The following is a 57,671-nucleotide window of genomic DNA, read 5'->3' as shown; positions in this document are numbered from 1 at the left end:
ACTTGTTGTAATTGTCGCCTTTTTAAGTTGTGATGGACGTGATCGTGTTAAAAAATCCAAGACACAATTACTTACTGAAAGTAACATGCTACAATCCTATAAGACACAAGCAACCTTTTTTCCGGAAGCGTATACAGAATCTACCACTGATACTATTTTAAGTAATGGCTATAGGGTTAAAATTAAAAATTATACAGATATGAATCATTCTGTTTTAGGTTATACCTCAGAAAACGTCATAAAGTCTAAATACTATTTCAGAGAAGTAATTTCAGAAATTGAAGTTTTTAAAAACGATAAAATTATTTTCAAAAATAATATTAATGAACAATTTTTATTAGAAAATAGTATGAACTACGTTAATACTGAAATTTATGTTGACCAATTAAAATCTTTACAAACTAACACTTTACATTTAATTGCTTCACAATGCATACCAAACACTAAAGATTGTAATACTTACAGCATAGCAATTAATACACTTGGCGATTATACCATAGAAAGAAAGAGTTAACAACTAACAAAATTATGCTAGGACTAAAATTACCAACCGATCCAAGATGGGTAAATATTGTAGAAAAAAACATTGAAGACATTTTAACGGATCATGCCTATTGCGAACAAAAAGCAACTAGTACTGCTATCTCATTAATTGTTAGTTTTCCGGAATATACAGAATTAGTACAAGAAATGGTAGCCTTAGTTAAAGAAGAGATTAGCCATTTTAAAATGGTTCATGATTTAATACTTAAAAACGGATGGGTTTTAGGTCGTGACCGCAAAGATGACTATGTTTTACAACTGATAACCTTTTTTCCTAAAGGAGGAAGTAGAACAACACAATTAGTCCACAGGTTACTTTATGCTGCTTTAATCGAAGCTAGAAGTTGTGAACGCTTTAGATTGTTATCTGAAGAATTGGAAGATAAAACTTTAGCAGAATTTTACCGAAAATTAATGGTCAGTGAAGCTAATCATTACACCATGTTTTTAGGTTTTGCAAGACAATATGGCGACCGTAAAGAAGTCGATAAAAAGTGGAATGATTTACTTGAGTTTGAAGCTGAAATAATGGTTAATCTAAGTAAAAAAGAAACTATTCATGGTTAACATGATTAATTAAAAGCTATAAAAAAAAGCCAATTCTAATAGAATTGGCTTTTTTTTATATTGTTAATGAAGGCATTAGAATTTAACTCCTAAACCTATTTGCATATTTGTGTTTTTAGCTTCTAAACCAATCGCGTTATCATCAATAACATTAGTTAATCCGTAAGAATATCTGAAGTCAATAAAAAACTCGTCAGAAATCATATACTCTAATCCTCCTAAAGCAGAAAAACCTAAATTTTGTAATCCATCCTCATAAGAATGACCTTTTAAACTAGCTTGAGGACCTACACCTATTGCTAATTTATTACCTATCTTATATTTAAAAAATAATGGTACTTGAATGTAGTTAATACGTAATTCTTGGTCTTTTGCTCCTTCGGCAGAAAACTGAATTTCTGGTGCAAAAGAAAAAGATTTAGAAAGACTATACTCTCCAAAAAATCCGATAAAAAATCCATTTCTATGTGCATTTTCTACACCTGTTGGTACTTCAGGATCAAAATCTAAATTAGAAATATTGTATCCAGCTCTTACACCATACAAAGCGTCTTGAGAAAATCCGTAAAAAGAAGCTAATACAAACGTTAATAGTAAAATAGTTTTTTTCATATTTTGAAAAATTTAGTTGGTTTTTTTGAGTTAAGTTTTGTAAAAGTAAATATAATTTTTTTTAAGTAATAGAAAGTAATAAATAGATAAAGTGTATTATTTTAACTTTGTATGGCTAGAAACGGTATCATTATACATACTTTTTATGATTCCGTCTGCCAATCCTATTTTTGGTACATAAATATCTTTTGCTCCACTCCACTTCATGGCAGACAGATATATACGTGTAGCAGGAATAATAACGTCTGCTCTATCTTGATTTAAATCTAATATGGAGATACGCTCTTCATATGAATACGTTTGTAACATATTGTAGTAAGACGTCAAATAAAAGTAAGACAACGGTTTGCCCATAGCTTTTCCAGACACTTTAAATATTTTATTAATGTTACCACCAGAACCTATAACCTCAATCTTATCATAAGTTGTGGTTTGCTTTTTAATCCATTGTTCTAACTCAATCCAAGCTTCCTTTTTAACCATATCATTAAGTAGTCTAACAGTACCTATCTTAAATGATTTAGAGGCTATTTTTTCGCCTTTGACAATTACAGAAAATTCAGTGCTACCACCTCCTACATCTACATATAAATAGTTTTTATTTACATCAATATACGATTGTAAATCTGTAGCTGCTATAATAGCTGCTTCTTCTTCACCTTCAATAATATCAATCTGAATTCCTGTTTTTTTCTTAATTAATTTGGCAACATCTTTACCATTATTTGCTTCACGCATTGCAGAAGTTGCACACGCTTTATATTTTACTACACCATGGGTTTCCATAAGTAATTTAAAAGCTTGCATGGTTTGTAGCATACGATGTACATTGTTTTCCGATATTTCTTCATTTATAAAAACATCTGCACCTAAACGCACTGGAACCCTTACTAACGAACTTTTTTTAAATCTTGTATCACTACCTTTTTCTTCAACAATATTAGATATTAATAATCTAACAGCATTGGATCCAATGTCTATAGCAGCATATTTTTGGATTTTAAGCATCTAATTTATTTTTTAAATAATTGTAAGCTTCAAATTGACTTCTGTACTTTGGTTTATCGTTACGCTTGTAGGTGTTGTTTTGTGCTTTATTTAATATCCTAGCTTTAACATTATCATTCCAACAAATATGAAACGTATCAATCAATTCTTCTTTTATATCTTTATCATAAATAGGACAGCTTACTTCTACCCTGTTTTCGATATTTCTGGTCATAAAATCTGCAGAAGATATATAAACTAGAGGGTTGTTATTATTGCAAAATACGTAAAGTCTTGTGTGCTCTAAAAATTTATCGACTATACTTATTACTTCTATGTTTTCACTTATACCTTTTACGCCTGGCACTAAACAACAAATCCCACGAACTATCATTTGTATTTTAACTCCTGCTTGACTTGCTTCGTATAGTTTATCTATCATTGGATAGTTAGATATACTATTCATTTTAAGCTTTATATAACCAGGTTTACCTTCTTTAACATTATTAATCTCTTTATCTATAAGATTAAAAAACTTATTTTTTGTGTAATGAGGTGATGTAATTATATGTTTAAATCTGTAAATTTTATAATTAACTTCAAAAAAGTTAAACACTTTATTGACGTCTTTAAGTATTCTTTGATTAGCAGTAAACAAAGTATAGTCTGTATATATTTTGGCTGTAGACTCGTTAAAGTTACCAGTGCTTATAAAACCATATCGTTTTATTTTTTTGTCCTCTTCCCTTTCAATAATACACATTTTACTATGCACTTTAAGACCTTGTACTCCAAATATTAATTGTACACCTTCACGCTGCATTTGTTCCGCGTAAGCGATATTAGCTTCTTCGTCAAAACGTGCTTGAATCTCCATAGAAACCATTACTTTTTTACCGTTTTTGGCAGCGTTTATTAAGGAACTGGCTACATGAGAAATTTGAGCTAATCTGTAAATAGTAATCTTAATAGCTTTAACCTGAGGATCTAAAGCTGCTTCTCTTAAAAATTTTACTACGTATGAAAACGTATGATAAGGTGCGTATTGTAAATAGTCTTTTTTAGCAATCGTTTCAAAAATACTACCTTCTAGACTTAAACCTTTTACTGGTAATGGGACTATTTTATCGTACAGTAAGTTGGTACGTCCTAAGCTAGGAAAGTCCATATAATCTCTACGATTATGGTAACGACCTCCTGGAATAATACTATCTGTATTATCAATACCCATTTTGTCCATTAAAAACTCTAAAGTTTTTTTATCAATGGTTTTATCGTAAACAAATCGTACTGGCTCACCTTCTTGTCTTTCTTTTACACCATCACTGATTTTTTCCATATAACTTTTAGTCAAATCACTATCCAAATCTAACTCGGCATCTCTAGTGATTTTAATCATATGAGCAGTAATTTTGTTATACTCGAAGATGTTAAAAATATCGTTTAAAAATAGTCTCAGTAAATCATCTAACATGATTATATTATCAGTATCGCCAACTTTTGGCAACACGATAAATCGATCCATATTTTTTGATATTTCAATTAAAGCGTATTGATTTTCTCCATCTTTTAAATGCATATTTACCGCTAAATAAGCTGCACTATCCTTAAGATTAGGTAACTTGATTTCGGTATTTAAAACTATGGTAACAAGAGCTGGACTAACCTTTTCTAAAAAGTACTTTCTAAGGTATTGTTTTTGAGCTTTTGTGATTTTAGATTCTCTTAAAATGAAGATATTCTCTGCTTCTAACTTTTTTTGAATATCACTTAAAATCTTTAAACTTTCGGTTTGATGCTTTATAACTATGTTGGTAATAATCTCCAACAACTCAGAAGCTTTTATTCCACCAAGCTGGCTTTTACCAGCTCTACCAGCGTAATCGATACGTTTAACGGTTGCGTATCTAACCTTAAAAAATTCGTCTAGATTATTAGAAAAAATCCCTAAAAAACGAAGTCTTTCAATCAAAGGTACAGACTCGTCAGCAGCTTCTTGTAAAACACGATGGTTAAATTGTAGCCAACTTAACTCTCTGTTTATGTATTTATTATCAATAATATGGTTAGTCATTTACAGCAAAATTTACTACAAATATATCTAATTAGATTGTCTATTTTAAATGTTTTGGGAAGACAATTTTTGTAGTGTTACCATTTTTTATGTTTTTCCATAAATTTTGATCAAATTCTATTTGCACAAAACCTGAGGTTGTAACGTTGTCAATGCTTGTATTACCTAGAGAATTACATAAATTTGTCAAGGCATGATTATGCCCAAAAACCATCAAAACATTAACGTTATCATCACAGTTATTTATGACCTCTAAAACTGAGTCTCCAGAAAAATCATAAAGTGTTTTTTTTTGCTGAAATTGTATGTTTTTCAAATCCAAAACATCGACGAAAAGCAAAGCTGTTAATTTTGCTCTGTTTGCAGTGCTACTTAAAATTAAGTTAGGCTTTATGAAATTAGTTTTTAAGTGATTAGAAACCAAATTAGCATCTTTAACACCTCTTTTTTTTAATGGTCTATCGTGATCTGGCACATTAAATTGCCAAGAAGATTTGGCATGTCTAATAAATTGTATAATTTTGCTCATGATTGTCGTTTAAGTGCTTTAATTTTCGTTTATTGTTTTTTAAAATACCATTTATCGGTTTTATAGGTGCTATAACATATTTATTTGATTTGATGTGTAAATCGTGCTTCTTTTGCTATGCTATTAATTAATTTTGATCCCTGAATATAGAGTAAATAAAAAAAACCTACAATTATCATTTTTGATAAACCTCCCTTAAACTGTAGCAATTTTTTAGCTTTTATGAATAGTTAAAAATATAAAATTTAACGCAGTAAAATAAGTTTATACTATGAGAACAATAGATTCTCTTTTTAACCTTTGCGCCAATAGTAAGTTGTTGGCAGCTATTTTCTTGCGATAAATTTATATTAAAAATAGAATATTAAACTATTAAGTTTTGAATATATTGAAAACAAATTACACAAAAAGGTTACTAATTTTAGGAGTCCTTTTAATTAGCTTTATTGCAAAATCGCAAACGCAATCACCTTCTATTCAGTCAGGTGTTACTTTTCAGTGGTTTGATAATCAAAATGCTGGGATAAACAATCCTGCCACTATTAAGTCTGTTACAATAAATGGTTCTGTTTACAGTACATTTGTTGTACCTACCTCTTACGAGATGACTATCTTAGGTCCTGATGGAAATAATGCTAACAAGATTTTTTCTAATGGAGGAACATTAGCGAGTACAAGTAATGATCCTAACTGGAATACTAAAGCACTAAGTGCATTTCAAGATAAAAACTTGAATCATTATTTTTCTTCAAGCTCTAATGGACAAAACATTTGTTCTAATTTTAGCCAAGCAGAATCTACTAATGCTCAAAGACAAACAATATTTTATAGTAATCCAATACCATCTAATCAAGGTGGTATTTTAGCGGTTACAGAACGAGGTGGTAATAACTGTTTTTATGTTGAAGTTTGGGGAATACCTCCAGGAGGTGGAAGCGAACAGCAATTGGGTAACACTTTTGTTAGAAATTCAGGTGATTATAGAAACTGTACTTTTGGACCTCCAGCTAATAACTCTGATTATTGGAAATCTGGACGTTGTAATGAAAATGGGCAGACTATTGGAGTTGGATTATTTTATTTAAACTCTATTGCACCTCAAGGTTCTAAAATAACTAAAATCGAATTTGTTGGAGCAACTAGAGATCATGGTGATGGTAAATTTTTTCTACTTCAAAAATATGCTGTAGATGATAACCTTCAAGAATGTATTAATACAGAATATAAAGGTAATTTAAGCGATATAGCTAATGCACCATCAAACTCTTCCTATTCAATAATTTCTGGTCCAAGTCCAGCGGGACAATCCTTTACTTTTAATCCTAGCAATGGTTCATTTAGCTATGTTCCAACCAATGGATACACTGGTAACGTAACATTTCAATATCAAGTTTGTCTTCCTGCACCAAACCAGTCTGTTTGTGATAGCGCTACGATCACCTTGACTTACAACCCTTTACCTCCTGCTGCTGTAGCAGATATTGATTGTAATGGTGTCAATGACTATTCTATTATAGTGGATTCTCCTTTAGGTTCTCAATATCAATACTCTGTAGATAACGGAGCTTTTCAATCATCACCTGTTTTTAATGGTTTATCAACTGGTAATCATTCAGTTTTAGTTTTAGATACAAATACTAACTGCCAAAACACTAATGCTACTAACGTTACAATTTCTGATCCTACCTATTCCGTTCCAGCTACAAATACTATTTCTGGTTGTAATGCCAATAATATAAACGCTAGTAATTCAGTTTTCCCTTACAGCACAACGCAATCAGGAAATATAATAAGTACATTTAATACAGTAACTGGTTATACAACAACTAATTCAGATAATATTGCTAGTATAACTTATAAAGATGTAATAACACAAAATAGTTGTCCGATTGAAGTTACAAGAACGTTTACCATGACAGATTTTTGTGGCATAACTTCTACTTTAAACCAAATAATAACTATACAAGATACAACCCCTCCTTTTTTAGACACGAATGCATTTGATTTTACAGTGCAATGTGACGAAAACAGTCAAAATGCTTTTAATAATTGGCTAGCTACTAACGGTAGTGCTACAGCAACAGATACTTGTGGAGCAGTTACATGGTCAAATAATTATTCTGGACTTAGTGATGATTGTGGAACTACAGGATCAACTACTGTTACATTTACTGCAACAGACGCTTGTGGAAACACGTCTACAACATCAGCTACTTTTACTATAGAAGATACGGTTGGCCCAACATTTGATGGATTTCCTGCTGACAATAATAATGATCAACCATCTTGCGTTGGTGTGCCAGTTTTAAGTTTCTCAAATTATACAGAAGTTTTAGGTGACGGAAATAATAATACTTTTTTACAAGGTGAAAAATTTAGATTCACTAATGTTTCGCCTGGTGTAGACGCTATTATTACAATTTTAGCAACTGTAAATACAACTGTACCATTATTAGATGACAATTCAAGTGGTAGTGTTGACTCTTTTAGACCAAGAACTGCATTTAGTATAGCTAATAATGGAGATAGAGCTTACGTTGAGTATCAAATAGATTTTATAGACAATTCAAATAATCAACCAACACCTATAGCCGAGTTTTATACTACTTATAGTGATATCGATGGAAATACAAATTTTGGAGAAGTAAATTGGACACAATTTACAAATAGCTATACCGTAAATGACCCAACTGACTTAACTATTACAGAAGAAGGTCCTTGGATTGTGGCAACAGCTGGAACAACTGAGTATACAGGTGTTACTAATACATATCCACAAGCAAATATTACAACTAGAAACACAAATACATCTTCATTTAAATTTAGAGTAGGTGTTGTTGCAAGAAAAGCTAATGTCTCAGGATCTGGAAGACAACACAATATAGAGTTTGCTTGTATTTCAAATTACACAAATCCTAGCACTATTTCAGATGAAATAACAATTGAATGTAGTGATTTAGAAGATGCGGAAGTACTTACAGCTACTGACAACTGTAGCGATACAACTGTTACTTTTAACGAAATAAGAACTGATGGAGATTGTCCAAATACTTATACATTAGAAAGAACTTGGATTGCAACCGATGATTGCGGAAATGAGACAACAAGAACTTTGACCATAAATGTTCAGGACACCACACCTCCTACTTTTGTCGAGACTTTACCTAATAATATTACAGTAGATGGAAGTAATATTCCTGATGCTGCTGTTTTAACAGCTACTGATAATTGTGGAGATGCCATAGTTACTTTTAATGAAGAAATTGTTGGAGATATTTGTACCGGAAACCAAACAATAACAAGAGAATGGATTGCTACGGATGCTTGTGATTTGACAACATCTCACACTCAAGTTATCACTGTAAATCAACCTGTCTTAACTGCATCAATTGATTCTGTAACTAATATTTTATGTTCAACAGAAGCTACAGGTACTATAAATATTGCTGTTTCTGGAGGTTCTTTACCTTATACATACTCTATTGATGGTGGTACAACATATACATCAAACGCTACGATAAATGATTTAGCAGCGGGTAATTACTCTATAATAATATTAGACGCTAATGAATGTTCTACTACTTTATCTGCAGAAATTCTTTCTAACTGTACAGATGCTATAGCTGATATCAACAATACATTTGTTGGACAAGCGGTCTCTGGTAATGTATTAACTAACGATGAAGATTTTGAAGGTGATAATCAAACAGTAACTGCTAATACTAATCCATCTAATGGTTCGGTAACTATTGATGCTGCTGGTAATTATACCTATACGCCTAATGCTGGTTTTACTGGAGAAGATACGTTTACTTACACAATCTGTGATGATGGTACTCCTCAAGCTTGTGATACTGCAACTGTATACATCGAAGTTCTACCTGAAAGTGGTCCTGAAAACGAAGCACCTATTGCTAATGCTGATACTGCAACAACGCCTGAAGGTACTCCTGTGGATATTGTGGTCTTAGCTAACGACTTTGATCCTGATGCTGATCCTATTATTATTACTAACAATACAACGCCTGATAACGGAACCGTTACTGTTAATCCTGATGGGACTATTACCTATACACCTAATGATGGATTTATTGGTGAAGATACTTTTGAATATACTATTTGTGATAACGCTTCGCCTGCGCTTTGTGACACTGCAACTGTAACTGTTACTGTGCAACCAGAGGGAACACCTAACACAACTAATGCAAATGATGATGCTTACAATACAACACCAACAACACCTTTAACTGGTAATGTTTTAGAAAATGATAATGATATCGAAGGTAACACGCAAACTGTTACTACAACTACAGTTACTACTGCTCAAGGTATAACGGTAACTATCGATGCTAATACTGGTGTCTTTACGTATACACCTAATGCTGGTTATGTAGGAACGGATTCTTTTGTATACACTATCTGTGATAACGGAACGCCTCAAGCTTGTGATCAAGCTACTGTGTACCTTACAGTTGGTGGTATTGCTAATACTACTGATGCTATCGCTGATATCAACAACACATTTGTTGGACAAGCGGTCTCTGGTAATGTATTAACTAACGATGAAGATTTTGAAGGTGATAATCAAACAGTAACTGCTAATACTAATCCATCTAATGGTTCGGTAACTATTGATGCTGCTGGTAATTATACCTATACGCCTAATGCTGGTTTTACTGGAGAAGATACGTTTACTTACACAATCTGTGATGATGGTACTCCTCAAGCTTGTGATACTGCAACTGTATATATCGAAGTTCTACCTGAAAGTGGTCCTGAAAACGAAGCACCTATAGCTAATGCTGATACTGCAACAACGCCTGAAGGTACTCCTGTGGATATTGTGGTCTTAGCTAACGACTTTGATCCTGATGCTGATCCTATTATTATTACTAACAATACAACGCCTGATAACGGAACCATTACTGTTAATCCTGATGGGACTATTACCTATATACCTAATGATGGATTTATTGGTGAAGATACTTTTGAATATACTATTTGTGATAACGCTTCGCCTGCGCTTTGTGACACTGCAACTGTAACTGTTACTGTGCAACCAGAGGGAACACCTAACACAACTAATGCAAATGATGATGCTTACAATACAACACCAACAACACCTTTAACTGGTAATGTTTTAGAAAATGATAATGATATCGAAGGTAACACGCAAACTGTTACTACAACTACAGTTACTACTGCTCAAGGTATAACGGTAACTATCGATGCTAATACTGGTGTCTTTACGTATACACCTAATGCTGGTTATGTAGGAACGGATTCTTTTGTATACACTATCTGTGATAACGGAACGCCTCAAGCTTGTGATCAAGCTACTGTGTACCTTACAGTTGGTGGTATTGCTAATACTACTGATGCTATCGCTGATATCAACAACACATTTGTTGGACAAGCGGTCTCTGGTAATGTATTAACTAACGATGAAGATTTTGAAGGTGATAATCAAACAGTAACTACTAATACTAATCCATCTAATGGTTCGGTAACTATTGATGCTGCTGGTAATTATACCTATACGCCTAATGCTGGTTTTACTGGAGAAGATACGTTTACTTACACAATCTGTGATGATGGTACTCCTCAAGCTTGTGATACTGCAACTGTATATATCGAAGTTCTACCTGAAAGTGGTCCTGAAAACGAAGCACCTATAGCTAATGCTGATACTGCAACAACGCCTGAAGGTACTCCTGTGGATATTGTGGTCTTAGCTAACGACTTTGATCCTGATGCTGATCCTATTATTATTACTAACAATACAACGCCTGATAACGGAACCATTACTGTTAATCCTGATGGGACTATTACCTATATACCTAATGATGGATTTATTGGTGAAGATACTTTTGAATATACTATTTGTGATAACGCTTCGCCTGCGCTTTGTGACACTGCAACTGTAACTGTTACTGTGCAACCAGAGGGAACACCTAACACAACTAATGCAAATGATGATGCTTACAATACAACACCAACAACACCTTTAACTGGTAATGTTTTAGAAAATGATAATGATATCGAAGGTAACACGCAAACTGTTACTACAACTACAGTTACTACTGCTCAAGGTATAACGGTAACTATCGATGCTAATACTGGTGTCTTTACGTATACACCTAATGCTGGTTATGTAGGAACGGATTCTTTTGTATACACTATCTGTGATAACGGAACGCCTCAAGCTTGTGATCAAGCTACTGTGTACCTTACAGTTGGTGGTATTGCTAATACTACTGATGCTATCGCTGATATCAACAACACATTTGTTGGACAAGCGGTCTCTGGTAATGTATTAACTAACGATGAAGATTTTGAAGGTGATAATCAAACAGTAACTGCTAATACTAATCCATCTAATGGTTCGGTAACTATTGATGCTGCTGGTAATTATACCTATACGCCTAATGCTGGTTTTACTGGAGAAGATACGTTTACTTACACAATCTGTGATGATGGTACTCCTCAAGCTTGTGATACTGCAACTGTATATATCGAAGTTCTACCTGAAAGTGGTCCTGAAAACGAAGCACCTATAGCTAATGCTGATACTGCAACAACGCCTGAAGGTACTCCTGTGGATATTGTGGTCTTAGCTAACGACTTTGATCCTGATGCTGATCCTATTATTATTACTAACAATACAACGCCTGATAACGGAACCATTACTGTTAATCCTGATGGGACTATTACCTATATACCTAATGATGGATTTATTGGTGAAGATACTTTTGAATATACTATTTGTGATAACGCTTCGCCTGCGCTTTGTGACACTGCAACTGTAACTGTTACTGTGCAACCAGAGGGAACACCTAACACAACTAATGCAAATGATGATGCTTACAATACAACACCAACAACACCTTTAACTGGTAATGTTTTAGAAAATGATAATGATATCGAAGGTAACACGCAAACTGTTACTACAACTACAGTTACTACTGCTCAAGGTATAACGGTAACTATCGATGCTAATACTGGTGTCTTTACGTATACACCTAATGCTGGTTATGTAGGAACGGATTCTTTTGTATACACTATCTGTGATAACGGAACGCCTCAAGCTTGTGATCAAGCTACTGTGTACCTTACAGTTGGTGGTATTGCTAATACTACTGATGCTATAGCTGATATCAACAATACATTTGTTGGACAAGCGGTCTCTGGTAATGTATTAACTAACGATGAAGATTTTGAAGGTGATAATCAAACAGTAACTGCTAATACTAATCCATCTAATGGTTCGGTAACTATTGATGCTGCTGGTAATTATACCTATACGCCTAATGCTGGTTTTACTGGAGAAGATACGTTTACTTACACAATCTGTGATGATGGTACTCCTCAAGCTTGTGATACTGCAACTGTATACATCGAGGTTTTACCTGAAAGTGGTCCTGAAAACGAAGCACCTATTGCTAATGCTGATACTGCAACAACGCCTGAAGGTACTCCTGTGGATATTGTGGTCTTAGCTAACGACTTTGATCCAGATGCTGATCCTATTATTATTACTAACAATACAACGCCTGATAACGGAACCGTTACTGTTAATCCTGATGGGACTATTACCTATATACCTAATGATGGGTTTATTGGTGAAGATACTTTTGAATATACTATTTGTGATAACGCTTCGCCTGCGCTTTGTGACACTGCAACTGTAACTGTTACTGTGCAACCAGAGGGAACACCTAACACAACTAATGCAAATGATGATGCTTACAATACAACACCAACAACACCTTTAACTGGTAATGTTTTAGAAAATGATAATGATATCGAAGGTAACACGCAAACTGTTACTACAACTACAGTTACTACTGCTCAAGGTATAACGGTAACTATCGATGCTAATACTGGTGTCTTTACGTATACACCTAATGCTGGTTATGTAGGAACGGATTCTTTTGTATACACTATCTGTGATAACGGAACGCCTCAAGCTTGTGATCAAGCTACTGTGTACCTTACAGTTGGTGGTATTGCTAATACTACTGATGCTATCGCTGATATCAACAACACATTTGTTGGACAAGCGGTCTCTGGTAATGTATTAACTAACGATGAAGATTTTGAAGGTGATAATCAAACAGTAACTGCTAATACTAATCCATCTAATGGTTCGGTAACTATTGATGCTGCTGGTAATTATACCTATACGCCTAATGCTGGTTTTACTGGAGAAGATACTTTTACTTACACAATCTGTGATGATGGTACTCCTCAAGCTTGTGATACTGCAACTGTATTTATCGAAGTTCTACCTGAAAGTGGTCCTGAAAACGAAGCACCTATTGCTAATGCTGATACTGCAACAACGCCTGAAGGTACTCCTGTGGATATTGTGGTCTTAGCTAACGACTTTGATCCAGATGCTGATCCTATTATTATTACTAACAATACAACGCCTGATAACGGAACCGTTACTGTTAATCCTGATGGGACTATTACCTATATACCTAATGATGGGTTTATTGGTGAAGATACTTTTGAATATACTATTTGTGATAACGCTTCGCCTGCGCTTTGTGACACTGCAACTGTAACTGTTACTGTGCAGCCAGAGGGAACACCTAACACAACTAATGCGAATGACGATGCTTACAATACGACACCAACAACACCTTTAACTGGTAATGTTTTAGAAAATGATAATGATATCGAAGGTAACACGCAAACTGTTACTACAACTACAGTTACTACTGCTCAAGGTGTAACGGTAACTATCGATGCTAATACTGGTGTCTTTACGTATACACCTAATGCTGGTTATGTAGGAACGGATTCTTTTGTATACACTATCTGTGATAACGGAACGCCTCAAGCTTGTGATCAAGCTACTGTGTACCTTACAGTTGATGGTGTTGCTGGACTTAATGTTGTAAAATCAGCATATAATGCTAATGGTAATTTTTGTATAGTTGCTGACGATATATTAGTTTATACTTTCACAGTTACTAACCCTGGTGATTTATTAATAAATTCATTCACTATTACTGATACTTTATTAGGTGGTGATATTACTGCTGATGTAACACTTTCAGGAGACACTAATGGAGACGGTTTCCTTGCTCCTAGTGAAACTTGGATTTTTACAGCTCCTAATTATATTGTAACTCAAGCTGATATTGATTCTGGTTTGATTACTAACTCAGTTTCAATTGTCGGTCTAGAACCTGATGGAATTACTTCGGTTTCTGCTAATGATACTTTTGTAATTGATGAAAATAATACTGAAATTTCCTTCTGTACTCCCACCAACGGTTTAAATATCGTGAAGTCGGCTACTATTGCTAATGGTGATGCGTGTCTTGCTTTAGATAGTGAAGTAACATATACTTTCACTGTGACTAATACTGGTACTGTGTCTATTAATACAGTAACTATTAACGATACGTTATTAGGTGGTGATATTACTGCGGATGTAACCCTGTCTGGTGATACTAACACTAATGGTGTATTAGAACCTACGGAAACTTGGATCTTTACTGCTCCTAACTACACCGTGACTCAAGCGGATATTGATGCTGGTGTAATTACTAACACAGTAACAGTAACTGGTAATGAGATTCTTAATAACACCGAAGTTTCTGCTAATGATACTTACGTGATTGATGAAAATAATACAGAAGTTACCTTCTGTGATCCAACATCTGGTTTAAATATCGTGAAGTCGGCTGCTATTGCTAATGGTGATGCGTGTCTTGCTTTAGATAGTGAAGTAACATATACGTTCACTGTGACTAATACTGGTACTGTGTCTATTAATACAGTAACTATTAACGATACGTTATTAGGTGGTGATATTACTGCGGATGTAACCCTGTCTGGTGATACTAACACTAATGGTGTATTAGAACCTACGGAAACTTGGATCTTTACTGCTCCTAACTACATCGTGACTCAAGCGGATATTGATGCTGGTGTAATTACTAACACAGTAACAGTAACTGGTAATGAGATTCTTAATAACACCGAAGTTTCTGCTAATGATACTTACGTGATTGATGAAAATAATACAGAAGTTACCTTCTGTGATTCAACATCTGGTTTAAATATCGTGAAGTCGGCTGCTATTGCTAATGGTGATGCGTGTCTTGCTTTAGATAGTGAAGTAACATATACGTTCACTGTGACTAATACTGGTACTGTGTCTATTAATACAGTAACTATTAACGATACATTATTAGGTGGTGATATTACTGCGGATGTAACCCTGTCTGGTGATACTAACACTAATGGTGTATTAGAACCTACGGAAACTTGGATCTTTACTGCTCCTAACTACACCGTGACTCAAGCGGATATTGATGCTGGTGTAATTACTAACACCGTAACAGTAACTGGTAATGAGATTCTTAATAACACTGAAGTTTCTGATAATGATACTTACCTGATTGATGAAAATAATACAGAAGTTACCTTCTGTGATCCAACATCTGGTTTAAATATCGTGAAGTCGGCTACTATTGCTAATGGTGATGCGTGTCTTGCTTTAGATAGTGAAGTAACATATACGTTCACTGTGACTAATACTGGTACTGTGTCTATTAATACAGTAACTATTAACGATACGTTATTAGGTGGTGATATTACTGCGGATGTAACCCTGTCTGGTGATACTAACACTAATGGTGTATTAGAACCTACGGAAACTTGGATCTTTACTGCTCCTAACTACACCGTGACTCAAGCGGATATTGATGCTGGTGTAATTACTAACACCGTAACAGTAACTGGTAATGAGATTCTTAATAACACTGAAGTTTCTGATAATGATACTTATGTGATTGATGAAAATAATACGGAAGTTACCTTCTGTGATCCAACATCTGGTTTAAATATCGTGAAGTCGGCTGCTATTGCTAATGGTGATGCGTGTCTTGCTTTAGATAGTGAAGTAACATATACGTTCACTGTGACTAATACTGGTACTGTGTCTATTAATACAGTAACTATTAACGATACGTTATTAGGTGGTGATATTACTGCGGATGTAACCCTGTCTGGTGATACTAACACTAATGGTGTATTAGAACCTACGGAAACTTGGATCTTTACTGCTCCTAACTACATTGTGACTCAAGCGGATATTGATGCTGGTGTAATTACTAACACAGTAACAGTAACTGGTAATGAGATTCTTAATAACACTGAAGTTTCTGATAATGATACTTACGTGATTGATGAAAATAATACGGAAGTTACCTTCTGTGATCCAACATCTGGTTTAAATATCGTGAAGTCGGCTGCTATTGCTAATGGTGATGCGTGTCTTGCTTTAGATAGTGAAGTAACATATACGTTCACTGTGACTAATACTGGTACTGTGTCTATTAATACAGTAACTATTAACGATACATTATTAGGTGGTGATATTACTGCGGATGTAACCCTGTCTGGTGATACTAACACTAATGGTGTATTAGAACCTACGGAAACTTGGATCTTTACTGCTCCTAACTACACCGTGACTCAAGCGGATATTGATGCTGGTGTAATTACTAATACCGTAACAGTAACTGGTAATGAGATTCTTAATAACACTGAAGTTTCGGCTAATGATACTTATGTGATTGATGAAAATAATACGGAAGTTACCTTCTGTGATCCAACATCTGGTTTAAATATCGTGAAGTCGGCTGCTATTGCTAATGGTGATGCGTGTCTTGCTTTAGATAGTGAAGTAACATATACGTTCACTGTGACTAATACTGGTACTGTGTCTATTAATACAGTAACTATTAACGATACGTTATTAGGTGGTGATATTACTGCGGATGTAACCCTATCTGGTGATACTAACACTAATGGTGTATTAGAACCTACGGAAACTTGGATCTTTACTGCTCCTAACTACACCGTGACTCAAGCGGATATTGATGCTGGTGTAATTACTAACACCGTAACAGTAACTGGTAATGAGATTCTTAATAACACTGAAGTTTCGGCTAATGATACTTACCTGATTGATGAAAATAATACAGAAGTTACCTTCTGTGATCCAACATCTGGTTTAAATATCGTGAAGTCGGCTACTATTGCTAATGGTGATGCGTGTCTTGCTTTAGATAGTGAAGTAACATATACGTTCACTGTGACTAATACTGGTACTGTGTCTATTAATACAGTAACTATTAACGATACATTATTAGGTGGTGATATTACTGCGGATGTAACCCTGTCTGGTGATACTAACACTAATGGTGTATTAGAACCTACGGAAACTTGGATCTTTACTGCTCCTAACTACACCGTGACTCAAGCGGATATTGATGCTGGTGTAATTACTAACACCGTAACAGTAACTGGTAATGAGATTCTTAATAACACTGAAGTTTCTGCTAATGATACTTATGTGATTGATGAAAATAATACGGAAGTTACCTTCTGTGATCCAACATCTGGTTTAAATATCGTGAAGTCGGCTGCTATTGCTAATGGTGATGCGTGTCTTGCTTTAGATAGTGAAGTAACATATACGTTCACTGTGACTAATACTGGTACTGTGTCTATTAATACAGTAACTATTAACGATACGTTATTAGGTGGTGATATTACTGCGGATGTAACCCTGTCTGGTGATACTAACACTAATGGTGTATTAGAACCTACGGAAACTTGGATCTTTACTGCTCCTAACTACACCGTGACTCAAGCGGATATTGATGCTGGTGTAATTACTAATACCGTAACAGTAACTGGTAATGAGATTCTTAATAACACTCAAGTTTCTGATAATGATACTTACGTGATTGATGAAAATAATACAGAAGTTACCTTCTGTGATCCAACATCTGGTTTAAATATCGTGAAGTCGGCTGCTATTGCTAATGGTGATGCGTGTCTTGCTTTAGATAGTGAAGTAACATATACTTTCACTGTGACTAATACTGGTACTGTGTCTATTAATACAGTAACTATTAACGATACGTTATTAGGTGGTGATATTACTGCGGATGTAACCCTATCTGGTGATACTAACACTAATGGTGTATTAGAACCTACGGAAACTTGGATCTTTACTGCTCCTAACTACATCGTGACTCAAGCGGATATTGATGCTGGTGTAATTACTAACACAGTAACAGTAACTGGTAATGAGATTCTTAATAACACTGAAGTTTCGGCTAATGATACTTATGTGATTGATGAAAATAATACGGAAGTTACCTTCTGTGATCCAACATCTGGTTTAAATATCGTGAAGTCGGCTGCTATTGCTAATGGTGATGCGTGTCTTGCTTTAGATAGTGAAGTAACATATACGTTCACTGTGACTAATACTGGTACTGTGTCTATTAATACAGTAACTATTAACGATACGTTATTAGGTGGTGATATTACTGCGGATGTAACCCTATCTGGTGATACTAACACTAATGGTGTATTAGAACCTACGGAAACTTGGATCTTTACTGCTCCTAACTACACCGTGACTCAAGCGGATATTGATGCTGGTGTAATTACTAACACCGTAACAGTAACTGGTAATGAGATTCTTAATAACACTGAAGTTTCGGCTAATGATACTTATGTGATTGATGAAAATAATACAGAAGTTACCTTCTGTGATCCAACATCTGGTTTAAATATCGTGAAGTCGGCTGCTATTGCTAATGGTGATGCGTGTCTTGCTTTAGATAGTGAAGTAACATATACGTTCACTGTGACTAATACTGGTACTGTGTCTATTAATACAGTAACTATTAACGATACGTTATTAGGTGGTGATATTACTGCGGATGTAACCCTGTCTGGTGATACTAACACTAATGGTGTATTAGAACCTACGGAAACTTGGATCTTTACTGCTCCTAACTACATCGTGACTCAAGCGGATATTGATGCTGGTGTAATTACTAATACCGTAACAGTAACTGGTAATGAGATTCTTAATAACACTCAAGTTTCTGATAATGATACTTACGTGATTGATGAAAATAATACAGAAGTTACCTTCTGTGATCCAACATCTGGTTTAAATATCGTGAAGTCGGCTGCTATTGCTAATGGTGATGCGTGTCTTGCTTTAGATAGTGAAGTAACATATACTTTCACTGTGACTAATACTGGTACTGTATCTATTAATACAGTAACTATTAACGATACATTATTAGGTGGTGATATTACTGCGGATGTAACCCTGTCTGGTGATACTAACACTAATGGTGTATTAGAACCTACGGAAACTTGGATCTTTACTGCTCCTAACTACATCGTGACTCAAGCGGATATTGATGCTGGTGTAATTACTAACACAGTAACAGTAACTGGTAATGAGATTCTTAATAACACTGAAGTTTCTGATAATGATACTTACGTGATTGATGAAAATAATACGGACGTAATGTTCTGTCCTCCAACGGGCTCAATAAATATTGTTAAAACTGGTGTTTTCAATAATGATAATGACAATGAATGTACTGAAATTGATGAAACTATTTCTTATACTTTCACTGTTACAAACACTGGTAATGTTTCATTAGGTAACATTGTTATAACGGATTCTTTATTAGATAATGCTATTCCTGCAGTAACTATTTCATTAATATCTGGTGACCTAAACAACAATAATATATTAGAGCCAACTGAAACTTGGGTCTATACTGCGACATATTTAGTTACTCAAATAGATATTGATGCTACAGAAGTAATTAATATAGCAACAGTAAATGCTGTTATAATTGTTAATGGTGAAACAGTAACTGATACTGATCAAATAACAACTGAATTAATAGAAGATATTACTCCACCTGATACTTCTAGTTGTGAAATACTAGATGAAACTATCGAATGTAATGGAGATAATAACTTAGAACTAGCAACAAATTGGGACAATGCTAACATATTAGCTTTAGAGAATTGTGCTACTGATGCTTGTGATGATAACATAGAAGTAACATCTGATTTCGATTATAATAATCTAATATCTACATGTGGAAATAGTGGAACAATCCTAGTAACTTATACTCTTACAGATGCTACTGGAAACTTTAGTATTTATACTGCTACAATCACAATAGAAGACACAACTGGTCCAGACTTAACTGCTTGTACTGTGATTGATGAAACTATCGAATGTGGTGGAACAGATAACCAAACAATTGCTGATGCTTGGAATGCAGAGAACATGACTGCACTTCAATCTTGTGGTACTGATACTTGTGATGTTGATCCAACTAATACTGTAACGTCGGATTACGACTTTGCTAACTTAGTGTCAACTTGTGGTGCTAGTGGTACAATTACTGTTACTTATACGGTAGCTGATGATTGTGGTAACACATCTCTGTTAACTGCTACACTTACTCTAGAAGACACAACTGGTCCTGACTTAACTGCTTGTACTGTGATTGATGAAACTATCGAATGTGGTGGAACAGATAACCAAACAATTGCTGATGCTTGGAATGCAGAAAACATGACTGCACTTCAATCTTGTGGTACTGATACTTGTGATGTTGATCCAACTAATACTGTAACGTCGGATTACGACTTTGCTAACTTAGTGTCAACTTGTGGTGCTAGTGGTACGATTACCGTTACTTATACTGTAGCTGATGATTGTGGTAACACATCTCAGTTAACTGCTACACTTACTCTAGAAGACACAACTGGTCCTGACTTAACTGCTTGTACTGTGATTGATGAAACTATCGAATGTGGTGGAACGGATAACCAAACAATTGCTGATGCTTGGAATGCAGAGAACATGACTGCACTTCAATCTTGTGGTACTGATACTTGTGATGTTGATCCAACTAATACTGTAACGTCGGATTACGACTTTGCTAACTTAGTATCAACTTGTGGTGCTAGTGGTACGATTACTGTTACTTATACTGTAGCTGATGACTGTGGTAACACATCTCAGTTAACTGCTACACTTACTCTAGAAGACACAACTGGTCCTGACTTAACTGCTTGTACTGTGATTGATGAAACTATCGAATGTGGTGGAACAGATAACCAAACAATAGCTGATGCTTGGAATGCAGAGAACATGACTGCACTTCAATCTTGTGGTACTGATACTTGTGATGTTGATCCAACTAATACTGTAACGTCGGATTACGACTTTGCTAACTTAGTATCAACTTGTGGTGCTAGTGGTACAATTACTATTACTTATACGGTAGCTGATGATTGTGGTAACACATCTCAGTTAACTGCTACACTTACTCTAGAAGACACAACTGGTCCTGACTTAACTGCTTGTACTGTGATTGATGAAACTATCGAATGTGGTGGAACGGATAACCAAACAATTGCTGATGCTTGGAATGCAGAGAACATGACTGCACTTCAATCTTGTGGTACTGATACTTGTGATGTTGATCCAACTAATACTGTAACGTCGGATTACGACTTTGCTAACTTAGTGTCAACTTGTGGTGCTAGTGGTACAATTACTGTTACTTATACGGTAGCTGATGATTGTGGTAACACATCTCTGTTAACTGCTACACTTACTCTAGAAGACACAACTGGTCCTGACTTAACTGCTTGTACTGTGATTGATGAAACTATCGAATGTGGTGGAACAGATAATCAAACAATTGCTGATGCTTGGAATGCAGAAAACATGACTGCACTTCAATCTTGTGGTACTGATACTTGTGATGTTGATCCAACTAATACTGTAACGTCGGATTACGACTTTGCTAACTTAGTGTCAACTTGTGGTGCTAGTGGTACGATTACCGTTACTTATACTGTAGCTGATGATTGTGGTAACACATCTCAGTTAACTGCTACACTTACTCTAGAAGACACAACTGGTCCAGCATTATTAAGTATTTTAGATTTACCAAGTAGTGTAATATGTTCTAATGTACCAGAGGTACCACAATTAGACTTTGAAGACACTTGTTCTTTAAACCCAGTGACAGTTGAATTTAACGAAACAACTACATTTACTGGCGAAGAAGAGATTTATGACATCATTTGGACATGGACTGCTACCGATGATTGCGGAAATGAAAATGTGATTACTCATACAATTAATGTGATAACAGAAAACTTTACAACACCTTTAGAAGGTGAAAAATGTATCGAAGATGGTTTAATAGATTTATACGATTATTTACCAGAAGTTTCGGATAACACGATAGAATGGGTTGCAGTAACTGAAGGTGTTACAATAATAGATGGTATTTTTGATCCATTAGAAGTTGAGCTTGGTGATTATGTATTCACATACACAACTTTAAATAACGGTTGTTTAAATACTTTCGAATTAACAATAACAATTCATGATGATTGTACCGTTTTACCATGTGGTGAAGATGATTTAAAGATTTCTAAAGCTGTAACACCAAATGGTGATGCTTATAACGAATTTTTCACTGTAGGTGGTGTTGAAGAATGTGGATTTATTATCGACATAAAAATCTTTAACCGATTTGGAGATATTGTTTACGAATCTAGAGATTACCAAAACAATTGGAATGGTCAAAGCCCAAGCGGTTCAGTAGGATCTGCAGGAAGGTTACCAAACGGAACATATTATTACGTAATAGATATAAAAGATAGTGGTATTAAACCATTAGCTGGTCCTCTTTATTTAGGAACTAAATAACGATTATAAATGAAAAAAATAAATATATTCAGTATTGCTCTAGTGTTTATATGTAGTTCAGCACAACTATTAGCACAACAGTTGCCCCAATTTTCGCAATACATGTTTAATACTATTTCAATAAATCCAGCATATGCTGGAAGTAGAGAAACTATTAGTGTGGTAGGTCTACATAGAAGTCAATGGGTTGGATTAGCTGGTGCTCCGACAACATCAACGGTTTCTGTACATGCGCCATTAAAAAATGAAAAAATAGGTTTAGGACTATCTATTATTAATGACGAGTTAGGTTACGAAAATTTTGTTTATGCCTATGGTGATTTTTCTTACACTATTGAGCTTTCAGAAAAAACAAAATTGGCATTTGGTTTAAAAGCTGGATTTACTCATTATAACCTAGACCAAGAAGGTTTTCTTGATGATCCAACTGTAGCAATAGACCCTTTCTTTAGTAATTTTACAAATAGATGGAATCCAAATGTTGGTGTTGGTGCTTATTTACATCAAAACAAATGGTACGTTGGTTTATCTGCCCCAAGAATATTGAATACAGATTATAACGAAAGTGCTTTAGATCCAGAAGTAGACTACATCGCTTTAGAGCGTGTTGGATATTATTTGACTGCTGGTTATGTATTTGAATTAAATGAATCTACTAAACTTAAACCATCTGCATTGGTTAAATTAACAAATGGTGCTCCTGTATCATTTGACCTAAGTGCACATTTACTATTTGACGAAAAGTTTTGGATTGGTGGAAGTTATAGATATAATAGAGATACATCAACTATTGGTGCGTTGGCAGATTTTCAGGTATCACCTCAAATGAGAATTGGTTATGCCTATGAGCATTATATAACAGATCTAAGACCATACACTGGAGGAACGCATGAAATATTACTAATGTTTGAAGTCTTTAAACCTACAAAACGTGTTAAATCACCAAGATATTTTTAAAATGAAAATGAAAATAACCGCATATCTAGTTTTATTTTTATTTGTACAACAAGCTGTTGCACAAACTAAAGTTGCAGATAACTTTTTTAGAGATTTTTCTTACGAAAAAGCTGCAGAGCTATATAAGGAAGCAATAAAAAAAGAAGATAGTACAGAACATATATTAAAAAGAATTGGTGACTGCTATTTCAATATTAGTAAGCTTGAAAAAGCAGAATTTTGGTATAATAAAGCCATAAACAAATATCCTTCTATCGATACTGAATACATATATAAATATGTACAAACTTTAAGAAGTCAAAAAAAATACGAATTAGCAAACGACTATTTAAGAACGTTTAATAATAAAAACAAAAAGGATAATCGTATTAAAAATATTGACAACTTTAATATTGAAAACTACAATCAATTAACTAATACAGAGAAGGTATATGTCGAACTTGAAAACCTTCCTATTAATACCAGATATTCCGATTTTGGAGGTTATGAATTTAAAGATAAGTTATACTACTACTCTACTTGGGTTAAAGATTCTATCACAGATGAAAATGAATTATATGATTGGAATAACGAACCTTTCTTAAATATTTTTGAAGCTGATATAAAAATTGAAAATGCTATTAAATCTTTTAACGATTCAAAAAAACTAAACGCTACAGTAAATACAAAAGATGATCATGAAGGGTTAGTAACCATTACTAACGATGGTAAAACCATGTACTTTACTAGAAACAATGTAAATAAAAAAGAAAAAAGAAAGTACTCTAAAGAAGGGACTTCTTTTTTAAAAATATACAAAGCAACATTATCTGGAAGTACCTGGACTAATGTAATCGAATTACCATTTAATAAAGATTCGTATTCATGTGGTGCTCCTGCGCTGAGTCCTGATAATAAAACACTATATTTTGTATCTGATATGGATGGTGGATTTGGACAAACTGATTTGTATAAAGTAGCGATTAAAAATGATGGTAGCTATGGTACACCTGTTAATTTAGGACCTGAAATAAATACTGAAGGGAACGAAAAGTTTCCATTTGTAGCCAAAGACTCTACGCTGTATTTTTCTAGTGATGCAAACTTAAACCTTGGTTTACTTGATATTTTTGAAAGTAACTTATTAAAAATTAAAAAAAATGATACCACTCAAGTTTACATTAAAAACTTAGGTGCACCATTTAATAGTCCATACGATGACTTCTGTTTTTTTATTGACACTGAAACCCAAACAGGTTACTTGTCTTCTAATCGAGAAGGTGGTCAAGGTGGAGATGATATTTATGCTTTTGGAAAATACCAATGTAATCAAACTGTTTCTGGTATTGCTTATGACGATTTAACTAAAGAACCTTTAGATAAAGTTAGAGTTGTGATATTGGATGCTAATGGTAAAGTCCTGGATACTTATTTTACAGAAAACGATGGTAAGTATGAATTTAAAGAAGTTGATTGTGATAAAACATTTACTGTTATGGCAGAACGTGTTGTGTATAGACCTGATACCAAAGAATTTACTACAACTCCAGTTAACGGAGAAAATACTGAAATTGATTTATATTTAAAACCATTAATTATCGATAATGAAATTGTAATCAACCCTATTTACTTTGATTATGATAAGTCATTTATAAGATCTGATGCTGCATACGAATTAGAAAATATTGTTGCAGTAATGAGAGAACATCCAAGGATGATTATTAAAATAGAGTCTCATACAGACAGTCGTGGTCGTGATGCTTATAACCTTAAGCTATCAGATAGACGTGCTAAATCAACAAGAGATTACTTGTACTCTAGAGGTATTGAAAACGATCGTATACAAAGTGCTATTGGTTATGGAGAGTCACAAATACTTAACAAATGTACCAACGGAGTTAAATGCTCTGATGAAGAACATGAGTTTAATAGACGATCTAAGTTTATAATTACCAATCAGTATAAATAAAAAAAAGCCTTTCTAAATTAGAAAGGCTTTTTTTATTTGTTACTAATTATTAGTTCTGAATAAAAATACGTGGTTAACACCTTTTACTAACGTCAAGTAAATTTTAAGATATATCACAATCTTTAATTATTACTTTAATAAAGTTAAGTATAAAAAGTCTTGTAGTAACCAGTTTATGATTATATACATAAACATAAAATTTCAGTAAAAAGTTAGAGTCACATATTAATTAATAAAATTAATCTTGAAGACTAACAAAGCTTTGATAGTTAAAGCCCATGCTATTACGTAAAACTTTTAAGCCTATTATTAAAAGTATTATTGAGCTAAGTACATTAACTTTATAAAAGCGATGACATAGAAGGTTATTGTAATAAACTACCTAAATTAAGAATTACTAATCACTATATATAAAAAAAGCCTTTCTAAATTAGAAAGGCCTTTTTTTATATGTTTATTAGGTTTTATTTCTTTACAAAAATATTTGTAAAGTACCATTTGTTGTTTTCATCTAACTCTGCAGATATATCAAAATCTGTAAAATCACCTTCAATAGTCCTTTTATGACCATCACTATTCAACCAAGCGTTTACTACTGAACTTGCACTTGAAAAACCATAAGCAACGTTTTCTGACACTTTTAAAGCGTTTGCATTATTTACTAAATAGTTTTTTCTGCTGTAAAAATTATCATGGTTTACTTCATTGATATTAACCATATAATCAGTATGAGAAAATGCTTGACCTTTAATAATATTAAGATTGTCTAAAGTATTTAAACCAAGACTAATCCTGTGTTGATTAATTAATTCTAAAATTTCAATTTCAATAGGTTTAGCATCAGGAATAACTAAAACGCTCGAGTCTTCAAAAGTTTCATCCATTGTATCTGTAGAACAGGATGTTAAAGAAATTGCAATGCAAAAAACAATAAGTAGGCTAGTAATTCTTCTCATTTTTTAAGGAGTTAAGGTTATCTGGGACTCCAAAAATATAACAGCTTAGTCTATTAAACTGTTAAAGAAATGTTAAAATCGATGAAAAACATGCTTTTTAACGAAGTACTATGCATTTTATCGATGAAATACATAATTTAGATGCATTTCAGCGACTATTTTATGGACATAAACGATTTTTTACCCAGTTAAAATCCGAATCTAAGGTGTAAACCACGCGATCATGCAATCTATTAGGTCTACCTTGCCAGAACTCCATTGAAACAGGCTTAACTATATAACCTCCCCAATATTCAGGTCGTTGTATGTCTTTATTTTGATATTCTTCCTCTAATCTTTTTAAATCATCCTCTAGCACTTGCCTACTAGCCACTACACTACTTTGTTTAGATACTATTGCTCCTAATTGACTTCCTCTTGGTCGTGACTCAAAATAACCGTCACTTAAATTTGCAGCAATTTTTTCTGTTTGACCTTTAATTATAATTTGACGTTCTGCTCCATGCCAAAAAAATGAAAGACAAACATTAGGGTTATGTTGGATAGCTTTACCTTTTTCACTCTCATAGTTTGTATAAAATATAAAACCTTCATAAGTAAATTTTTTAAGTAACACTACTCTATTTTTAGGAAAACCGTCTGTACCAATGGTAGATATAGTCATGGCATTAGTTTCATCTTGTGGAAAAAAATTATCGACTTCATTAAACCAAGATCTAAAAAGCTCAATCGGATTTTCTGGAGTTTCTTCTAGCAACAAAGCGCCTTTTTCATAAGATTTTCTATAATTACTTAAGTCTTTTTCCATAATTGAATTTTTACTGTAAATTTAAGAGATTTAAATTATTTTTTAAGCCTGTAAAGACATCAACTTATTTTTTAATATGTCAAAACATTTAAAAATTAAGTACATGTTTAAAAGTTTAAAACAAAGTAGTAAAGCCAGTTTTAAAATTCAAAAACTTTACCATCATCTCCTAACATGACATTATCAAAGATGGTTTGAGCTTCTATTTTAAATTGATTTAAGTCCTCGTACCTGGTGGAGTAATGTCCTAGTATTAATTGACCAACATTAGCTTGTTTAGCGATACTAGCTGCTTGTTTTGCTGTGCTGTGCTTTGTAGGTTTAGCTAACTTTAAATGTTGATCTAAAAAAGTGGACTCGTGGTATAGCACATCCACCTTATCAATTATAGGTATAATTGCTTCGTTGTAGGCTGTATCACTGCAAAATGCATAACTTTTAGCTTTATTTGGAGGCAGTGTAACAGTTTCGTTTTTAATTAACAGTCCATCTTCGTTAACAACATCAAAGCCTTGTTTCAACTTTCTGTAATAGGCAATATCAATATTATTATTTAATACTGCATTCATATCTAATTTACGATCTCCTGCTTTTTCTTTAAAAAGAAATCCATTAGTATAAACACGATGATCTAACGGAATTGTACGAACTTCGACCTTGTCATCTTCAAAAATTAACTCAGAGGACTTGCTATTTAATTCATGAAAATAAAGATTGTAATTAGTCCATGAGTTGGCTAATTTCATTTGAAGTGTAATAACTTCCTTTAAGCCTTTTGGTGCGTGTATATGCAAGTCTGCTTCGCGTCCTAAAAGTCTAAAGGTTGAAATTAATCCAACCAAACCAAAAAAATGATCGCCATGTAAATGCGAAATAAAAATATGCTTAATCCTATTAAATTTAATCTTATGCCTACGTAACTGCACTTGTGTACCTTCTCCGCAATCTATCATAAAAAGATGATTGTTTATTTCTAAAACTTGAGAGGTTGGATTGGTAAAAGTACGTGGTGTTGCACTATAGCAACCTAAGATATTTAATTTCATTGTGTTTAATTATTGATTGGTAGTTTATTACTTTTAGTAAAGTGAAAAACACACGTATTAGAACCCTAAATCGCGTTCCATATCTTCCATTTCAATAATATCTTTAGCTTCTTGCAATGTAGGTACAATGACAATTTCTTCTGGAGTTTTGTCAGTATTGATACCTTCGTTTACGATTACAAAAGAATGTTTTGCAGCACGATGTTGATTGGATAATCTTAAAAACTCGATAATTTCTTCTAAAGAAATTGGTTTGATAGTATTTAAATTAATAATTAAATTATTGTTTTTAAATTTTGGATAAAGGGTTTCTATTTTTTTTACTAATTCAATAACCGAAGCATTTTCTTGGGTTATAATAGTTAAATTTTCATTTTGATCTATAATCATAACTATTGTTTTATTTTGGATGCTAAAAGGTATATTACTGCCATTCTAACAGCAACTCCGTTTTGCACTTGATCTAAAATTATGGCTTGTTTTGAGTCTGCAACGTCGCTGGTAATCTCCACTCCTCGATTTATTGGTCCAGGATGCATAATAGTTATCTCTTTATCTAAGCTATCCAATAATGCTTTGTTGACACCAAATTGCTGTGTATACTCTCTAGTAGATGGAAAATAACTAATATCCATTCTTTCGTTTTGTACACGTAACATATTGGCTACATCACACCAATTAAGAGCTTTGCGCAAATCTGTCTCTACTTTTACACCTAACTTATCAATATGCTTTGGTAGTAATGTTTTAGGACCACACACCATCACATTGGCACCTTGCAGTTTTAAAGCGTAAATATTAGATAATGCCACACGACTGTGCAATATGTCTCCAACTATAACGACGTTTTTACCTTTTACACTACCCAATCGCTCTCTAATAGAATAACTATCTAATAAGGCTTGTGTAGGATGCTCATGCGCTCCATCTCCTGCATTTATGATACTTGCATTAACGTGTTTAGATAAAAAAACGCCTGCTCCTGGATTAGGATGACGCATAACTACCATATCCACTTTCATGGATAATATGTTGTTTACAGTATCTATTAATGTTTCTCCTTTTTTGACAGAGGATTGCGAGGCTGAAAAATTTATTACATCTGCAGATAAACGTTTTTCAGCTAACTCAAAAGACAATTTAGTTCTTGTAGAATTTTCAAAAAATAAATTGGCTATTGTAATATCACGAAGCGAAGGTACTTTTTTAATCGGACGATTAATCACTTCTTTAAAGTGGTCTGCTGTTTTAAAAATAAGCTCAATATCTTGTTTGTTAAGATATTTAATTCCTAATAAGTGATTGACACTTAATTCGCTCATAACTTTAATTATTTATTAGATATACTGTGTCTTCTCCTTCATTTTCAACCCAATTAACTTTGACTTTTTCATTATTAATGGCATCTACCTGTCTACCTCTGTAATCTGGTTGTATTGGTAAGTGTCTGCTAAAACGTCTATCAATAAGTGTTAGCAATTCAATCTCTTTAGGTCTACCAAACGATTGTATTGCTGTTAAAGCTGATCTAATACTACGACCTGTGTATAATACATCATCAATAAACACAATTTTTTTATCCTCTACTTGTACATTAATTTCTGTGGTACTTGCTTCCAAAGGTTTATCACTTCTTCTAAAATCATCTCTATAAAATGTAATATCCAAATGACCTAATTGCAGATTTTTGATTTTATATTCTTCTTTTAATAAAGAAGCTATCCTATTTGCAAGATATTTACCTCTAGGCTGAATACCTATTAATACAGTATTAGAAAAATCGTTATGTTTTTCAATGAGTTGGCAAGCCAATCTATGTAAGATGATGTTGACTTCTGTTGCATTAAGTAGCACTTTTTGACTCATAGTGTTCCAAACGGGTTTGGTAAACAAATGTAAAGTAAATTATGATAACAAGAAAGTTGTTTTTTGTTTTAGCATAAAAAAGGAGTCTTATTTCTAAAACTCCTTTTATAAATTTAAAATATATAGCCTCTAACTTTTTATAAATTTGTGATGATATTTTGAAGTATCATCCTCCAACAGTAAAACATATACTCCTGTATTGAATGTAGAAATATCTAGTTGATCTAGACTATTAACTGTTTTTACCTGCTTACCGTCTAAACTATATATTTGATAAGATTCAAAATCTTTATCTGTTACTATCTGTAAATGGTTTGGTTTATTAATAATTTAATACTCTTTAACCTCCTCTGTAGCTATACTTAATGTAGCATCATATTAGCTATACATAGTTACTGTCGTTGTAGATAATAACTAATAAAACCATATAATTAAGTAGTATATATTGATATTAAAAGTCCATACTTAAGCCTATAAATTATAATATTACTAAAGTAGATGTTAGAATTGATACAATAAAAAAAGCCTCTCATTTCTGAGAGGCTTTTAAATTTATAATAAAAAGAGGAAATTATTTTTTCCCGTCCATTTTATCTTTTAATGCTTGTAAAGCTTCGTTTGCATCACCTAAAGTTGGTTTAGACTCGGCAGCTTGATCAGCAGCTTTCTTAACAGCAGCTTTTACGTTAGCCATTTCTTCAGCTTTAAAGATAGCAGTATGAGATGCTACAACACGTTTGAATTCTTTATTAAATTCAATGATTTTAAATTCAGCAGTATCACCTTTTTTCAACATCTTACCGTCTTCTTTTTCAAGGTGACGAGATGGTACAAAAGCAACGATATCTTCGTTAAATTCAATTGTAGCTCCTTTATCTACAACATCAGCAATTTCTGCAGTATGAGTTGTATCTAAAGCAAATTCAGTTTCGTATTTATCCCAAGGATTCTCAGTTGTTTGTTTATGACCTAAAGATAATTTACGTCCTTCAACATCTAACTCTAATACTACTACATCTAATTTGTCTCCTACGTTACAGAACTCAGATGGGTGTTTGATTTTCTTAGTCCAAGATAAGTCAGAGATGTAAATTAATCCATCAATACCTTCTTCTAATTCAACAAAAACTCCAAAGTTAGTAAAGTTACGTACAATACCTGTATGCTTAGATGCTACTGGGTATTTAGTTGTAATGTCAGTCCAAGGATCTACAGATAATTGCTTGATACCTAATGACATTTTACGATCTTCTCTATCTAAAGTTAAGATAACCGCATCAATTTCGTCTCCAACTTTTACAAAGTCGTTAGCAGAACGTAAGTGTGTAGACCATGACATTTCTGACACGTGTACTAAACCTTCAACACCTTCTGCAACTTCGATAAATGCACCATAATCAGCGATTACAACAACTTTACCTTTAACTTTATCACCTACAGCAACATTTTCTCCTAAAGCATCCCATGGGTGTTTAGATAATTGCTTAAGACCTAATTGGATTCTAGACTTATCTTCATCAAAGTCTAAGATTACAACATTTAATTTTTGATCTAACTCAACAATCTCATTTGGATGGTTGATACGAGACCAAGATAAATCTGTAATGTGAACTAAACCATCAACACCACCAAGATCAATAAACACACCATAAGAAGTAATGTTTTTAACAACACCTTCTAATACTTGTCCTTTTTCTAGTTGACCAATGATTTCTTTCTTCTGCTCTTCAATATCAGCTTCGATTAAAGCTTTATGAGAAACTACTACGTTTTTAAATTCGTGGTTGATTTTAACAACTTTAAATTCCATAGTTTTGTTTACGTACTGATCGTAATCTCTAATTGGCTTAACGTCAATTTGAGATCCTGGTAAGAATGCTTCGATACCAAAAACATCTACAATCATACCACCTTTAGTACGACATTTAACAAAACCGTTAACAATTTCACCAGTTTCGTTAGCTTTGATTACTCTATCCCAAGCCTTAATAACACGAGCTTTTCTGTGAGATAATACTAATTGTCCTGTTGCGTCTTCACGTACATCAATTAATACTTCTACTTTGTCTCCTACTTTTAAGTCTGGGTTGTATCTAAATTCGTTTAAAGAAATAACTCCTTCAGACTTAGCGTTAATGTCAATAATAGCATCACGATCTGTCATGTGTACTACTGTTCCTTCAACAACTTCATCATCTAAAGTATCAACGAAATTTTCTGATACTAATTTTTCAAATTCTTTTAATTGAGAATCTTCAACTTCATCAATACCTTCTTGGTAGTTGTGCCAGTTAAAATCTGCTAAGAATTTTTCAGGGTTTGCTTGTGCTTCAGATACTACTGGAGCATTTTTTGTGTCTGCTACTTGAGCTTCTACTTCCGCTTGTTTTGCTTTTTCAGCCATTTAAAAAATTTTAATAGTGTATGTTTCGCTTTCGCTGAAATATAAATACACTATGTTTTGTATTCTGTTATGTTTAGAAGATTTAGGCGCTAACACACAGAAGTGTTATAAATAAAATTGTTTGATTCCTTTTCATCTTTCTTGAGTGCGCTAAAAAGGTGTGCAAAAATACTACTTTTTGACAATATTGCCAAATACTATTATAAAAATAATAATTAGCTGACTATCAATACTCTATAAAATATAATTTTTTATTAAAAATTTCACTTTATCGGATATTTTAAACACTTTAACTAAGAAAATTTGAAATACTATTTTCCTTAAGAAATGTCTTAATATAATTACTATCTTTAAGAAAGAATAACATTTAAAAACAAATTAATTATGGCTGTAAAAGCAAAATATCAAAGTGTACTTGATTTAGGAGAAAAATTAAACATCGCTAACGGAGAACGTTACTGAGGAGAATGGTGTATTAAAAGTTAAAGGAACTGCTGCTACACAATATGAAAAAAATCTAATGTGGGACGCTATTAAAGCTGCTGGTGGAGATAGTCCTACTGACATTTTAGCAAATATTGAAGTTGCTGACGAGTCTGTTTACGCAAGACACACTGTAAAAGGTGGTGATACTTTAGGAAAAATTGCTAAACATTATTATGGTAATGCAGGAAAGTATACTGCTATTTTTGAAGCTAACAAGGATATATTAAATAATCCTGATGTAATCCACCCAGATCAAGAGTTAAAAATTCCAAATTTGTAGGAGTTTAATAGCAAACTATGTAAGCGAATTGTTTCAGCGAAAGCTAACAATTCGCTTTTTTTATGATTAAAATTTAAGATTCTATTTTAATTTATCTAGTGTTTGCGTAACTAAATTTAATATCGTGTCAAATTGCTCTGTTAACGATAAATCAGAGTTGTCAATTTCTATAGCATCATCTGCTTTAACTAAAGGTGAATCCTCTCTATTAGAATCTATATAATCACGCTCTTGCACATTACGTAATACGTCGTTATATTGTACATCGTCTCCTCTATTAATTAACTCGTTATAACGTCTTGTTGCACGTTTATCCGCAGATGCTGTCATAAATAATTTTAACTCTGCATACGGAAACACAACTGTACCAATATCGCGACCATCCATAACAACACCTTTATCCTTACCCATTTTTTGTTGCTGCTTAACTAACTGATATCTTACTTCTGGAATAGTAGATACTTGACTAACAAAACTAGAGACTTCTAATGTTCTAATTTCACGCTCGATATTTACACCATTTAAATATACCTCTGCAAAACCTAATTCTGAATTAAACTTAAAACTTATAGTTACTTTATCCAAATTAGAAACTAGACTTAAGACGTCAAAATGATTTTTATCAATCCATCCATTTTGCATGGTAAATAAAGTTACTGCTCTATACATAGCTCCTGTATCTACATACACATAACCTAAATGTTTTGCCAATTGCTTAGCTACTGTACTTTTACCTGTTGATGAAAAACCGTCTATTGCTATGGTGATTTTTTGCACTTATTTTTATTTTTAGAATTCAAAAATAACGATTAATTTTTGAACATTTAAAGATGATTAATGTAATGATTTATAGTTACAGCCTAGAAAAACTTATTATTTAGACTTACTGTAAATCTATATTTAACCCAAAGAAATTTGCGTTACTTGCTGCTGTATATTTAGCATGTGTATAACTAAAACGTAACTTATTAATTTTAAGACCAAAACCTGCAGACAATCCAGAAAAATTACGTTGGTCTACAATTCTAAGCTCCTCTGCACGTCTAAAATTATAACCTAATCTTATATTAAAGCCTTTATCAGGAAATAACTCGGCTCCTATAATAGTGTGACGCATTACATTATTAATAAACCCTACTTTTTCTTGTGTTTGATTACCTTCTAAATCTGTAGTGACTCTAGCTGGATTAGATTCTCCAATTGGCCACTGTTGCAAGTTTTCAAAAGTTAAGTGCCAACGCAATGGGACATTTTCTAACGTCTGAGACAATCCTAATGTAATATCTAATGGCAAACTTTCGCGTTGTCCTGCGTAAGTTGTGATTTGTGTACCTAAATTTCTTACTACTAAAGCTGCTTGAAACTCTAATTTTTCGTCAACATACATTAAACCTAAATCTGTAGCAATACCAAAAGAGCTGTATTGTTCTAAACTTGAAGTGATAAACTTTAAGTTTCCGCCAAAATAAAAATCTGAATATCCTATTTGTAAAGCGTATCCTAACGATAAAGCTGCTTCTGTACCAGTAAAAGTACCTGTTGCAACTCCATTTTCATCATAACCATCAAAATCACCATAATTAATATAGGTCATTCCTGCATGTAATGTTTGTGTGCGTCTGTCCCAAGTATAAGCATAAGCAGCAGTACCATAAGTAATACCACCCAAATAGTTACTAAAATTTAAAGAAAATTGATTATCCATTTCTGGATTAATTGCACTTGGATTGTACAAACCTTGAGTAACGTCGTAATCTATATTAGTTAAGACCTTTCCTCCTAATGCTGCTTGACGTGGTGATGAGACTAAATTTAAAAATTGATATGTTGATTGTCCACCTAATTGCGCAAAGCAAATAGTACTAGAAAATAAAATTAAAAGTGGGACAATCTTTTTCTTAAACATAGTTTGCAAAGTAAATAAATCTACATTAAAACGTAGTTATTGTAGATTTATTTTTTTACTTCAATTTCAACTTTTGTCCAATCTTTAAATTGTTGAATTGAATATCATTTAACTTACTTAATTTTTCAACCGTTGTATTATACCTTTTAGATAAATTGTATAAGTTATCTCCTTTTACAACAACATGATATTCAGGTGTTTTATCAGCTTCTTCAGTATTATTTAAAGTGTTATTATCTAACACTTCGGTTTCAATGGTTGCCTCTACTTTATCTTCCAAAACAACTTCCTCTGTTTCAAGTTTAGTGTTTTCATTTTCAGTAACAAGCTCTTCTTCTTTAAAAACCGATTTAGTTTCTTCTAATTTAACGTTAGCCTCTTCTTTTAAAATAGCTTTTTGTCTAGCTAACTCTAATTGTTTTTTAGCTTCTTCTAATTGTTTTTTTGCTGCAATTACTTCAGCAGAATCTTCTTCTTGTATTATCACATCTTCTTCCACAACTAAAGGTACTATGTTAGGCTTAGAATAGCTGGTATTTTTTGGAGCAGGCATTGCTACTTTATTGGTTTGTGTTGGTACTGGAGGTGGTGGTAATGTTGCAGGAGATTCTCCTACTGGCAATCTAGCTATTATTCGCTCTTCGCCTACATAACTTATTACTGGACTACTAGATGGTACTAAAATACGTTTTACAATTTTAACCTTTTGCCCTAAGCTTAAAGCATTATTTGCTAACTTATTATCATTTACAATTTGATCTACACTTAAATTGTGCTTTTTAGAAATTGCAGATAATGTCTCTCCTTTTACAACTGTATGATAGGAAATATCGTTATAAACAACACCACTGGAAGTCGTTGTCAATTCTTCAGGATTTGTGTCTGCATGTGATCTAAATACATACTCACCTGTCTTAGTAGACATAAAGGCTTCCTTACCTTCTACTTCTATAGGTAAAAACTCTTCTTCAATGTCTTGAGAAAAACCAATAGTAACAGTTAATATGGTTAGAATAAATAGTAGTTTTTTCATTATAAATTAAATTAATTTTAACAAATATAAACTATTGATTCAAACTATCTTAAAAATAGTGTTTTTCCTACAATTATTATGTTATCCTTTATATTATTAAGGCTTTGAATTTTTGAAATTGGCACTCCTGTTTTTTTAGAAATACTATACAATGTATCGCCTTTTTTTACAATCCACAAATTACTAACTTTTACTTTAGCTGAATTAGCATAACCTATTTTTAACCTTTGATTTATTGAAATCAGGTTAGTACTTAAGTTATTAATTGCTTTAATATGTGAAATACTTACGCCATATTTATTAGATATGGCGTATAGCGTATCTCCTTGTTCTACAATATGGGTTGTTATTAAATCTGTTTCACCATTTACTACCTCTTGATTAGTGACTGAATTATTGTCAACAAACTTGGTGATTCCAGTTTTGGTGTTTAAAACTGCAGGTTTACCATCTAGAATAACATTAACCAAGTTTTGATCTTGAGCTAAAGCTATTGCTGAATTTAGTATAACTACAATAAAGAACAACCTTTTAAAAAGACTTGATGTCTTATAACTTTTTAGCATTACTTACCTTTTGGCTTGTCACTGCAATTTTAATAACATCCAACATATCTGACACATAGTGAAACGTTAGACCTTTTAAATATTCTGGTTTAATTTCTTCTATATCTCTTCTATTGTCTTCACATAGTAAAATCTCTTTTATTCTTGCACGCTTAGCAGCTAGTATTTTTTCTTTAATACCTCCAACTGGCAATACTTTACCACGTAATGTAATCTCACCAGTCATTGCTAAACTTTTCTTTACTTTACGTTGTGTAAATAAAGAGACTAATGAAGTTAACATAGTAACTCCTGCACTTGGTCCATCTTTAGGTGTTGCTCCTTCTGGCACGTGGATGTGCACATTATATTTTTCAAATACCTCTGGGTTTATATTTAACTCTTCAGCGTGAGCCTTAATAAACTCCATAGCAATGGTAGACGATTCCTTCATTACTTTACCTAAGTTTCCGGTAATATTTAATGCGCCTTTTCCTTTAGATAAAATAGATTCAATAAATAAAATATCTCCACCAACTCTTGTCCAAGCTAAACCTGTAACAACACCAGCAACATTATTGTTTTCGTATTTATCACGTTCTAATTTTGGACCACCTAATATTTCTACTATATCGTCGTTAGAAATCTTGATATTATATTCTTCTTCCATTGCAATATTTTTAGCTGCATAACGCACCATTTTTGCAATTTGCTTTTCTAAACCACGTACACCAGATTCTCTAGTATAACCTTCTACTATTTTTTCTAGTTGCGGTTTACCTATTTTAATGTGTTTATCTTCTAAACCGTGTTCCTTTAATTGTTTTGGTAACAGGTGTCTTTTAGCGATTTCTACCTTTTCCTCAATTGTATAACCTGTAACATTAATAATTTCCATACGGTCTCTTAAAGCAGGCTGAATAGTATTTAAACTATTAGTAGTTGCTATAAACATAACTTTAGATAAGTCGTAACCCATCTCTAAGAAGTTATCATGGAACTCGGCATTTTGTTCTGGATCTAAAACTTCTAATAATGCAGAAGACGGATCTCCTTGATGAGAGTTGGATAATTTATCAATTTCGTCTAGTACAAAAACTGGATTAGAGGTACCTGCTTTTTTAAGACTTTGCAAAATTCGTCCTGGCATAGCTCCAATATAAGTTTTACGATGTCCACGTATTTCTGCTTCGTCACGCAAACCACCTAAACTCATACGTACATATTCGCGACCTAATGCTTCTGCTACAGATTTACCCAATGATGTTTTACCAACTCCTGGAGGTCCATATAAACATAAGATTGGCGACTTCATGTCATTACGTAATTTTAACACTGCTAAATGCTCGATGATACGTTGTTTAACATCATCTAAACCATAATGATCACGATTTAATATTTTTTCGGCACGCTTTAAATCAAATTTATCTTTACTAAACTTACTCCATGGTAAATCTAAAAATAGGTCCAAATAATTGCGTTGTATAGAATACTCAGCAACCTGAGGATTCATACGTTGCATTTTGGCTAACTCTTTATCAAAATGTTTTCCGACTTTCTCATCCCATTTTTTAGATTTAGCACGCTTTTTCATGTCTTCAATCTCCTCAGCATTACCACCACCAAGCTCTTCCTGAATCGTTTTTAGTTGCTGATTTAAAAAGTACTCACGTTGTTGTTGATTTAAATCACTTTGAACTTTAGATTGGATGTCATTTTTAAGTTCTAGCTTTTGAAACTCGACGTTCATATAACGTAATGTTTCTAGAGCACGATCCTTCAGGTGATTCATTTCTAGAAGCGCCTGTTTTTCATCTACATCCAAATTCATGTTAGACGATACAAAATTGATTAAAAACGAATCACTTTCTATATTTTTAATAGCAAACGTCGCCTCTGTTGGTATATTTGGACTATCCTTAATGATTTGTACAGCTAACTCTTTAATAGACTCAATAATTGCTGCAAACTCTTTGTTTTTTGCTGCAGGTTTTGCTTGTGGTACTTCCTTAACAGTCGCTTTAATGTAAGGTTCTTCTGTTATAACAGTATCAATCTCAAAACGTTTTTTACCTTGTATAATAACTGTTGTGTTACCATCAGGCATTTTTAAAACTTTTAAAATTCTAGCTACAGTACCAATTTGATGTAAATCCTCTGCCTTAGGGTCTTCTACATCTTCATCTATTTGAGAAACAACACCAATGACCTTACCGCCTTTATTAGCGTCGTTAATTAATTTAATAGATTTATCACGTCCTGCAGTAATAGGTATTACAACACCTGGAAACAATACTGTGTTACGTAATGACAAAATTGGAAGTGTTTCTGGCAATTCCTCTTTTGCTATTTTTTCTTCATCTTCTGGCGTCATTAAAGGGATTAATTCTGAATTTTCATCAAAATCTTGTAATGACAAACTGTCAAGCGATATAAAGTTAGATTTTTTCATAGATATATGTAAGCCAAAATGTCACTGTAATCGTTTCATTTAAGCTATTATGTTTTAAAATTACAAATTAAACTTTTACTATTACATTGATAAACTTATAGTTAACCGTAAGTAACAGCATATTTTCAATTATAAAATTTCAATTAATGTGCCATACTTTAAGATGCTACTCTAAATCGCAAAAAGTTTAATACTATCTTGTTATAATCAATAATAAAAAATAAAAATATTTTTTTTCAAAAAGTGTAACAAAGTGTTTTAACTTTCCTCTTTATATAAAACAAACCATTTTTTGACACTAACCAAACACAATATTGAAGCGCTTATAATGCTTTGCCTATCTGGTAACCAATTAGCACAATTGGAGATTTACAACAGGTATTACAAGGCAATGTATAATACGTCATTTAGAATTGTGAATAATAGTTTTGAAGCTGAAGACATTATGCAAGAATCATTTTTGACTGCATTTACTAAGCTGAACACACTTAAAGAAATAAGCACATTTAGTGCTTGGTTAAAACGTATTGTTGTTAATAATAGTATACATGCTTTTAATAAAAATAAAAAAAATGAAGACGTAGCTCTGGACGATGTATTATATAAAATTGAAGACCATCAAGGCGTTGATACAACAACCGAGTTTACTTCTGTTAAAGCAAAACAAATTTTAGACACTTTAAATACTCTAAAATCTAATTACAGAATTGCATTAACCTTAAATCTTATTGAGGGTTATGATTACGAAGAAATTAGTGAAGTCATGCAAATTAGTTATGCTAATTGCAGAACAACAGTCTCTAGAGCAAAAGAGAGTTTAAGAAAAAAATTAGAACAATTAAATTAATTGTGATGAAAGATAATATAGAACAATTATTTGAAAATTTAGATAATCAATTTGACATTGAAGTACCTAATTTAGGACATCAACAGCGTTTTATTGACAAACTAAATAAAACAGAAACTAAAGTAGCTAGTCGTAAAACTAATTATTGGAAGCCTTTATTGGCAGTAGCAGCATCTGTTGTGTTAATTTTAAGTATTGCACTTAATATTAAACCAGATACTACCCAAAAGGATTTAGCCAGTATCTCTCCAGAATTAGCAGAAACGCAAAACTTTTTTTCTAACACTATTGCTTTTGAGTTAAACAAACTTAAAACAGAAAAAAGCCCTGAGACACAAAACCTAGTAAATGATGCTTTATTAAGGTTAGATAGGCTTGAATTAGAATACAAAAACTTAAAATTAAACCTAACAGAAAGTGGCGAGGACCAACGTGTCATTTATGCGATGATTACCAACTTTCAAAACAGAATAGACGTGTTACAAAGCACACTTTTACAAATTGAAGCGCTTAAAACATTAAAACAAAACAATTATGAAACTACTATATAAATTAACCCTTTGCCTTTTAATACCTATAGCTTCCCTATCTAATAATGGTGATTTAGATGGTAAGCATACTAAGCAAAAAACATTGAAAAAAGAATATACTGTTACCAAAAACGCAACCTTAAAAATAGATAATAAATATGGTAACTTGGATATTGTAACTTGGACAGGTAATACTATTGCTATTGAAGTCAAAATAACTACCAACGGTAATGACTTGGATGAAGTACAATCAAGATTAGATGAAATTGATGTTGAGTTTTCAGGAACATCCAACTTTGTGTCTGCCGAAACCCTTATTGGCAAAAAAGAAATCCTCATGGTGGAATTGGTCAAATAATGATGACGTTAATATGAAAATAAATTACGTTGTTAAAATGCCAATAACTAACCATGTTAATTTAAGTAACGATTACGGAAATATTACTTTAGGGACTCTTGAAGGACGTGCAGAATTAAGCTGTGATTACGGAAAAATTACAACTAAAGAATTATTAGCTGATAATAATATTATCAATTTTGACTATACTAATAACAGTTACTTTGAATACATAAAAAGCGGAAAAATTAATGCTGACTATAGCGGGTTTACAGTTGCAAAAACTAAAGACTTAACCATTGTTGCAGATTACACAAAATCGTTGGTAGAAATTGCAGAAAACATAACATATAACTGTGATTATGGAAGTTTACGTGTCAACAAACTAAATAGCATCTCTGGTAACGGAAACTACTTAACGGTTGTTTTGGGTGATGTGTATAAAAATGTAACTTTAAATGCGGATTATGGCTCCATTAAAATAGGTAAAATGACTAAAAATGCAGGAGATGTTAATATTGAATCTGATTATGTGGGTATAAAAATAGGTATTGATACAGAATACGCTTTTGATTTTGATATAAAATTAGAATACGGAAGTTTGAATGGCGAAGATGACTTTGAGATTAATAACAAAAGCATCAAACATTCTGATAAATACTATTCTGGATATCACAATAAGAGTAACTCAGGAAACCTAATAAAAATAAACTCAGAGTACGGAAGCGTAACCTTTGATAAAAAATAATAATTTAACAAAATCAATCATCATGAAAGCATTAAAACAAACATTAGCATTAACCTTAACACTTTTAGTATTTACATCTTGTAATGCGCAATGGGGAAAAGGAAAAACAATTAAAGGAAACGGAAACCTTACTACAATAACTAGAACAACATCAGACTATGATGCAATTAGACTTGCTGGTTGGATGGAATTTGAATTAGTTGAAGGCGAAGAAGGTACAATTACTATTGAAGGGGAAGAAAACCTTTTAGATTATATTTTAACCGAAGTTGAAGGCAACGGGTTAATAGTTAAAACAGAAAATAACATTAATTTAAAACCTAGCGGAAATAAAACTATCAAGATTACCATTCCGTTTAGAGATATTGACAAAGTATCACTTTCAGGATCTGGTGATGTTACGTCTAATGCAACCATAGTTTCTAAAAATTTTGAAGCTAAAGTATCAGGTTCTGGAGATATTACTTTAGATATACAATCAACTAATGTTGATGCAAATGTCACAGGTTCTGGAGATTTGACATTAACTGGTCAAACAACTAATTTAAATGCAAGTGTGACAGGCTCTGGAGATTTTCATGGTGGACGCTTAATGGCTGACTTTACAGAAGCTAAAGTAACTGGATCAGGTGATGTTGTTGTTTATGCTAAAGAAGCTATCAAAGCAAGAGTAACAGGCTCTGGAGATATTGAGTATAAAGGTAGTCCAAGTAAAGTAGACAAAAAGGTTACTGGATCTGGAGATATTAGTAATTAATACAAAACTTAGCTATTAAAAAAGCCACAATTCTAAAACTTGAATTGTGGCTTTTTTTATTTAAATAAAAATCTTAGTTTAAAATAACATCGTTTAATTCTCCTAAAACATTTGAAGTAATATTATCGTCTGCATCATAAACACTTCCTTCATATTTGATTAACCCAACATCTTTAGCAAAGTAGTAAAAATACTCTGCAGAGCTATCAGGAGTTCCTGCTAATTGGTAGGTAGTTGTCGCTTTAACTTTAATTACTGGACTATAACTTGTACCATTAACCTCAACAGTACTATCTTTTTCCATGATTTGGCTAGTATAAATTACGTTTAAATTAGTAGTAGGCACTTCTGGTAAATCTTCAATCAAAACTTCAGTAGTTGTTGTAATTGTATATGTATTAGTCCAACTTTCGCCTACATTTAAATAGTCTTTTAACATTATAAATCCATAAGCTGACTGAGAAATCTCAATAAAACCACCAACATTAATATTAGTACTTGCTACACTAAAGTGATAATCTCCACCATTTTTACTAGAATACGAGTTTAACTCTACATCTCCAGTTGTTGATCCATCTGTACTTGTAGAATTTTGAAAAAATGAGCTATATAAATAAGACGGAAAACCTAAATAATCCTCTTGATTAGAAATTTCCATTATTGCATCTTCATCTGCAACACCATCAACAGAATAATCATAAGTCCATTTATTACCAGCAGCCATAGGCCAATAGTCTCCTGTAGTCTCTCCTCCAGGTTCTCCTATAATAACTTCACCTCCTCCAACACTTCCGCCTCCTGTGCTACCACCTGTAGCATCTAATTCAAAACCCTCTAATGGTTCGTTTTCACAACTTAAAAACACAAAAGCTAAAGATAATAATGGTAGTAATATTTTTTTCATTTTTAATATTTTAGATTATAAACATAATAAAATTAATTTAACTCACCTTGTTTTGGCACTCTAAACAGCAAAAAGATACCTACTAAAAAGAATACAAACAAAAACAATATAGCATTTCGCATGCTACCTGTTAATTGATCTATAGTTGCAAAAATCACCATTCCTATAACAATACCAATTTTTTCTGCAACATCAAAAAAACTAAAATACGATGTAGTATCCTCTGTTTCTGGTAAAAATTTAGAGTATGTGGATCGTGCTAAACTTTGTACGCCTCCCATTACCAATCCTACGCAACCAGCTGCTATGTAAAATTGAAAAGGTGTAACCATAAAATAAGCATAAAAACATAATGCCATCCATATAACATTAACAATTATAAGTGTTTTAATGTTACCGAATTTTTCGGATGCTTTTGACGTTAAAAAAGCACCTAATATAGCGACCAATTGTATGACTAAAATACTAACTATTAATCCTTGTGTTTTAGCATCAGAGTTTCCCCAAGCAATTTCTTCTTCTCCAAAATACACAGCGACTAACATAATGGTTTGTACTGCCATACTAAATACAAAAAAGGCTGCTAAATAGCGTTTTAATCTTAAGTTTTGTTTTAATTGAATCCATACTAATTTTAATTCTTTTAAACCATTAAGTACTATCGCTCTTGTTACTTTTTCACCTGTTTTAACTCCTTTTGGTAATATATAAAATGAATATTGACTAAACCCAATCCACCATACACCTACCATAACAAAAGAATAACGCATCATTTGCAATTTAGCCTCTCCTGTCTCTTGTGTCATTACCATCGCAAGATTTACTAATAATAACAAAACGCTTCCAACGTACCCTAAGCTAAAACCTTTAGCACTTATACTGTCTTGTTGTTCTGGAAATGCAATATCTGGTAAGTAAGAATTATAAAACACCAAACTTCCCCAATATCCAATTAAACCCATAAAGTAAAACAACAAACTAATATGAATGGACTCTATACTAAACCAGTATAAACCAATACAACCTAAACCTCCTAAATAACAGAAAAACTTCATGAAATTTTTCTTGTTACCTACGTAGTCTGCAATACCAGATAATATAGGAGACGTAAAAGCTACTACTAAAAATGTAAAAGCAGTTACATATGTTATTAATGCTGTGCTTTTAAAAACCATTCCAAAAGCAGGAACCGTTTTTTCTACTTGAGAGACAAAAAGCGCTGAGTAAAATATTGGAAATATTGACGATGCTATAGTTAACGTATAAACTGAATTTGCCCAATCATAAAATGCCCAAGCATTAAGCAGTTTTTTACTTCCTTTTTTAAGATGTGCCATTAAATAGTAATTAGTTAGTGCTTAAAAATACAAAAGCTGCTCTTATAAAGAGCAGCTTCGAAAGTAATTAAATATTTTTAAAAAACTAGTATTTACCTAAAGGTCTAAAACTAGTTACACCAAATTTTTGTGCTTCTGCTTTAGCTGAAGGAGATAAAGCTGTTAAATTATCAATACGTGTTTGATTTGCTGGATGCGTACTTAAAAATTCTGGTGGTGCTTCTCCTCCACTTGCTTGTGCCATACGTCTCCATAAATTAGCTGCTTCATCTGGATTGTAACCAGCAATAGCTGTAAGATATAAACCAATTCTATCCGCTTCAGTTTCGTGACTTCTACTAAAAGGTAACATACCTCCTACGTTAGAAACAATACCATAAGATTGATTAAAGATTCCTAAAGTTTTTTCGTCATTTGCTAAAGCTACATTACCAACAACTCCTAAGCCTTGTTGTATCATTCCAGCACTCATACGTTGTTGTCCGTGATTTGCTAAAGCATGCGCTACTTCATGACCCATAATTGCAGCAATTGCAGATTCGTTTTCTGCAACTGGTAAAATTCCGGTATAAAACACAATTTTTCCTCCTGGCATACACCAAGCATTTACAACATCTTCTTCAATTAAATTGTATTCCCACTTATAATCATTTAAATAACCTTGTTGTCCATTAGCATTTAACCATCGTTCTGCTGCGACAGATATACGTTGACCAACACGCTTAATCATCTCTGCTCTTGTTGTTCCTGTTTCTACTTTACTTTCTGTTAACACTTGGTTATATTGCGCAAAAGCTGTTGGAAACAATTCCGCATTAGACACAAAAGCTAATGTTTTTTTTCCAGTAAATGGATTAGTAGAACATGACAAAACCATCACTAATGTTAAAGCAAGTGCTACGCTATTTTTTAATTTCATATTGATTATAATTTATTCTTTTTATAAATCTACAAAAACTTAGCCATATTTTAACAAACGGTATTTTTATTTGCGAACAAAACATCGATTAAAGTCACATATAGTCTTTAAACAGTATATTACTTGTATTTATTTTCCTATTAAATGAATTTCAGAAAAGTTTTTATCAATAACCATAGACACTATTCCGTTGTCTTTAATTTGATCTATAGCTACAGTTTCATTATCTATTTGAATCTCATTAATTTCAAAAGGTAATGCGTGAATATTTAATTTGAAAGTCTTGTAAGTCGCTTCATACTTTCCTTCTTTATGCTGTTGAATAATTAACTCCTGCGACTTACCTGTTAATTTAAATGTCCTGAAACTATAACGTCCCTTAGTATAATCATAACCATCATGAGCATCATCAAATAACTGTGACGACTCTTTACCTAACTTAAAGTACACGTCTAATGATAACTCTTCAATTATTGTTTGATCTACATATTGCTGAACTGGAAATTTAGGTATGATTGCACCTTCTTTTATAAAAATAGGCATACTATCTATTTCTGCATCAACCCATTTTTCTTTTCCTCCTTCTACTAACTCATCGGTCCAAAAGTTATACCAGCTACCCCTAGGTATGTACATTCTGCGACCTTTAGCATTAGGTTCTTGTATTGGGCAAACTAAAATTTGATCTCCATAAACAAACTCGTCTGTTCTATAATGTGTTTGATTATCCTCTTGATCGTACATGACTAGAGACTTTAATATAGGTGTACCATGCTCTACCAAGTTCCAAAAAGCGGTATATAAATAAGGTAAAAGTTGATATCTAATTTCAATAAATTTTCTAACAACATCTGTCACGTCTTCATCAAAAGCCCACGGTTCTTGATCTCCATGATCTCCAGAAGAATGCACACGACAAAATGGATGAAAAATTCCTAATTGAATCCAACGTGTAAACAATTCGCCTTGAGGCTGTTCGGCAAAACCTCCAATATCACTTCCTGCAAAACTAAATCCTGACATTGCCATACGTTGTGCTTGTACATTTGCTATCCAAAGATGCTCCCAAGTGGCCACATTATCTCCAGTCCAAGTAGACGTGTATCGTTGGGTACCAGAGTATGCTGCTCTAGTTATTACAAAAGGGCGTTTAGGATAGTTAAACTTTTTCATTCCATGATAAGTGGCTCTAGCCATTTGCATACCATAAACATTGTGTGCTTTTCTGTGACTACACGGATTACCATCATAATCATGACGCACATCATCTGGAAATGTTTTATTTGGCACTTCCATTACAGCAGGCTCATTCATATCATTCCAAACGCCTTGTATACCTATGTCTTCAACTAATTCTTTAAATAATCCTGACCACCAATCTCTAACTTCTGGTTTAGTAAAGTCTGGAAAATAACATTCTCCTGGCCACACTTTACCTTTCATGTATGGACCATCAGCACGTTTACAAAAATAATCCTTGTCTAAAGCTTCTTTAAAAACTGAATATTCGTTGTCTATTTTAATTCCTGGATCAATAATAGCTACGGTTTTAAAGCCATCATCTAACAACTCTTTAACCATGCGTTTTGGATCTGGAAAGTGGTCTTTATTCCAAGTGAAACATCTAAAACCATCCATATAATCTATATCTAAATAAATAGCATCACATGGTATTTGAAGCTCTCTAAATTTTGAGGTTACCGCTTTAACCTCTGCTTCGGGATAATAACTCCATTTACATTGATGAAACCCTAAAGCCCATAATGGTGGTAATTGATGTGGTTTTCCTGTCAAGTCTGTGTAATTCTCAACAACATCCTGCATTTTTGGACCATAAATAAAATAGTAATTCATCTCACCTCCTTGAGCCCAAAAACTGGTTACGTTACGTCGTTCTTGACCAAAATCAAAATACGATCTAAAGGTATTATCAAAAAAGATTCCGTAAGCTTTACCATGGTGTAAACCTGTAAAAAATGGAATTGCTTTATAAATAGGATCTGTTTCTTTACCAAAAGCATATGAGTCGGTTACCCAGTTTTGAAATCGTTTTCCTTTTAAATTTAAATGGTCAGGCTTATCACCTAAACCAAAGTAGCTTTCACGTTCATTAACGGTTTTACTCATTTTAACTATGTTACCACCAAACTCATAGCTTTCTTCCCAATGAAAACCTATTTCATCTTGGTTAATAAGCTCGTCTGTTATAGCATCATAAATAGAGACTCTGGCATCTTTTTTAGAGACTTCACATCTTAATTTAGAAGTGATTATAATGTAAAACTCATCATTTTCTACAATTTCTAACTTATTATAACCTGTACTGGCGTATTTGGTTATAGCATAAGAAAAATCGTTATCAAACGTTCCTGTTGTTGTGTATCTAAATCTTAGGACACTATCCCTTAAGACTGTTAATTGAAGCACTACGTTATTTTCTGTATAGAAATATAATGTGTCTACATCTTTTTTAAATTTTATTATTTGTGAAGGAAATAAGTTTCCTTTTTGTTCTAATTCTGTATTTACAATCATAATTGAATGTCCTAATTATTTATAGTAAAAAAACGCAAAATAAACCTGTTACAAAAGCTTTGCTATTAGATATTGTTACAAATTATTAACTATAACGTTTTCGATAATTAAATTTATTAAAACCTTAATTATCAAACAGTAAAAATGAGAATTACATATATTATATAATCGTAATATTCTTTTTTTAAGGTTGATATTTTAAGGCTATCATACCTAAAGGAGGTATTGTAATTTCAACTGAATTTTTTCTAGAATGCCATAGTTTTAATTGGCTAACTATTGGCTTATTTTGAAAATCTCCTGTTCCAAAGTATTGCTTATTATCGCTATTAAATACTTCTATTAATTGTCCTTTTTTAGGTAGTCCAATTCTGTAATTATTTAGAGGTACTGGTGTCATATTACAAGTTACAATAATATTGTCTTTAGGCTTATTTCCTTTACGCATAAACACTATTACAGAATGTTCTGAATCTCCGTAATCAATCCACTCAAAACCATCACTTGAAAATTGTTTTTGATAAAGTGCTGGTTCTGTTTTATAAAACGTATTAAGCTCTTTTATAAACTGATTTAACCCTTTATGCGATGGATAATCCAATACATGCCAATCAAGACTAGTTTCAAAATTCCATTCTTCACTTTGACCTATTTCTGCACCTTGAAACAATAATTTTGTACCTGGATGAGCAAACATATAACTGTATAACAATCTAACATTAGCAAAACGTTGCCACTCATCTCCTGGCATTCTTCCTAAAATAGATTTTTTACCATACACCACTTCATCATGACTTAAAGGCAGCATAAAGTTTTCTGTAAATGCGTAGGTTAATGAAAAGGTAATATCATTTTGATGGTGTTTTCTATAAATTGGTTCTTTTGAAAAATATTGTAAGGTATCATGCATCCAACCCATCATCCATTTCATTCCAAATCCCAAACCATCTAAAAACACAGGTTTTGAGACTCCTGGAAACGCAGTAGACTCTTCTGCAATAGACTGTACATCAGGATAGTTTCCGTAAATTGCTTTATTTAAATCTTGTATAAAAGCTATGGCTTCTAAGTTTTCTCTTCCTCCATGGATATTAGGTTCCCACTCACCATCTTCTCTACTATAATCCAAAAATAGCATAGACGCTACAGCATCCACACGTAAACCATCTGCATGGTATTGATCTAACCAAAATAAAGCATTGCTTATTAAAAATGATTTAACCTCGTTACGACCATAATTAAATATTAAGCTTTTCCAATCCTGATGATACCCTTTGCGCTTATCAGGATGCTCATACAAACATGAGCCATCAAATAGTCCTAATCCATGTGCATCTTCTGGAAAATGAGAAGGTACCCAATCCAGTATAATTCCGATATCATTTTGGTGTAATGTGTCTACCAAAAGTTTAAACTCTTCTGGATAACCAAATCGTGATGTTGGTGCAAAATATCCTGTGATTTGATAACCCCAACTTGGATCGTACGGAAATTCCATTATTGGCATCAGCTCGACGTGCGTAAAATTCATTTCCTTGACGTAATTTACTAGGTCGTCTGCCAACTCTACATATGATAAAAAGCGATTATCTTCAACCTGCTTTTTCCAAGATCCTAAATGTACTTCGTAAACAGAATAAGGCGCATCTAAAGCATTTTTTTGCTTTCTGGAGGCCATCCATTTTTTATCTTTCCAAGTATAATTATCTTCCCAAACTATAGAGGCTGTACTTGGATTATGTTCGCAACGTCTAGCATAAGGATCTGCTTTTTCTGTCACGCTACCATTAGTACTATTTTGTATTTTATACTTGTACAAACTGCCTTTACCAATGTTTGGTATAAACCCTTCCCAGATTCCGCTTTTATCCCATCTTACATTTAAAAGGTGGTCACCTTCTGTCCATGCATTAAAGTCACCTACTACAGACACTTGTGTCGCACTTGGTGCCCAAACAGCAAAATAGGTGCCTTCAACATTATTAACCGTAGTTATATGAGATCCAAATTTCTCGTATAATCGATAATGTTTTCCAGCTTTAAAAAGATTAATATCAAAGTCCGTAAAGAGACTAAACACAGTGACTTCTGCCATAAGCTATATTACAAATCCATTAGGTATTACTGCTCCTTTTTTAATAACAACAATACCATCTTTAATAACATAGGTATCCGTTTCTTTATTTTCTAAATGCTTTCCGCCATTAATTCTAACATCATCTCCTATTCTTATATTTTTATCAATAATGGTGTTTTTTATAAAACAACGCTCTCCTATTCCCATTAAAATATTAATCTTATTAGACTCTATCTCCTCTAAAGATTCATAGGAATCACAACCCATCATGTAGGTATTAATAATGGTGGTTTCTTTACCTATTCTTGATCTAATACCAATGACTGATTTTTCAATTTTAGCAGCATGCACAATACAACCTTCTGCAATAACTGTTCTATCTAAAGCGGTTCCGGATATTTTAGATGTTGGTAATATCCTAGCACGTGTATAGACGCTTTGATCTTTATCGTATAAATTAAATTTAGGTATATCATCCGTCAAGCCTAAGTTAGCTTCAAAAAATGAATCTATGTTTCCTATATCTGTCCAATACCCTTCAAATTGATAACTAAGTGTTTTATGATTTGCAATGGATTGCGGAATGATTTCCTTTCCAAAGTCATTTGTATCTGGATTACTCATTAGCTCTACCAATAAATCTCTATTAAAAATATAGATTCCCATTGATGCTAGGTGGTTTTTACCTTGACTTTCCATTTCTGGACTAACGGTTGATGTCCATTCTGGTAGCAATGATGCATCAGGCTTTTCTATAAAAGAAGTAATTACGTTTTTATCATCTGTTTTTAAAATCCCAAATGACGTTGCATCCTTAGCATTTACAGGAATAGTTGCTATAGATATTTTTGCTTTAGCTTTAATGTGTGCATCAATCATCTCGTTAAAATCCATTTGATACAATTGGTCTCCAGACAAGATTAAGGCATACTCAAAATCATGACTTAAAAAATGATGCATGCTTTGTCTAACCGCATCTGCGGTACCCTGAAACCAACCTTCGTTACCTGGTGTTTGCTCGGCTGCTAAAACATCTACAAAAGCCGAACTAAAAAAACTAAAATGATAGGTGTTTTTAATATGACGATTTAAGGATGCCGAGTTAAACTGTGTTAATACAAACATGCGTTTGATGTCTGAGTTTATACAATTAGAAATAGGAATATCTACCAATCTATACTTTCCAGCAATAGGTACTGCAGGTTTAGATCTAGTTGCAGTTAATGGATATAATCTGGATCCTTGTCCTCCTCCTAAAATTATAGATAACACTTTATTATTAATCATAGTTATTTTTTTAAAGATTGGTATACATTAATATATGCTTTTGCAGAAACATCCCATGAATGATCAATGGTCATAATATGCTTTCTTATTGATTTAAAGATAGTTGTTTTATTGTATAAATCAACACTTCTGGTAATGGCTTTATAAATTTGCGCTACTGTGACTTCTTGATGACTAATTCCAAAACCCTCAATTTTGTCTATATCTACAACAGTATCTTTTAAACCTCCAATACTTCTCACTACAGGAATTGTTCCGTAACGCAAGGCATATAATTGGTTTAATCCACAAGGTTCAACCCTTGATGGCATTAGTAAAAAGTCTGCTCCTGCGTAAATATTATGCGACAATTTTTCGTCATAGCCAATAAATACATTGTACAGACCTGTATTATTTTCTTTTAACTGAAGCAAAGCCTGTTCAGCTTCGTCATGTCCAGAGCCTAAAACTAAAACACTACAATTTTCGTCTTCCAATGCTTTTTTTATTGCCAAAGGGAAAACGTCTGCACCTTTTTCATGCACCAATCGTCCAATAAATGTAATTAACGGTTTGCTTTCATCTAAATTAAAGGTTTTACACAACGCTAATTTATTAGCTAATTTACCAGCTTCTAATGTTTTTACATTATACTTATGATCTATATAATGGTCTGTTTCGGGATTCCAAACTACTGTATCTATTCCGTTTAATATACCTATACATTTATTACTTTCATGTTGTAACAAATCTTGTAGTCCATTGGCCTCTTGTTTTAACTCGTCCATATAACTAGGCGATACAGTGGTTACACGCCAAGCACATTTTATTGCTGCTGCCAAAGGATTTATACAATTGTCCCAATCTAACAATCCTGTTTTTGTAGACTCAAATTCTGGTATTAAATGTAATTTATCATAGCCAAACCAACCTTGGTATTGTGCATTGTGGATGGTAGTAATTACCGGAATTGTATTTAAGTTTTTATATTTAAAACTCTCCTGACACATAAAAGGTATCAATCCAGTGTGGTGATCATGACAATGAATAATTTCTGGTAAATCTCTTAATGTTAATATCCAATCTAATGTCGCGATCTGAAAGGCTAAAAAGCGATCTGTATCATCTGCAGAATACACATAATTTTTGTGCAAAAGATTAGGGATATCCACAAAATAAACCTCAAAATCTAAAACTGCAGCTTTAGTTTTTAAAATATTGTAACCTATTTTATGACCATTAAAGTCTAATTTACTTTCATAAATTGACTTAAAATTATTTTTTGGGTGAAAGCATTATCATAAAAAGGCATAACAACACTAGATGTTGCTCCTAGGTTATTTTGATATTTTGGTAACGCTCCAACAACATCTGCCAAACCTCCAACTTTAGCTATAGGATAACATTCTGCACTTATATGAAATATTTTCATGTATTACATTTTTATTAGACGTTGAAAAGTTACACTTAAAATCACAAACAGTAAAATGTTATTTTTAAATTAAAATTACGACTGTATTAATTCTATTTTAAGATTTTAGGATATCTTTAAAAAAAGAAGAAAATATGAAAAAAATTGCATTATTAGTATTTGCATGTGCCTTATTTAATTGTAAAGGCAACGCGCAAGACACAAAAGAACAAGAAAAAGAAAAATTTGAAATCACTAAAACAGATACCGAGTGGAAAGCAGAATTATCTGATGCTGAGTATTATGTTTTACGACAAGCAGGAACAGAACGTCCCTTTTCTAGTGCTTTAAATAAAGAGCATAGATCAGGAACTTACCATTGCGCTGCATGTGATACACCTTTATTTAAAAGTGAAAACAAATTTGATTCCGGAACAGGATGGCCGAGCTTTGATCAAGAAATTAAAGGAAATGTAGCATTTGGTACAGATACCAAAATTGGTTATACTAGAGATGAAGAACATTGCGCAACTTGTGGTGGTCATTTAGGTCACGTTTTTAATGATGGTCCTAAGGAAACAACAGGAGAAAGACATTGTATTAACGGAGTTGCATTAAATTTTAAACCAGATAATGAGTAATTATAAAGTCACAAAATCAGAACAAGAATGGCGTAATGAGTTAACGGATGAACAATACCGTATTTTACGCAAAAAAGGTACAGAAATGCCACATACTGGTAAATATAACCTTCATTTTGAAAATGGAGCCTATGCATGTGCTGCCTGTAACCAACAACTTTTTGAAAGTAATAGTAAGTTTGAGTCTAACTGCGGTTGGCCTAGCTTTGACGAAGCTATTCCAGGTAGCGTTACTAACATATTAGATAAGTCTCATGGGATGATTAGAACAGAGGTAGTTTGCTCTAATTGTGGTAGTCATTTAGGTCACGTATTTAATGATGGACCAACTGAAACTGGAACACGATTTTGTATCAACTCGGCAAGTGTAGATTTTAAAAATGAATAATTACATTACAAGCCTAATCAAACAATTTGATTATTATAAAACTGCTGGAGACAAAACCCTTCAGCAGTTATCATTTAATGAAATGAATTGGCAATCTCACGACAACTCCAATAGCGTATCCATAATTGTAAAACATATGGTTGGAAATATGCTAAGCAGATGGACCAATTTTTTAACTGAAGATGGCGAAAAAAATGGCGACAACGTGAACAAGAATTTGAAGCCACTTATACGAATAAAGCTGAATTAATTGCTGATTGGGAAAAAGGTTGGCAATGTCTTTACGATGCTATTACTCCATTAAAAAATAACGATTTAGAGCGTATTGTTTATATAAGAAACGAAAGCCAAACTGTCTCTGACGCTATTTTTAGGCAACTAGGTCACTATTCATACCATATTGGTCAAATAGCCTATATTGGCATAATAATTAAAAATGAAGATTGGCAATCTTTATCCATACCAAAAGGTACTTCTAAAGCATTTAATGACTCTAAATTTAATAAGACTAAGAATTAGACTTTATCTCTTTTTTAAAAGGCCTAATTATTAATCGTGCTTCACGATCAAACCTAATGTAGTTATATACCCAATTAATAAAAACAATCATTCGGTTTCTAAAACCTATTAAAAAAAATAGGTGAACAAACATCCAAACAAACCAAGCAAAAACACCCTGAAATTTAAAGTTTGGTAAATCTACAACAGCCTTATTACGTCCTACTGTAGCCATAGAGCCTTTATCTTTGTAAATAAAAGGTTTCATTGGTTTATTTTCTAACATTTTAAGTAAATTATCACCTAATAACCTACCTTGTTGTATTGCTGGTTGTGCCATCATTGGATGACCATGAGGCGTATTTTCTGTTTCCATTTGTGCAACATCTCCAACCGCAAAAACATTATTTAAACCTTTAACTTGGTTAAACTCATTAACCATAATCCTATTACCTCTAGACACAAACTGGTCAGAGTCCAACCCTTTTATAGCTGCTCCTTTAACTCCTGCTGCCCAAACAACTGTTGCAGCATCAAAGGTTAAATCACTATTTGTAGTTACTGTTTTACCATCATAACCAGTTACTCTTACATTTTTCCAAACATGAACGCCTAACTTTTCTAAAAAATCTTCTGCTTTTTGAGACGCTTGAGGACTCATTTCTTTTAAAATTTTATCACCAGATTGCACTAAATTAATCTGCGCTAATCGTGTGTCCAAGTCTGGATAATCCTTGGGTAAAATACCTTTTTTAATTTCAGCTAAAGCACCTGCTAACTCTACTCCTGTTGGACCTGCACCAACGATAACAAAATTCATTAAAGCTATTCTTTCATTTAAATCCGAAGTTAAAAGTGCCTCTTCAAAATTTTCAAGAATAAGACTTCTAAGATTTAAAGATTGTGGTACGGTTTTCATTTCCATACTATTGGCTTCGATAGATGTATTACCAAAATAATTGGTTTTAGAGCCTGATGCTACTACTAAATAGTCATATTTAAGTTCTCCAATATTAGAAATAACTTTATTTTTTTCTGTATTAATTTCAGAAACATCTGCTAACCTAAAGAAAAAGTTAGGAAAATCTCCTAAAACCTTTCTAATAGGATACGCAATGGAGTCTGGCTCTAATCCTCCTGTTGAGACTTGATATAGCAATGGTTGAAATGTATGATAATTGTGCTTATCTAAAAGAACAACTTGCACTTCTTGTTTAGATAATTTTTTAGCTAACGCAATGCCAGCAAAACCACCACCAATTATTATAATTCGAGGAAAACTAGATTTAGGTATATTCATATAAAAAAACTTGCATGACAAAGGTAATATAAAGTTATAATTTTTTAAGAATCTAAATTCTTTATTCAAATTTGGTTTTGTAACTTCGTAACTTCTTAAAACTACAAAAAATAATAGAATGAGTAAATACGATGTAATTGTTCTTGGAAGTGGACCTGGAGGTTATGTAACCGCAATTCGCGCTTCACAATTAGGCCTTAAAACCGCTATAATTGAAAAAGAAAGTCTTGGTGGTGTATGTTTAAATTGGGGTTGTATTCCAACTAAAGCGTTACTAAAATCTGCTCAGGTTTTTGAATACTTAAAGCACGCAAGTGATTATGGTTTATCTGTAACAGATTATGATAAAGATTTTAATGCTGTTGTTAAACGTAGTCGTGGTGTTGCTGAAGGCATGAGTAAAGGTGTTCAGTTTTTAATGAAAAAAAACAAAATTGAGGTAATCAATGGTTTTGGTACATTAAAACCAGGAAAAAAAGTTGAAGTAGACGGAACCGTTTACAGTGCTGATCATATTGTAATTGCTACTGGAGCACGCTCTAGAGAGTTACCAAGTTTACCACAAGATGGTAAAAAAGTGATTGGTTATAGAGAAGCAATGACATTACCAACACAACCTAAAAAGATGATTGTTGTTGGTTCTGGTGCAATTGGTGTTGAGTTCGCATACTTCTACAACTCTATGGGAACTGAAGTTACTGTTGTAGAGTACTTACCAAACATTGTACCTGTTGAAGATATTGACGTGTCTAAGCAATTAGAAAAGTCATTTAAAAAGAGTGGTATAAACGTAATGACATCTGCAGAAGTTACTAAAGTTGATACGTCTGGAGAAGGTGTTAAAGCAACAGTTAAAACTGCTAAAGGAGAACAAGTTTTAGAAGCTGACATTATTTTAAGTGCTGTTGGTATTAAAACTAATATAGAAAACATTGGATTAGAAGATGTAGGTATTGCAGTTGACAGAGATAAAATATTAGTTAACGATTACTACCAAACAAATATTCCTGGGTATTATGCAATTGGAGATGTAACTCCTGGTCAAGCTTTAGCACACGTTGCTTCTGCTGAAGGAATTTTATGTGTCGAAAAAATTGCTGGTATGCATGTAGAAGCTTTAGACTATGGTAATATACCTGGTTGTACTTATGCAAGTCCAGAAATTGCAAGTGTTGGTTTAACCGAAAAGCAAGCTAAGGATCAAGGTTACGATATTAAAGTTGGAAAATTCCCTTTCTCTGCATCTGGTAAAGCTAGTGCTTCTGGAGCTAAAGATGGATTTGTAAAAGTGATTTTTGATGCTAAGTATGGTGAATGGTTAGGTTGCCATATGATTGGTGCAGGTGTTACAGATATGATTGCTGAAGCTGTTTTAGGACGTAAATTAGAAACTACAGGACATGAAGTATTAAAAGCAGTACATCCACACCCAACTATGAGTGAAGCGGTTATGGAAGCTGTTGCAGATGCTTATGACGAAGTAATACATTTATAAAAGTTTTAAAATTTATTTTAAACACTTTAAAGCATAAAAAAAGTTCCAGAATTATCTGGAACTTTTTTTTA

39 protein-coding genes and 2 pseudogenes (1 of these 41 running past the window's edge) are annotated in these 57,671 nt (G+C 32.9%); 15 read left to right on the top strand and 26 right to left on the bottom strand.

Annotated elements, in window-relative coordinates:
- Together AC0L3M_RS03230 and AC0L3M_RS03225 are read left to right on the top strand one after the other, a co-directional pair.
- On the top strand, positions 1 to 514 hold the 3' portion of the coding sequence (locus AC0L3M_RS03230; protein WP_473431816.1) for a hypothetical protein. The gene continues 23 nt to the left of window position 1, outside the view; the window shows 514 of its 537 coding nt (coding positions 24–537); the start codon falls outside the window, past its left edge; the stop codon is at positions 512 to 514.
- Positions 515 to 528: 14 nt separating this feature from the next.
- Positions 529 to 1,110: a MiaE family protein gene (locus tag AC0L3M_RS03225; protein WP_473431815.1), complete on the top strand. Its 582-nt coding sequence runs from the start codon at positions 529 to 531 to the stop codon at positions 1,108 to 1,110.
- Between the two features lie 75 nt (positions 1,111 to 1,185).
- On the opposite strand, the gene AC0L3M_RS03220 is transcribed toward AC0L3M_RS03225, so the two are convergent.
- The 4 genes from AC0L3M_RS03220 to AC0L3M_RS03205 all read right to left on the bottom strand — a co-directional run bounded on the left by AC0L3M_RS03220 (position 1,186) and on the right by AC0L3M_RS03205 (position 5,312).
- A complete protein-coding gene (locus AC0L3M_RS03220; RefSeq protein WP_473431814.1) occupies positions 1,186 to 1,722 on the bottom strand; it encodes a porin family protein in 537 nt (178 codons plus the stop codon).
- Positions 1,723 to 1,818: 96 nt separating this feature from the next.
- The gene (locus AC0L3M_RS03215; RefSeq protein ID WP_292946019.1) at positions 1,819 to 2,730 is read right to left on the bottom strand and encodes a Ppx/GppA phosphatase family protein; all 912 of its coding nucleotides are present in this window, start codon (positions 2,728 to 2,730) and stop codon (positions 1,819 to 1,821) included.
- Positions 2,723 to 4,783 carry a polyphosphate kinase 1 gene (gene ppk1 / locus AC0L3M_RS03210; protein WP_473431813.1) on the bottom strand — a complete coding sequence of 687 codons (2,061 nt, stop codon included), beginning with the start codon at positions 4,781 to 4,783 and terminating at the stop codon, positions 2,723 to 2,725. The genes AC0L3M_RS03215 and ppk1 overlap by 8 nt, the downstream gene beginning before the upstream one ends.
- 40 nt (positions 4,784 to 4,823) lie before the next feature.
- Positions 4,824 to 5,312, bottom strand: a complete 489-nt coding sequence (locus AC0L3M_RS03205) for a SixA phosphatase family protein (protein WP_473431812.1) — start codon at positions 5,310 to 5,312, stop codon at positions 4,824 to 4,826.
- Positions 5,313 to 5,700: 388 nt separating this feature from the next.
- Between AC0L3M_RS03205 and AC0L3M_RS03200 the strand changes: the two genes are divergently transcribed.
- The 3 genes from AC0L3M_RS03200 to AC0L3M_RS03190 are packed head-to-tail and all read left to right on the top strand — an operon-like array spanning position 5,701 to position 25,828.
- Positions 5,701 to 22,923, top strand: coding sequence for an Ig-like domain-containing protein (locus tag AC0L3M_RS03200; RefSeq protein ID WP_473431811.1), 17,223 nt, complete (start codon positions 5,701 to 5,703; stop codon positions 22,921 to 22,923).
- 9 nt (positions 22,924 to 22,932) lie between these two features.
- Complete coding sequence (locus AC0L3M_RS03195) at positions 22,933 to 23,880, top strand: PorP/SprF family type IX secretion system membrane protein (protein ID WP_292948870.1); 948 nt, start codon at positions 22,933 to 22,935, stop codon at positions 23,878 to 23,880.
- Between the two features lie 7 nt (positions 23,881 to 23,887).
- A complete protein-coding gene (locus AC0L3M_RS03190) occupies positions 23,888 to 25,828 on the top strand; it encodes an OmpA family protein (RefSeq protein WP_473431810.1) in 1,941 nt (646 codons plus the stop codon).
- A 464-nt stretch (positions 25,829 to 26,292) separates the two neighbouring features.
- On the opposite strand, the gene AC0L3M_RS03185 is transcribed toward AC0L3M_RS03190, so the two are convergent.
- From AC0L3M_RS03185 to rpsA, 8 genes are all read right to left on the bottom strand, one after another.
- Positions 26,293 to 26,784: a CAP domain-containing protein gene (locus tag AC0L3M_RS03185; RefSeq protein ID WP_292948877.1), complete on the bottom strand. Its 492-nt coding sequence runs from the start codon at positions 26,782 to 26,784 to the stop codon at positions 26,293 to 26,295.
- Between the two features lie 160 nt (positions 26,785 to 26,944).
- The gene (gene pdxH, locus AC0L3M_RS03180; RefSeq protein WP_473431809.1) at positions 26,945 to 27,592 is read right to left on the bottom strand and encodes a pyridoxamine 5'-phosphate oxidase; all 648 of its coding nucleotides are present in this window, start codon (positions 27,590 to 27,592) and stop codon (positions 26,945 to 26,947) included.
- Positions 27,593 to 27,732: 140 nt separating this feature from the next.
- Entirely contained in the window at positions 27,733 to 28,638 is a 906-nt protein-coding gene (locus tag AC0L3M_RS03175; protein WP_473431808.1) for a ribonuclease Z, read from the bottom strand.
- 57 nt (positions 28,639 to 28,695) lie between these two features.
- Positions 28,696 to 29,028 carry a ribonuclease Z gene (locus tag AC0L3M_RS03170; RefSeq protein ID WP_145001550.1) on the bottom strand — a complete coding sequence of 111 codons (333 nt, stop codon included), beginning with the start codon at positions 29,026 to 29,028 and terminating at the stop codon, positions 28,696 to 28,698.
- Between the two features lie 2 nt (positions 29,029 to 29,030).
- Complete coding sequence (locus AC0L3M_RS03165) at positions 29,031 to 29,960, bottom strand: aspartate carbamoyltransferase catalytic subunit (RefSeq protein WP_292948887.1); 930 nt, start codon at positions 29,958 to 29,960, stop codon at positions 29,031 to 29,033.
- 4 nt (positions 29,961 to 29,964) lie between these two features.
- The gene (gene pyrR / locus AC0L3M_RS03160) at positions 29,965 to 30,504 is read right to left on the bottom strand and encodes a bifunctional pyr operon transcriptional regulator/uracil phosphoribosyltransferase PyrR (RefSeq protein ID WP_292948890.1); all 540 of its coding nucleotides are present in this window, start codon (positions 30,502 to 30,504) and stop codon (positions 29,965 to 29,967) included.
- A 129-nt stretch (positions 30,505 to 30,633) separates the two neighbouring features.
- Positions 30,634 to 30,774 carry a T9SS type A sorting domain-containing protein gene (locus tag AC0L3M_RS03155; RefSeq protein WP_473432468.1) on the bottom strand — a complete coding sequence of 47 codons (141 nt, stop codon included), beginning with the start codon at positions 30,772 to 30,774 and terminating at the stop codon, positions 30,634 to 30,636.
- A 301-nt stretch (positions 30,775 to 31,075) separates the two neighbouring features.
- The gene (gene rpsA / locus AC0L3M_RS03150; RefSeq protein ID WP_473431807.1) at positions 31,076 to 32,908 is read right to left on the bottom strand and encodes a 30S ribosomal protein S1; all 1,833 of its coding nucleotides are present in this window, start codon (positions 32,906 to 32,908) and stop codon (positions 31,076 to 31,078) included.
- Between the two features lie 384 nt (positions 32,909 to 33,292).
- Here rpsA and AC0L3M_RS03145 point away from each other — a divergent pair.
- A pseudogene (locus tag AC0L3M_RS03145) lies at positions 33,293 to 33,674 on the top strand (LysM peptidoglycan-binding domain-containing protein).
- 81 nt (positions 33,675 to 33,755) lie between these two features.
- Here AC0L3M_RS03145 and cmk read toward each other — a convergent pair.
- The 5 genes from cmk to lon form a co-directional block, all read right to left on the bottom strand.
- Entirely contained in the window at positions 33,756 to 34,451 is a 696-nt protein-coding gene (gene cmk, locus AC0L3M_RS03140; protein ID WP_145001544.1) for a (d)CMP kinase, read from the bottom strand.
- Positions 34,452 to 34,557: 106 nt separating this feature from the next.
- Positions 34,558 to 35,580, bottom strand: a complete 1,023-nt coding sequence (gene porQ, locus AC0L3M_RS03135) for a type IX secretion system protein PorQ (protein ID WP_473431806.1) — start codon at positions 35,578 to 35,580, stop codon at positions 34,558 to 34,560.
- A 55-nt stretch (positions 35,581 to 35,635) separates the two neighbouring features.
- Positions 35,636 to 36,613 (bottom strand): LysM peptidoglycan-binding domain-containing protein, encoded by a 978-nt coding sequence (locus tag AC0L3M_RS03130; protein WP_473431805.1) that lies wholly within the window; start codon positions 36,611 to 36,613, stop codon positions 35,636 to 35,638.
- 44 nt (positions 36,614 to 36,657) lie between these two features.
- Complete coding sequence (locus AC0L3M_RS03125) at positions 36,658 to 37,179, bottom strand: LysM peptidoglycan-binding domain-containing protein (protein WP_473431804.1); 522 nt, start codon at positions 37,177 to 37,179, stop codon at positions 36,658 to 36,660.
- Positions 37,163 to 39,610 carry an endopeptidase La gene (gene lon / locus AC0L3M_RS03120; RefSeq protein ID WP_473431803.1) on the bottom strand — a complete coding sequence of 816 codons (2,448 nt, stop codon included), beginning with the start codon at positions 39,608 to 39,610 and terminating at the stop codon, positions 37,163 to 37,165. Before lon ends, AC0L3M_RS03125 begins: the two co-directional genes overlap by 17 nt.
- Before the next feature lie 292 nt (positions 39,611 to 39,902).
- Here lon and AC0L3M_RS03115 point away from each other — a divergent pair, with 292 nt between their 5' ends.
- Genes AC0L3M_RS03115 through AC0L3M_RS03095 form a run of 5 tightly spaced genes read left to right on the top strand, consistent with a single transcriptional unit; the run spans position 39,903 to position 42,829 of the window.
- Positions 39,903 to 40,457, top strand: a complete 555-nt coding sequence (locus AC0L3M_RS03115) for an RNA polymerase sigma factor (protein WP_339808912.1) — start codon at positions 39,903 to 39,905, stop codon at positions 40,455 to 40,457.
- 5 nt (positions 40,458 to 40,462) lie between these two features.
- Positions 40,463 to 41,008 (top strand): hypothetical protein, encoded by a 546-nt coding sequence (locus AC0L3M_RS03110; protein ID WP_473431802.1) that lies wholly within the window; start codon positions 40,463 to 40,465, stop codon positions 41,006 to 41,008.
- Complete coding sequence (locus AC0L3M_RS03105; protein WP_473431801.1) at positions 40,992 to 41,345, top strand: hypothetical protein; 354 nt, start codon at positions 40,992 to 40,994, stop codon at positions 41,343 to 41,345. The genes AC0L3M_RS03110 and AC0L3M_RS03105 overlap by 17 nt, the downstream gene beginning before the upstream one ends.
- Entirely contained in the window at positions 41,305 to 42,072 is a 768-nt protein-coding gene (locus AC0L3M_RS03100) for a DUF4097 family beta strand repeat-containing protein (RefSeq protein WP_473431800.1), read from the top strand. Before AC0L3M_RS03105 ends, AC0L3M_RS03100 begins: the two co-directional genes overlap by 41 nt.
- Positions 42,073 to 42,094: 22 nt before the next feature.
- Positions 42,095 to 42,829 (top strand): head GIN domain-containing protein, encoded by a 735-nt coding sequence (locus AC0L3M_RS03095; protein WP_473431799.1) that lies wholly within the window; start codon positions 42,095 to 42,097, stop codon positions 42,827 to 42,829.
- Positions 42,830 to 42,902: 73 nt separating this feature from the next.
- On the opposite strand, the gene AC0L3M_RS03090 is transcribed toward AC0L3M_RS03095, so the two are convergent.
- The 8 genes from AC0L3M_RS03090 to AC0L3M_RS03055 all read right to left on the bottom strand — a co-directional run bounded on the left by AC0L3M_RS03090 (position 42,903) and on the right by AC0L3M_RS03055 (position 53,299).
- Complete coding sequence (locus tag AC0L3M_RS03090; RefSeq protein WP_473431798.1) at positions 42,903 to 43,733, bottom strand: hypothetical protein; 831 nt, start codon at positions 43,731 to 43,733, stop codon at positions 42,903 to 42,905.
- 32 nt (positions 43,734 to 43,765) lie between these two features.
- Entirely contained in the window at positions 43,766 to 45,070 is a 1,305-nt protein-coding gene (locus AC0L3M_RS03085; RefSeq protein WP_473431797.1) for an MFS transporter, read from the bottom strand.
- A gap of 85 nt (positions 45,071 to 45,155) precedes the next feature.
- Entirely contained in the window at positions 45,156 to 45,989 is an 834-nt protein-coding gene (locus AC0L3M_RS03080; RefSeq protein ID WP_473431796.1) for a M48 family metallopeptidase, read from the bottom strand.
- Between the two features lie 129 nt (positions 45,990 to 46,118).
- Positions 46,119 to 48,524 carry a glycoside hydrolase family 31 protein gene (locus tag AC0L3M_RS03075; RefSeq protein WP_473431795.1) on the bottom strand — a complete coding sequence of 802 codons (2,406 nt, stop codon included), beginning with the start codon at positions 48,522 to 48,524 and terminating at the stop codon, positions 46,119 to 46,121.
- 184 nt (positions 48,525 to 48,708) lie between these two features.
- Positions 48,709 to 50,619 carry a 1,4-alpha-glucan branching protein GlgB gene (glgB, locus tag AC0L3M_RS03070; RefSeq protein WP_473431794.1) on the bottom strand — a complete coding sequence of 637 codons (1,911 nt, stop codon included), beginning with the start codon at positions 50,617 to 50,619 and terminating at the stop codon, positions 48,709 to 48,711.
- 3 nt (positions 50,620 to 50,622) lie between these two features.
- A complete protein-coding gene (locus AC0L3M_RS03065) occupies positions 50,623 to 51,888 on the bottom strand; it encodes a glucose-1-phosphate adenylyltransferase (protein WP_473431793.1) in 1,266 nt (421 codons plus the stop codon).
- Positions 51,889 to 51,890: 2 nt separating this feature from the next.
- A complete protein-coding gene (locus AC0L3M_RS03060; RefSeq protein WP_473431792.1) occupies positions 51,891 to 53,039 on the bottom strand; it encodes a glycogen synthase in 1,149 nt (382 codons plus the stop codon).
- A gap of 74 nt (positions 53,040 to 53,113) precedes the next feature.
- Entirely contained in the window at positions 53,114 to 53,299 is a 186-nt protein-coding gene (locus AC0L3M_RS03055; RefSeq protein ID WP_473431791.1) for a glycogen/starch synthase, read from the bottom strand.
- A 134-nt stretch (positions 53,300 to 53,433) separates the two neighbouring features.
- On the opposite strand from AC0L3M_RS03055, the gene msrB (AC0L3M_RS03050) reads away from it, so the two are divergent.
- The 3 genes and pseudogenes from msrB (AC0L3M_RS03050) (at position 53,434) to AC0L3M_RS03040 (ending at position 54,826) form a co-directional block, all read left to right on the top strand.
- The gene (gene msrB, locus AC0L3M_RS03050) at positions 53,434 to 53,919 is read left to right on the top strand and encodes a peptide-methionine (R)-S-oxide reductase MsrB (RefSeq protein WP_473431790.1); all 486 of its coding nucleotides are present in this window, start codon (positions 53,434 to 53,436) and stop codon (positions 53,917 to 53,919) included.
- Positions 53,912 to 54,307, top strand: a complete 396-nt coding sequence (msrB, locus tag AC0L3M_RS03045) for a peptide-methionine (R)-S-oxide reductase MsrB (protein WP_473431789.1) — start codon at positions 53,912 to 53,914, stop codon at positions 54,305 to 54,307. The genes msrB (AC0L3M_RS03050) and msrB (AC0L3M_RS03045) overlap by 8 nt, the downstream gene beginning before the upstream one ends.
- A pseudogene (locus AC0L3M_RS03040) lies at positions 54,300 to 54,826 on the top strand (DUF1572 family protein). Before msrB (AC0L3M_RS03045) ends, AC0L3M_RS03040 begins: the two are co-directional and overlap by 8 nt.
- On the opposite strand, the gene AC0L3M_RS03035 reads toward AC0L3M_RS03040, so the two are convergent.
- On the bottom strand, positions 54,816 to 56,105 hold the full coding sequence (locus tag AC0L3M_RS03035; protein ID WP_473431788.1) for an NAD(P)/FAD-dependent oxidoreductase: 1,290 nt from the start codon (positions 56,103 to 56,105) through the stop codon (positions 54,816 to 54,818). The pseudogene AC0L3M_RS03040 and the gene AC0L3M_RS03035 overlap by 11 nt on opposite strands.
- A 118-nt stretch (positions 56,106 to 56,223) precedes the next feature.
- Here AC0L3M_RS03035 and lpdA point away from each other — a divergent pair, with 118 nt between their 5' ends.
- Positions 56,224 to 57,600, top strand: coding sequence for a dihydrolipoyl dehydrogenase (gene lpdA, locus AC0L3M_RS03030; RefSeq protein WP_145001524.1), 1,377 nt, complete (start codon positions 56,224 to 56,226; stop codon positions 57,598 to 57,600).
- Positions 57,601 to 57,671 lie beyond the last annotated feature (71 nt).

It is taken from the genome of Olleya sp. KJ81-1, assembly GCF_055808135.1.
Note: the sequence above shows the minus strand (reverse complement) of the source record. Positions and strands in the feature narration are given on the sequence as shown.

Bases quoted from the DNA above. Each gene is read 5' to 3' on its own strand.
- AC0L3M_RS03225 (WP_473431815.1), top strand. From the start codon at position 529: ATGCTAGGACTAAAATTACCAACCGATCCAAGATGGGTAAATATTGTA.
- AC0L3M_RS03220 (WP_473431814.1), bottom strand. From the start codon at position 1,722: ATGAAAAAAACTATTTTACTATTAACGTTTGTATTAGCTTCTTTTTAC.
- AC0L3M_RS03215 (WP_292946019.1), bottom strand. From the start codon at position 2,730: ATGCTTAAAATCCAAAAATATGCTGCTATAGACATTGGATCCAATGCT.
- ppk1 (WP_473431813.1), bottom strand. From the start codon at position 4,783: ATGACTAACCATATTATTGATAATAAATACATAAACAGAGAGTTAAGT.
- AC0L3M_RS03205 (WP_473431812.1), bottom strand. From the start codon at position 5,312: ATGAGCAAAATTATACAATTTATTAGACATGCCAAATCTTCTTGGCAA.
- AC0L3M_RS03195 (WP_292948870.1), top strand. From the start codon at position 22,933: ATGAAAAAAATAAATATATTCAGTATTGCTCTAGTGTTTATATGTAGT.
- AC0L3M_RS03190 (WP_473431810.1), top strand. From the start codon at position 23,888: ATGAAAATAACCGCATATCTAGTTTTATTTTTATTTGTACAACAAGCT.
- AC0L3M_RS03185 (WP_292948877.1), bottom strand. From the start codon at position 26,784: ATGAGAAGAATTACTAGCCTACTTATTGTTTTTTGCATTGCAATTTCT.
- pdxH (WP_473431809.1), bottom strand. From the start codon at position 27,592: ATGGAAAAAGACTTAAGTAATTATAGAAAATCTTATGAAAAAGGCGCT.
- AC0L3M_RS03175 (WP_473431808.1), bottom strand. From the start codon at position 28,638: ATGAAATTAAATATCTTAGGTTGCTATAGTGCAACACCACGTACTTTT.
- AC0L3M_RS03170 (WP_145001550.1), bottom strand. From the start codon at position 29,028: ATGATTATAGATCAAAATGAAAATTTAACTATTATAACCCAAGAAAAT.
- AC0L3M_RS03165 (WP_292948887.1), bottom strand. From the start codon at position 29,960: ATGAGCGAATTAAGTGTCAATCACTTATTAGGAATTAAATATCTTAAC.
- pyrR (WP_292948890.1), bottom strand. From the start codon at position 30,504: ATGAGTCAAAAAGTGCTACTTAATGCAACAGAAGTCAACATCATCTTA.
- rpsA (WP_473431807.1), bottom strand. From the start codon at position 32,908: ATGGCTGAAAAAGCAAAACAAGCGGAAGTAGAAGCTCAAGTAGCAGAC.
- porQ (WP_473431806.1), bottom strand. From the start codon at position 35,580: ATGTTTAAGAAAAAGATTGTCCCACTTTTAATTTTATTTTCTAGTACT.
- AC0L3M_RS03130 (WP_473431805.1), bottom strand. From the start codon at position 36,613: ATGAAAAAACTACTATTTATTCTAACCATATTAACTGTTACTATTGGT.
- AC0L3M_RS03125 (WP_473431804.1), bottom strand. From the start codon at position 37,179: ATGCTAAAAAGTTATAAGACATCAAGTCTTTTTAAAAGGTTGTTCTTT.
- lon (WP_473431803.1), bottom strand. From the start codon at position 39,610: ATGAAAAAATCTAACTTTATATCGCTTGACAGTTTGTCATTACAAGAT.
- AC0L3M_RS03110 (WP_473431802.1), top strand. From the start codon at position 40,463: ATGAAAGATAATATAGAACAATTATTTGAAAATTTAGATAATCAATTT.
- AC0L3M_RS03105 (WP_473431801.1), top strand. From the start codon at position 40,992: ATGAAACTACTATATAAATTAACCCTTTGCCTTTTAATACCTATAGCT.
- AC0L3M_RS03095 (WP_473431799.1), top strand. From the start codon at position 42,095: ATGAAAGCATTAAAACAAACATTAGCATTAACCTTAACACTTTTAGTA.
- AC0L3M_RS03090 (WP_473431798.1), bottom strand. From the start codon at position 43,733: ATGAAAAAAATATTACTACCATTATTATCTTTAGCTTTTGTGTTTTTA.
- AC0L3M_RS03085 (WP_473431797.1), bottom strand. From the start codon at position 45,070: ATGGCACATCTTAAAAAAGGAAGTAAAAAACTGCTTAATGCTTGGGCA.
- AC0L3M_RS03080 (WP_473431796.1), bottom strand. From the start codon at position 45,989: ATGAAATTAAAAAATAGCGTAGCACTTGCTTTAACATTAGTGATGGTT.
- AC0L3M_RS03075 (WP_473431795.1), bottom strand. From the start codon at position 48,524: ATGATTGTAAATACAGAATTAGAACAAAAAGGAAACTTATTTCCTTCA.
- glgB (WP_473431794.1), bottom strand. From the start codon at position 50,619: ATGGCAGAAGTCACTGTGTTTAGTCTCTTTACGGACTTTGATATTAAT.
- AC0L3M_RS03065 (WP_473431793.1), bottom strand. From the start codon at position 51,888: ATGATTAATAATAAAGTGTTATCTATAATTTTAGGAGGAGGACAAGGA.
- AC0L3M_RS03055 (WP_473431791.1), bottom strand. From the start codon at position 53,299: ATGAAAATATTTCATATAAGTGCAGAATGTTATCCTATAGCTAAAGTT.
- msrB (WP_473431790.1), top strand. From the start codon at position 53,434: ATGAAAAAAATTGCATTATTAGTATTTGCATGTGCCTTATTTAATTGT.
- msrB (WP_473431789.1), top strand. From the start codon at position 53,912: ATGAGTAATTATAAAGTCACAAAATCAGAACAAGAATGGCGTAATGAG.
- AC0L3M_RS03035 (WP_473431788.1), bottom strand. From the start codon at position 56,105: ATGAATATACCTAAATCTAGTTTTCCTCGAATTATAATAATTGGTGGT.
- lpdA (WP_145001524.1), top strand. From the start codon at position 56,224: ATGAGTAAATACGATGTAATTGTTCTTGGAAGTGGACCTGGAGGTTAT.